The sequence below is a fragment of the Pseudomonas sp. MN1F genome (genome assembly GCF_009391885.1).
Taxonomy (GTDB): domain Bacteria; phylum Pseudomonadota; class Gammaproteobacteria; order Pseudomonadales; family Pseudomonadaceae; genus Aquipseudomonas.
This window is the reverse complement of the sequence record NZ_VZII01000044.1, coordinates 1-57082: the sequence shown is the minus strand read 5'-3', so window position 1 is coordinate 57082 and position 57082 is coordinate 1. Positions and strand designations below refer to the sequence as shown.

Here is a 57082-nt window from a genome sequence, read left to right as displayed (position 1 = left end):
GGTGATGCCCACCACACCCAAGGCATTGCCCATGGTCACGTTGCGCACGTTCTGCGAAATGAACTGCGAGTTCGGCACGATCACCGTGGAGCGGTCGGACATCTGGATCTCGGTGGCGCGCACGTTGATCCGGCGGATATCGCCCTCGACCCCCGCCAGGCTCACCCAGTCGCCTACCTTGACCGGGCGCTCGGTCAACAGGATCAGGCCGGAGATGAAGTTCTGCACGATCTGCTGCAAGCCGAAACCGATACCGACCGACAGTGCACTGACCACCCAGGTCAGGCTGGTCAGGTTGATGCGCAGGGTCGACATCACCAGCATGGCCAGGAATATGAAGCCGAGGTAACCGACCAGGGTCACCAGCGAGGCGCGCATGCCGGCGTCCATGTCGGTTTCCGGCAGCAGTCGCTCGCTCAACCAGCGCTTGACCACGCGGATAGCGAAAAGGCCGCCGAAGAAGATCAGCACCGCCAGCAGGATGTCCTGCGGCACGATGTTGAGGTTGCCAAGCAGCTTGCCACCGGTGCCATCCCAGTCACCCAGGCTCAACAGCAACTCGCCGGGGCTGGTGCCCGACGGCATCAGCGCCAGCAATATCGCCAGGAACAGCAGCACCGTGCGGCTGATACCGACCAGGATGGTGCTGGCCTGGGCCTGGTGACGCGGCGCCAGGCCCAGGGTCGAAGCCAGTGCCAGGCCACCCGGTTGGCGTGGCGACAGCAGGGCCTCGCAGAGGTCGCTGAGGAAGGTAGTGAGCAGGTAGGCGCAGACCGCCACCACGCTGATCCACAGCAGCTTGGCCGTGAGGAAATAGGCCAGGGTCAGGTAGCCGGCGAGCAGTGCCAGTACGATCAGGCCGACCCACACCACGGTCACGAACGGGATCAGCCCGGCCCAGCCGGTCGGGCGCTCCAGGTCGTGCTTGCTCAGGGTACGGCGATAGCGCAGCAGTGCCACCGTGAAGATCACCGCCACCACCAGCGCGGTCAGGCCATTGGTGGCCACGGTCAGCGCCAGGCTGGTGCCGATCACGCTGTTGATGCGCTCCATGGTCAGCATGACCATCAGCGCCAGGGCCAGCAGCTTGGGGAACCAGCCCAGTGCACTGGCCACTTCGTCGTGAATCGGCGGCAGGCGCCAGGACGGGCGCTGCAGCATCAGCATGGCGCGGCCCAGGCCGGTGATGAAGGCGCTGAACACCACCAGGGTGAGGAAGTGATTGGTCAGGCTGGCGACATCGGAGCCCAGCTCCGAGCTGCTTTCCAGGCCCCAGCGCAGCAGCGAGACGGAACCGGAGATGGTGCCCAAGGTGGCCAGACTCACGCTCAGGGCCAAGGCACTGCGTCGCAGGCGGCCTTCTGGCAGGCGATGCACCATGATACTGGCGAGCAGACGTTCGAGCAGGCCACGCACCACGGTCCAGACCAGGATGGCCGACACCAGGCTGGTGAGGAAGAACCAGCGATGTTCGGCACTGAAGGCGCTGGCGACAGCGTCGGTGGCCTCCTCACGCAGATCACGCAGGCGTGATACGTCGTCTGAAGTAGGACGGATCAGGCTCTGCCAGAACGCCGGGCTCAGTGGCGTCGTCGCGCGGCTGAGAATCTGCGAGTTGAACTGGCTGCGGCGCAGGTTGACGATCTGTGTGGACAGGTCGCGGGCCGACTGGGTCAGCTTGACGGCCTGCTCCTGCTCGGCAACCACCGCCTTCTTCTCATCAGCCAGCTGCTGGCGCTGGCGGGTCAGCGCTTCGGCTTCGTTTGGCTGTACGGGGCCGAGGACCTTGAGCTTGTCGTCGAGTTTTTCCACATCGGCGGTGCGCAAGGCGCTCAGCGCCTCGGCCTGGCGTTGCACCTGCACGGCGGACAGGCGCAACTGCGACAGCAGGTCGTCATTGGCATTGCTGGTAACGCCCTGGCGGATCTGGTCGAGCCGATCGCTCAACTGCTCGTAGCTGGCATTTTCGTCCAGTACCGGGACTTCCGCCGCGGCCAGGCTGGACACCGGCGTGGCCGGTGCCGACCAGGCGGGTGTCGCCAGCGACAGCATCAGGGCCATGAAACCCAGGTAGAATCGGGCAAGGCTGACACGCCTCATCGAATGTTCCTCTTTACACATCGATTTGGCGGGGGATTCTACGCGGCTTCCGCCAATCAGGAGAGTGCCGTTTCTCGCGCCAGCAGTTGCCGCTTGCGCTCCACCCCCCAGCGATAGCCGCTGATGTCGCCGTCACGGCGCACCACCCGGTGGCAAGGGATGGCCACGGCAATGTGATTGGCCGCGCAGGCCATGGCCACGGCACGCACCGCCTTGGGTGCGCCGATGCGCTCGGCGATGTCGGTATAGCTGACCTGGCTGCCCACCGGCACCTCGCGCAAGGCCTGCCAGACCCGCTCCTGGAAGGCAGTGCCCTGGACATCCAGCGGCAGGCCCAGCCCCAGTGCCGGCGCCTCGACAAAGCCGACAACTTCGGCGACCAGCCGCTCATAGCCGGCATCACCGCCGATCAGGCGGGCTTTGGGGAACTGATCCTGCAACTGCTCAAGCAGCGTCTCAGGGTCATCACCCAGCAAGATCGCGCAAATGCCCTTCTCGCTCTGGGCCACCAGAATCGCCCCCAGGGAGCATTGCCCGAGAGCGAAGTGGAGAGTCGCCCCGGCGCCGCCTGCCCGGTACTCGCGGGGGCGCATGCCCAGGCGCTGGTCGGCACTTTCGTAGAAGCGGCTGTTGGAGTTGTAGCCGGCGTCGTAGATGGCATCGGTCACCGAGCTTTCCCCGTCGCCCAAGCGCTCGCGCAGGCGCCGGGCACGGAAGGCGCTGGCGTAGGCCTTGGGGGTGAGGCCGGTCTCGGCCTTGAACAGGCGGTGCAGGTGGAAGGGGCTGACGGCCAGTTGCGCGCCGAGCTGGGCGAGGCTGGGCGGGGTGTCGCTGCTTTCCAGCAGGCGACAGGCGCGGGCAATCAGATCAACGCGACGGCTTTCGCCCGGTTTGGCCATGCAGCGGCGGCAGGCGCGGTAGCCGCCGGCTTCGGCGCTGGCGGCGTCGTTGAAGAACTCGACGTTTTCGCGCTTGGCCATGCGCGATTTGCAGCCGGGGTGGCAGTACACGCCCGTGGTGCGCACGGCGTAGACGAAGTGGCCGGTGGCAGAAGTGTCACGGGACTCGACGGCTTGCCAGCGTTGGGTGTCGGTGGTGAAGGCTGTCATTGCGGTCTACCTCGACGCTTTGTTTCACCCGCGAAAGGGTCGGCAAAGCCTATGCAAAAAATCAGGCCCGCCACAGGTACCAGGCAGCCACTGTGCGGTAGGGGCTCCAGCCACCCCCGAGCGAGCGCATCTGCGCCGGGGTCGGTGCCTTTTCCAGCCCCTTGAGCCGACGATACCCCTCGCGCACGCCAAAATCGTCCACTGGCAAAATATCCGAGCGCTCCAGGCTATAGATCAACAGCATTTCGACTGTCCAGCGGCCCACGCCACGCAAGGGCACCAGGCGCTCTATCAATGCATCATCGGCAAGGCCCAACGCCTCATCCCGGCTCGGTACCACGCCCGCAAGGCTGGCCTGGGCGATACCCTGAATGGTCGCCAGCTTGCTCGCCGAAAAGCCGCACCCACGCATCACCTCGGGGCTGACCGCCAACAACTGCTCTGGCGCCGGAAACGCCTGCCCGGGGAACAGCGCCAGCAAGCGCCCAAGAATCGCCTCGGCCGCCCGTGCGTGCAGCTGCTGATAAGCAATCGCCCGCACCAGTGCTTCATAAGGTTCACGCCCAGGCGTTGCCTGATGCTGGCAGGGCCCGGTCACCTCGATATGCCGCGCCCAGTCCGGGTCCAGTGCAGCCAGGTATTCAGTGGCTTCGCGGTAGGCGGCAGGCGAAAGGTCGGCGAGGATCATCCGAAACTCCTGTGGGTTCAAGGCAGACCCAGCTTAGCCCAGCCGCTGATCGGGCAAACGCCGGATCTTGCGCCGCCAATTCCTCAGTCAGCAACAGCTCGCAACTTCCCCACCCGGCGGTACGATTGCCGGGCAAAGCACACGAACAGCCCCGCCATCAGCGCCAGCGCCATCGGCAGGCCATGCGGCGCCACATCCATCGCCGCTCCGCTCACCAGCGGCCCGACCAGGCTGCCGACGCCCCACAGCAGGCCCACGCTGGCGTTCGCCGTGACCAGGTCCTGCCCTTTGAAGCGTTGCCCGATCAACACCAACGCCAGGGTGTAGATACCGCCCGCCACCGCGCCCAACAGCACCAGCATCGGCCACAGCAGCCAGGTCACCTGCAGCAGCCAAGGCAGGGCGATGCCGATGGCCATCGCCACCAGCCCGCACACCAGGTGCAGCCCGGTACGCTCGACGCGGTCGGCCAGCCAGCCCAACGGCAGCTGGAAGACCATGTCGCCAGCGAACACCACGGTCACCATCAGCGCCGCCACGGCCACGGCAAAACCATGGCTGCTGGCATAAACCGGCAGCAGCGACAGCACCACGGCATCGAAGAACGAGAAGAACAGCACCGCCACGCACAGCGCCGGCGCCACGCGGAAGAAGCCCGCCAGGCCGAAGCTTTTCTCACCTGCTTCGCCGTGCTCGACATGGTCGTTGGGCACGGTCAGCAAGATGCACAGCAGGGCCAGGCCGTAGCCGATGGTAACCACGCCGATGATCCACGGGCTGTCGGCGCCAATCAGCGCGATCAGTGCCGGGCCAAGCACCTGGAAGCCGGTGAAACTGGTGGCATACAGGGCCATGATCTTGCCACGGTTGTGGTCCGGGCACAGCTCGTTGACCCATGACTCGCCGAGGATGATCGCGATGCCCATGCCGATGCCCAGGCCCAGGCGCAGCACCGCCAGCAGCCACAGCGTATCGAACGCCGAGTCGAGCAGGGCGATGCTCACGGTGCACAGGCTGAAGCACAGCAAGTAGATGGTGCGGCGGGTCAGGTGCCGGCAGCAGGCGTCGACCATGAACGCCGAGAGCATCATGCCCGCGGCCGGGATGGCCGAGATAATGCCGATTTCCAGGGTGCCGGCACCGGCCTCGTGCAAGCGCAACGACACCAGCGGCAGGCTGGCCCCCAGGCTGAAGCCCACTACCGAGACGGCGAACAGAAGGCCCGCCAGCAAACGCATGTTCATGTACCACTCCAGGCAAAACTGAAAAGACGTGCAGATACAGGCGCCCACACGCTCGCCGGGAAGGCGGACGACGCAGAGGCGCGGTGAAGTCAGCTCAGGGCTTGGTGTGGCGAGAAGGTGAAGGCGAACAGCACGCTGCGGCGACGCTTGAGCACCGTATCGCTCGGCCACGCACGACGCATGGCCTGAAGAGCAGGCTGGCGGGCGTGTGGGAGGGATTGGGTACGGCGCATTGCTGTGGCTACTAGGCAGGTGTTTTAGAAGAGGCGGCACTCTAGGCCAAGGTTGACCAAGTCGTCAATTGCCCGGGGGCCTTTGCCAGCGACAGGGCTGCAGAGCAGCCCCAGCGATGTCAGCGCTTACCGGTATTTGGCAGAAACACCGCCAACAAGCCGAACAACGGCAGGAACGAGCACAACCCGTACACGTACTCGATCCCGCGCAAATCAGCCAGATACCCCAGCAGCGCCGCACCAATCCCGCCAAAGCCGAACATCAGCCCGAAGAACACCCCGGCAATCATGCCCACGCTGCCCGGCACCAGTTCCTGGGCATACACCACGATCGCCGAAAACGCCGAGGCCAGGATGAAACCGATCACCACGCTGAGCACGGTGGTCCAGAACAGGTCGGCATACGGTAACGCCAGGGTGAACGGCGCCACACCAAGAATCGAGAACCAGATCACCGCCTTGCGCCCGATGCGGTCACCAATCGGCCCGCCGAAGAAGGTACCCGCCGCCACCGCGCCCAGGAACAGGAACAGATGCAGCTGCGAGCTGGCCACCGACAGGTCGAACTTCTCGATCAGGTAGAAGGTGAAGTAACTGGTGAAGCTGGCCATGTAGAAGTACTTGGAAAACACCAGCAGCCCGAGCACCACCAGCGCCGCGATCACCCGCCCGCGCGAGATGCCATGGGTGGCCTGCACCGCCTTGCGCGCCTTGGCCTGGTTCAGGTGCTCCTTGTACCAGCGGCGCAGCATCAAGGTCACGGCAAAGAAGAACAGCGCCGCCACACCGAACCAGGCTACGTGAGTCTGGCCAAACGGAATCACGATGGCCGCCGCCAGCAACGGGCCGAAGGCAGAACCGGTGTTGCCGCCAACCTGGAAGGTCGACTGCGCCAGGCCGAAACGGCCACCCGAGGCCAGCCGCGCGATCCGCGAGGTTTCCGGGTGGAAGGTCGACGAACCGATGCCGACCAGCGCCGAGGCCAGCAGAATCATCGGGAAGCTGCCAACGAAGGCCAACATCACGATCCCCACCAGGGTGCACAGGGTGCCCAGCGGCAACAGATTGGGCGTCGGCCTGCGGTCGGTGAAAAAGCCGACCCATGGTTGCAGCAACGAGGCGGTGATCTGGAAGGTCAAGGTGATCATGCCGATCTGGGCGAAGCTCAGGTCGTAGTTGGCCTTGAGCATCGGATAGATCGCCGGCAACACCGACTGAATAAGGTCGTTGATCAGGTGCGCCAAGGCGCAGAAGGCGATGATGCGCATCACCAGCGGATTGGCTTGATTCGCCGACCCGGTGCTGGCGGTGGGGGTGCTGCTGATGGCCATGGGCTTGAATTCCGTCCGCAGGTTTGGGATCCGATTATCGGGAAACAAATAGATACTTAGCTACCTTTTTTATTAACCGGGCAGCACACTTGCAAATGGTTCTCAATATATTTAGCATCCTTGGCCTACCCTCCCCCGTAATCGTTGGGCGAAACCGCCCTCACGCGAGCACACCGACCCATGAGTGCGATGCCCGCCACGCAGATGCAGGCCGATCCTCAGCAGGAAGCGCTGGTGTGGTTTTCCCGCCTGCGCCAGCCCGGCTGCGATGAAGCTGAACGCCAGGCATTCGGCCGTTGGTGCCAGGCGCCGAGCAACGCCCACGCCTATGCCGAACTGGAAGCGTGCTGGCAGCAACTTCAGGTGCCCCCCGCCCGGCCACGGCCGCGTTTGCTCAAGGTCCGCCGTAGTTACATGGGCAAGCTATTCGCCGTGGTGTTCCTGCTGCTGCTCGGCGCTTTGGCCTGTCTTTACTGGCCACTGATGCAACGCCTGGCCAGCGAACTGGCCACTGACGTGGGCGAGCGCCGCAGCGTGCGCCTGGCCGACGGTTCGACGTTACATCTGGACAGCGCCAGCGCTATGAACGTCGACCTGCGTGGGCGCATGCGCCAATTGCACCTGGTACAAGGCCAGGTGTCCCTGGAGGTAGTGCTCGATGGCCGCGCCATGGAGATTCAGGTCGACGATGCCCGTATCCAGGTGTACGGCACACGCCTGATGGTGGCGCGCCATGCCGATCAAGATGAACTGGTGGTGCTCAATGGCAAGGCCTTGGTCATCCAGGGCAGCGACCAGCGCATGGTGTCGGCGGGCGAACGGGTGACCTTCACCGATGCGCGGATCAACCCGCTGCAGAAAGTCGACGCGAAGACCGCGCAAGCCTGGCGCACCGGCCACCTCCTCGCCAGCGACATGCCCCTGGGGCAGGTCATCGAGCGCCTGGCCCGCTATCAGGGCCGCCGGGTCTGGCTGATGGATGAGCAGACCGCCTATCGACGTGTGAGTGGCGCCTTCAGCCTCGACCGCCCAGGCGAAACCCTGGCGGCACTGGCTGCCGAGCAGCATTTGCAGCTGTACGGCGTGCTCGGGCAGTGGCTGATCGTGCGCTGAAACCGGGGTAGGTCGCTAAGTTTTTGAAAGCGTGCAATTTTTTTTTGAAATGAGTGTTGACACAGGCCCATCACAAGGGAATAATGCGCCCCATCGGCTACATAGCTCAGTTGGTTAGAGCATAGCATTCATAATGCTGGGGTCCGGGGTTCAAGTCCCTGTGTAGCCACCAAACCTGAAAAGGGCTTACCGCAAGGTAAGCCCTTTTCTTTTGCCTGTCGAAAAGTCCAGCCTCCTCAACGCACCCCGGCGACCGCCACAGCCAGGCCCAGGCCGATCAGCGCGACACCAATCACACGGTCCACCAGCCGCTGCCTTGCAATCATCAGCGCACGCAACCCCGCACGGGAAAAGAACAACGCCACCAGGCTGAACCAGGCCCAGTGAGCGAACGACATGAATGCCCCGTAGGCGAAATCCACTGCCAGTGAGCTGCCCGGCCGTACCACCTGGGTGTAGGCGCTGACGACGAAGAGCATGGTCTTGGGGTTGAGCGCATTGGTTACGAAGCCTGTGCGCAATGCAGCCAGCACACCGGATTGCGCCACCTCCCCATCCAGGCTGATGTGCCCGGTATTGGTCAGTGACTGGTAGCCCAGGTAGATCAGGTAGCCCGCACCGAGCACTTTCATGACGAGGAACAGCGCCGGGCTCTGGCTGATGACCACCGCGATCCCCAGCACCGTGTACAGCACATGCACCTGCACGCCCAAGGCGATCCCCACTGCAGCAGCCAGCCCGGCCTTGCGGCCCTGTGCATAACTGCTGCGGGTGACCAGGGCGAAGTCGGCACCAGGGCTGATGACGGCCAGGAGGGTGAACAGGGCGACGGCGATGAGTTCGGTCACGGAGAAGGGCCTCGATAGACGATGAAAAAGCACAGATGCAGCTATTATCGAGCGCGCTCAGAACGTAAAAAAACGATTTAAAGTGGAGCAAATCTGATAGTTTTCCTCACACATATACAGGGCCTGCCCCGATGAAACTGCCAGCCCTCGCCGCCTTCCGCTACTTCGACATCGCCGCCGAAACCGAAAGTTTCGTCCGCGCCGCCGAGCGCCTGCATGTCACCCACGGCGCTGTCAGCCGCCAGGTGCGCCTGCTCGAGGAAAGCCTTGGCGTCGAACTGTTCGAACGGCGCAACCGGGCAATCTTCCTCACCCCCGCCGGGCGGGCATTGCATGGCACCACCCAGGCGATCTTCGAGCAGCTCGAAGGCGCCGTGCAGCGCCTGCAACAGCAGGAGCGCGACAACGTGCTGGTGCTGTCCTGCGAGCCGACTATCGCCATGCGCTGGCTGATCCCGCGCCTGCCGCGCTTCCACGCCATGCACCCGGGCCTGCAATTGCACCTGGTGGCTGCCGGGGGCCCGGTGGACTTCGCCCGCAGCGGGGTCGACCTGGCGCTACGCCGCGATGACTTCCATTGGCCACCGACGCTGCACAGCCTGAAGATCTGCGATGAGTGGATTGGTCCGGTCAGCCGTACCAACAGCGACAACCTGGACCACCAGCGCCTCCTGCACAGCAATACCCGCCCCAACGCCTGGCCCACCTGGCTGCGCCTGAGCGGGCAGCAGGCAACCCACACCGAACGCAGCGACTACGAACACTTCTACCTGTCGCTACAGGCCGCCAGCGCCGGTCTGGGCCTGGCCATCGCCTCGGCATTGATGGTGCGCGACGAACTCGACAGCGGCCAGTTGCAGGCCCCGCTCGGCTTCCTGCGCGATGGCTCGGCCTATCACCTGCTCAGCCCGCAGCCGCTGAGCGATGGCGGCAAGCGCCAGCGTTTCGCCGAATGGGTGACGAGCGAAAGCCAGGCCTGCCTCCGTCACCTGGGCTTGCTGCAGAACGACGAGTTTGAACCGCCATCACCACCCCAGGTGCGATAACCCGCCGTATCAATGTGGATGCGCCCGCTCGGATAGCGCCCCAGGCCCATGTTCCAAGCCTGGCCATGCTGCTGCCAGAAGCGGCACAGCGGATTGGGGTCGACCCAGCCCGGCAACAGGATATCGACCGCGAAAGCACGGGTATGGGCACTGCCCACGGCACCGCCCGCGCAGCGGTTGAGATCGGGGTTGCGATAGGCCGACACCACTTCAAACTGGCGCAGGAGGCCTTGCCCGTCGAGGGTATGGATCAACGACAACGTGGAACGCACTGCCGGCCAGTTGCTGGCAGGCGGCACCGCAAACGGCGAGGCATGGCACAGCTTCCAGTCCGACGCCGAACGCAGCAGCTGATGGATAGGCACCACACCATAAAGGCGCGCATCCACCAGCATCTCGCGAAACGGCCGGGTCTGATGGTCACCGGCCCACTGCGCGAACATCCACACGTCACGCGCGTCTGCCAGCGCCATTGTGCTCGACAGCACGCCTGCTGCCAGCAACAGCGCACTTGCTCTTCTCATCCCCATGCTCCCTGCCCCAGTATGAGCGCGGCCGCCAACCCGGATGGCCACTGACAAGGAGTTAAGCATGCACAAGACTGCCGCAACGAGCCTCGCCGCCCTCACCTTCAGCGGCCTGGTCATGGCGGATGCGCACATCGACCTGGGCGACGCCCAGCGCGTCACCCGCCTGTTCGCCTTCCCCAACAACTGCCACGTGATCTGCTACCGCGACTGGACGCTGGAGCAGACCGTCGAGCACTACCTGACGCAAAGCGTACGCCGCGACGGCCACGCCAACGCCCAGGTGCATGTCAGCCGTGAGCACGACCGTTTGCACGCCACCATCAGCGAGGTACCCGCCAACTATGCCGAGCCCCTGCGCAAGCTGCTCGACAGTGGCGAACTGGCCTACAACGGTGCCACCCAGCTGAACAAGGACGGCAAATGGTCCTACGACTGGTACCTGTTCCTGCCGCTGGGCATGGCCCTGCAGAACCGCCGCAGCATCGAGCTGCTGCACTTCCCGCCGGACTACTCACTGACCCAGGCTCAGGATTACCTGCGCTCCAACACCACGGACCGCTGGGCCGAGCTGCTGACCTTCAACGGCGTCGACGCCAGCCAGACCCCGGCCTACCAGACCATCATCGACATCGCCCCGATCGCCGCCCCGGCCAGCGCGGGGGATGCCCTGACAGGCACCTATGGCTACTTCAAGGACTACCAGCTGCGCATGGTCAAGGAGATGACCTTGCAAAGCGCCGCCAAACCGCTGCCGATGGTCGCCTTCGGCGCCCCGGTGCGTAACTGGATCCAGCAGCAGTACGGCCCGCAGGTGGGTGTGCTGGGTCTGGTCAGCATCAGCCCGCTACCGGGAACACAGGTGCCGGTGCTGGGCGCCAACCACCCCAGCGCGATCTGGTACGCAGCGGACAAGGACAGCCATGGCGGCGATCAGGATGCGGCCGATGCGGCAGGGCTGAAGATGATGGGGCAGGATTTGACGGCGGCCTGCTGGCAGGCGGGCATGGGGCGAAACCCTGGGGCCGAACCGAAGATGACCTTGAATGCCTGCTCGACCAAGTGGCAGGTGACGCAGAAGAAGCAGACCTGTGAGCTATTCTTCCGCACCGTGCGCAAGTACACGCCAGAGCAGGCGGCGGCGAAGTGCAATACCGGGGAGATGAGCAGAAGCCTACGGAACCTGCGCAAGCCGGTCGATCTTGAGTGAGGTGTTACGAACAATGTCACCTGCAATGCTGAGACATACATTTTAATTGCAGCCCCAAGGTGCGATGGATCCATTTTGAGCGATCATTCTCTCGCTTCAGCGATCCGGATCGGAGATGCCCGTTGACCTCCTCGGTCCCAGTGGCATAATAACTTCACTACTCAACCCCGTACGCGATGATTCAATTCGTCGGCAGTTGGGGTGAAGAAACCGGCCTAGTGCCGGTTTTTTCGTTTTCAGGGATATGCAGGCCTTGCGTACCGCGTGCTTCGTCGATGGTTACAACGTCTTCTACGGCCTGGTCGCAGGCACAAGTTTCAAATGGCTGAACCTGCCCTCTCTCATCCAGCATATCGTTCACGTAGAAGCACCAGAGAGCGAGCTGACTTCCATCGACTTTTTCACCTCAGGCGTAAAGCCGTCGCTGGCCAGCCGCGGAAGCCAGTCCAAAGAAGCTCAAGACACGTATCTGCGCGCCCTCATAGCGAAAGGCGTAGTCGTTCACTACGGCCGACATCAGCTGGAAGCACGCAATGCGCCTAGATTCATCAGCAAGGAATCACCTCCCTCGAGACTCGACCAAGTAGCCATCTGGAAGCTCGAAGAAAAAGAGACGGATGTTCACATCGCCATCAGCATGTACCGGCTCGCCTCCAGGCAAGCCAGCCTCCCGGCAGAGGAACGAGTCCAGCAGCTTGTACTGGTTTCTGCCGACACTGACATGACACCCGCGCTGAAGGCTATCAAGGAGGACTTTCCCGACTTGCGTCTTGGCGTAATCCTGCCGCACAGGGAGGGCATGAAGCGGACAACGCCAGGCTCTCTCAAAAACCACTCACATTGGATGCGGCACCTGGTAACGACTGAGGAACTTGCCGCTCATCAGTTCCCGGAGCGGGTACCTACCAAGAAAAGGCCAGCCATCAAACCCGAATACTGGTAGCCAGGCGACAAGTATCTCAGCTGGATATTAGTCCTCAAGCAGGGTACAAGCCATCACCAGCGCATCTTCACGCCCACCCGCAACCGGGTAATAGTCACGACGCCTGCCGATCTCATTGAAGCCATAACGCTCATACAAGCGATAAGCCGACTGATTACTGGCCCGCACCTCCAGGAAGCACTCACGGCCATTGAGCTGGTAGGCCCGCGCCATCAGGTGCTCAAGCAGCTTCAGCCCCAGCCCACGCCCCTGATTCTCGGGTTTGACGGTAATGTTGAGCAGGTGCGCCTCGTCGATGATCACATTGATCACCCCATGACCGACCTGCTGCTGCCCATCGAACATCAGCCACACTTCGTAAGATTTGAGCGCATCCTGAAAAATCCCGCGGGTCCAGGGATGGCTGAACGCGGCATATTCGATCTTAAGCACGGCATCCAGATCCGCCTCGGTCATCGGGCGGAAACTGATCGAGTCACTCATTCAACGCTCTTCCAGCGCGCCATCAGCTGGCGCATCGCTTGCCAGACGTCCGCCTTGCGCTGCGGCTCGTCCATCAACAGTTCAAGGCCCGGCAAAGCCCAGGCATCGCCCAGGCCATCGACCTTCAGTACTTGGTAATAAGTTGCATCGTCGGCGCCGGCCGCGTAACGCATGGCCGGCAAGCCGATCAGCCACAGCACGCTGCAGGGGGTTTCTTCGAGGCGCGCCTGGATGAAGCCCTGGACAAAATCACGTGCGGCATCCGGGCCCTGGTCCATGTTGCCACGCACCAGCAACGGCCAGCGCACGGGCTCGCCGATGATCTGCGGCGCATCGGGCAGGCCGGCGGCACGCAGCATGTCCTTGAGCAGCAGATAGGACGGATCGCGACTCTGGAAAGGCTGACCGGTAGCCAGCTCGACCAGCAGCAGGCAGCTACCGGCGCGCAGCAGTTGCAACGAGAAGCGCGGTGGCGGCACCGGGGCCGGGCGCGGCGCGGGGGCCTCTTCCTCGGCTTCGACTGGCTTGGCAGCGACCTTGGGCGTGCTGCCCGGGCGCGGAATCTCGATTTTCGGGCGCTCGCCGGAGCGGGCCTGGGGCGCGGCCGGGGCCTCGCTGGCCACCGGCGCGGAGGGCCGAACCTCGAAATCGACGTCCTCTACCGGCGCTTGCGGCAACAGCAGCTCGGGGCGCGACGGCGCGGCGAACGGCAGTTCGGCGCGCGGCAGCCAATGCACCACTTGCATGGCGGAAAGGTAGGCGCGGCGGCGGGGTTCGGTCAGCAAGGCTCGGGGATCCGGGGTTCGAAACGTCGCACATTCTAACGTTGTTGGCCCGGCTGTGCTGCAACTGGTCGGCGGAAATTTGTTGCCTGTGCCCCGCCCCAGGGGCCAGTGAATCCCCTACAAGAGCCAAGGTTATCTCTCATTACAGACCAAGGGGTGAAATCCTCCCCCCCGGATGAAGTACAATCGCCCCCTTTTTACTTGGCAACGAGTAGACGCCAATGATCGAACCCAAGCGCGTCCTGCGCGCCCTAGCCGAACACTGGGCCCTGATCGAGCCGCTGTGCGAGCGTTTCGACCAGGGCACCCTGAGCCTGGTGGAGCTGCGCCAGCAACTGGGCCGCCAGCAGGTGGAAAGCACGCCGCAGGACATCACCCAGCTGCTCGACGTGTGGATCCGCCTGGACATTCTGGTGCCAGTGGCCAAGAGCCCGAACCGCTTCGAGCTCAATGCCCAGATCCACGACTTCCTCGCCTACCTGCGCCGCGAGCACCGGTTGGGCCTGTGCCTGGAGATCGAGGCCTACCTGCGCCACCTGGAGCGCCTGGCCGGGCATATCCAGGATGCCTTCGACAACCGTGACAGCGACGACCTGGCGCGCCAGCTGCGCCTGCTCGACATGCGCGTGCGCGACGTGCTGAAGAAGCTCGACAACGACGAGCAGGCGCTGGTCGCCGTGGCCGAACGGGCCAAGACCAGCAACCGCCAGATCCCGCTGCGCCAGCGCTACGCCGAAGTACTGGCGACCTGGGACGAATACGTCGAGCCGATGATCCAGCTGGTGAACGCCGACGGCGCCTTCGAGCAAGGCGTGCGCAAAGTCGAAACCGTGCTGCTGAAGCTGCTCGGCGAACAGGCGCGCCTGGGCCACCTGGTCGACGACGACATGCTGCTGCGCACCCACGCACGCATTCTGGAAATGCAGACCAGCGCCCAGCTGACCCTGCGCCATGCCCGCGAACTGCTGCTGCCGCTGCGTGAAGAAGCGCGCCGGCACAACGCCGTGACCCGCGGCGCCGCACTGGCGCTGTCGGTGATCCGGCGAAAGGGTATCGACGCCGTGCCGCAGGCGGCCATGCCGCTGTTCACCCGCCCGCAAAGCACCTTCCTCGGCAGCGCCAGCCAGGTCGAGGCCTACGTCTACGCCCTGGCCCGCTTCGAGCCGAAGCCGGCCAAGTTCCCCAAGGCGCACAAGACCCAGAAAGGCCCGCTGCCGCGTGCGCCACGCACGGTCAAAGAGATGCTCGAGCGCTGCGAAGATGCCCTGCCACTGCCCGACCTGATGGTCTGGCTGCTGGACCAGGAGCCCGAAGGCGCCACCGACGAACTGCTCTACTGGTTCTCGCGCCTGTCGCGGGAGAAGCGCTTCAAGCGTGAACGCCTGGAGCGGCGCGAGTACACCACCCACGAACACCTGGTCAGCCTGCGCTCGTTCGCCCTGACGTCCAGCCGCGAAGCGCAACCTGAAACCCACTTGAGCCCAGCCAATGCATCTTGATCTTTCCGAACTGTCCCAGCTCGCGCCGATCTTCCGCGAGCTGTTCAAGGGCTTCCACGTCAGCCGCCGCGACCCTGAAATGTACGCCCAGCTGTCGAACTTCCAGGACCAGTACCGCACCTTGTTCAAGGCCCTGGGCTTCGAGCTGGTGTGCGACACCCGCGGCTTCTACTACTTCGTCCCCGAGCAGGCCGCCGCGCAGGTCAACAAGACTGCCCAGCGCCTGTCGCTGTTCACCTTCATCATCGTCGAGCACCTGGCCGACCAGGGCCGCGACCCGATGGCCGTGCTTGACGGCGGCAGCATCGGCCGCGATGAACTGCCCTCGCTGCTGGACAAGTACCGCGACCTGTTCCTGCAGGCCGAGGTGCAAACCGTCGACGAGCTGGAAGAAAAGATCATGCGCCGCATGACCCAGCTCGGCTTCGCCCATGAAGAAGGCGGCATCTACCGCTTCCTGCCACCGATGCACCGCTTCCTCGACGTGTGCCTGTCGGTGCAGCAGGACCGCGACCTGGCCGCCAGCCTGCACAGCGACCTGCCGCTGCCGACCCCGGTACTGGTGGAAGAAGAAAGCCCGGAGCAACTCAACCGCACCGACGACCCGCTCGACCTCACCCCGTTCGAGGGCGAGGAAAGCGAAGAGGACACCCTGGCCCGGGCCATCCGCGAAGAGCAACAGGAGATTGACGCATGAGCCAGGAACGCTACGGCATCCGCCGCTTCGCACTGCTCAACACCGCCGGCTACAGCCTCGGCCTGTTCCCGCTGGAACACCCGCTGTCGGTGTACGGTGCCAACAACCTGGGTAAATCGGCGTCGATCAACGCCTTGCAGTTCCCGATCCTGGCGCGCATGTCCGACATGAGCTTCGGCAAGTACAGCCTGGAGCAGTCGCGCCGCTTCTACTTTGCCAGTGACACCTCGTACATCCTCTGCGAACTGAACCTGCCCCACGGCCCGCACGTGATCGGCGTGGTCGGCCGTGGCCCGGGTGGCGGCTTCGGCCACCAGTTCTTCGCCTACAAGGGCGAGCTGGACCTGGCCCACTACCAGAATAACGACACCTGCCTGCGCCAGAAAGAGCTGTTCACCAACCTTGAACGCCTGGGCCTGAAAGCCTATGAGCTCAAGCCCGATGAGCTGCGCCGGCTGCTGGTCGGCGGCCACACCTCGTGCCCGCTGGACCTGACCCTGATCCCGCTGCGCTCCACCAGCGAGCAGAGCCTGAAAACCTTCCGCGCACTGTTCATCAACCTGCTGCACATGCGCGAAATCACCGCCGCCAAGCTCAAGCAGCTGTTCCTCGACGCCTTCGAGCACAGCCTGCGTTCGGGCAGCGTCGACTACATCGCCGCCTGTGAAGAAGCTTTCCGTGACGTGCGCCGCATGGAGCAGGACTACAACGCCCTGGTCGCCGCCGGCCCACTGGTCGAGGCCCTGGCCGGCGGCGTGGCTCAGCGCGACATCCTGCGCGGCAAGTTGCACCGCCTTTCGCCACTGCTCGACAACCTGCTGGGCACCTGGCAGGAATACGCCATGGCGCGCAAGGAAGAGCTGGTGATCCAGGCCGAGCACTTCCGTGGCGAGCAGGACCGCCTGCAGAACGACCAGCGTGGCGGCACCCAGGAGCTGATGCGCCTGGAGCGTGAAATCACCGGCATCCAGCGCTGGCTCGGCGAGCTGTCGGTGCTCAAGCACCGCTTTGCCCTGGTCGATGACGTCAAGGTGCTGGAACAGGGCCTGCTGGCCGCCAAGGACGCCCACGACGAACTGGCCGGCGCCCTGGCGCAGTCGCGCCAGTTCAGCGCCGAAGACCTCGACGAGCGCGTGCGCGACCTGGAAAAACGCCTGAAGCAGGTCAAGCAGCAGCTCGACCACGCCGACAACAACAGCTACGCCCGCCTGCGCGAAGAATTCTCGCAGCAGGACGTCGACCGCCTGATGCGCCTGTTCAACGGCGCGCTATTCAGCTTGCCGCTGGGCGAGCGCGGCATCGAGCTGGACGACAGCGACCTGTGGGTGAAATCCCTGGAAGCGGTGCTCGACAGCTTCAAGGGCGAGCGTTTCGAGGCCCCAGGCCTGTCCATCGACCTCTCCAACATCGACCCGCCGGCCCTGCAGGCCCTGGCCGACCGCGCGGCACTGCGCGACCAGAAGGAGCGTCTCGAGAAGGAACTGAAGCAGCTCAAGACCCAGCAGCAGGTCGCCGCCGACCGCACGGCCTCCAAGGCGCAGACAGAAGCCCTGTACCAGGAAGTGCTGGACGCCCAGAAAGCCCTGGAAGACTACCGTCGCAGCGAAACCCTGAGCGCCGAAGAGCCCGAGAAGCTGGAGCAACTGGCGCAGCTGGAAGCCGCCCAGGATGAGCTCAAGCGCTCCAGCGATGCCTTCACCGAGCGCGTCCAGCAACTGTCGGCCAAGCTGCAGTTGGTCGGCCGCCAGATCGGCGACCTCGAAGCCAAGCAGCGCACCCTGGAAGACGCCCTGCGCCGCCGCCAGCTGCTGCCGGCCGACTTGCCCTTTGGCACGCCGTTCATGGAAGCCGTGGACGATTCCATGGACAACCTGCTGCCGATGCTCAACGACTACCAGGACAGCTGGCAGGCGTTGCAACGCGTCGACAACCAGATCGAGGCGCTGTATGCCCAGGTGCGCCTCAAGGGCGTGGCCAAGTTCGACAGCGAAGACGACATGGAGCGCCGCCTGCAGCTGCTGGTGAACGCCTACGCGCACCGCACCGACGAAGCCCTGACCCTGGCCAAGGCACGCCGCGCCGCGGTCACCGACATCGCCCGGACCCTGCGCAACATCCGCAGCGACTACGACAGCCTCGAGCACCAGCTGGCCCTGTTCAACCGCGAGATCAACAAGCGCCAGGTGTCCAACCTGGAAAGCTTCCGCGTGGTGCTGGCGCCGAACAAGGAAGCGCTCAAGCACATCGACCAGATCATCCACAGCGCCGGCCAGTACGAAGAAGGCGAGACCCTGTCGGTGTTCGACCTGACCCAGAGCGCCGATCAGGACAACAAGAACGAAGAGGCCAAGGAGTACCTGGCGCGGCTGGTGGCGGCCAACCACAACCAGCTGGGCCTGAAGGACCTGTTCGAGCTGGCGTTCGAGATCACCAAGGTCAACGGCCAGCCGATCATCCACGCCGACATCGACGGCGCGGCGTCCAACGGCACCACCATGACCATCAAGGCGCTGACCAACATGTACCTGTTGCTGCACCTGATGGACCGCGACCTGGCCGGGCGCATTCGCCTGCCGTACTACCTGGACGAGGCGGCGGACATCGACGAACGCAACCAGGCGGCGCTGCTGGAGACCAGCCTGCAACTGGGCTTCGTGCCGATTCTGGCGAGCGTGAAGCCGCAGGTGTCGGCGCGCGTGGCGATCGACCTGGAAGGCGGCAGCGGGCCGAATGGCATCTACATCGACGAGGCGGACTGGAAGTACATCAGCCGGCTGGATGAAGTGAAGGCGATTGTGCGTGAGGATCAGGCCGAGGAGTTGGCCTGATTCAGGTGTATGGGGCCGCTCTGCGGCCCATCGCCGGCAAGCGCGGCTCCCACAGGTTTTGCACAGGCCCGAGGGCTGCACGGTACCTGTGGGAGCCGCGCTTGCCGGCGAAAGGAGGCCAAAGGCCTCCCGGCAATCTTCCAGGCTATCAGTGAGCCCAAGGCAGGATCGGGATCGCAGTCACCGCATTCTGCGGGCTGCCCTCGATCATGCGGTCGCTGTACACCAGGTACACCAGCGTATTGCGCTTCTTGTCCAGGAAGCGCACCACCTGCATGGTCTTGAACACCAGCGAGGTGCGCTCCTTGAACACCTCCTCACCGTCCTTCAATTCACCCTTGAAGTTGATCGGCCCCACCTGACGGCAGGCAATCGAAGCCTCCGCCCGATCCTCCGCCAGCCCCAACCCACCCTTCACGCCGCCAGTCTTGGCCCGTGACAGGTAGCAGGTCACACCCTCGACCTTGGGATCATCGAACGCCTCGACCACGATGCGGTCGTTCGGCCCGAGGAACTTGAACACGGTGGATACCTGGCCGATCTCCTCAGCCCCGGCCAGCATCGGCAGGGCAAAGACCGCCAGGGCAATGACCCGCTTGAGCAGCTTCATACCAGCACCAGGTTGTCGCGGTGCACCAGCTCCGGCTCGGCGATGTAGCCCAGCACGGCCTCGATCTGATCGGACGGCTGGCCGATGATCTTCTGCGCTTCCAGCGCGCTGTAGTTGGCCAGGCCACGGGCCACCTCGACGCCATCCGGGCCGACGCAGACCACCATCTCGCCACGGCGGAAGCTGCCCTGCACGGTCTTCACGCCGACCGGCAGCAGGCTCTTGTTCGCTTCACGCAGCGCCTGCACCGCACCCGCGTCGAGCACCAGGGTGCCGCGGGTCTGCAGGTGGCCAGCCAGCCACTGCTTGCGCGCAGCCAGCATGCCGCGCTCAGGCGACAGCAGCGTACCCAGGCGCTCACCGGCCTTCAGGCGGTCCAGCACGCGCTCGATGCGGCCACCGATGATGATCGTGTGGGCGCCGGAACGGGCTGCCAGGCGCGCGGCGCGCAGCTTGGTCTGCATGCCACCACGGCCCAGGGCGCCACCGGTACCACCGGCCACGGCATCGAGCGACGGGTCGTCGGCGCGGGCTTCGTAGATCAGCTGGGCCTCAGGGTTGTTGCGCGGGTCGGCGTCGAACATGCCGTCGCGGTCGGTGAGGATCACCAGCAGGTCGGCTTCCACCAGGTTGGCCACCAGCGCGGCCAAGGTGTCGTTGTCGCCAAAGCGGATCTCGTCGGTGACCACGGTATCGTTCTCGTTGATCACCGGCACCACGCCCAGGTCAACCAGGGTACGCAAGGTGCTGCGGGCGTTCAGGTAACGCTTGCGGTCGGACAGGTCATCGTGGGTCAGGAGGATCTGCGCGGTGTGCTTGCCGTGCTCGCCGAAGCTCGTTTCCCAGGCCTGCACCAGGCGCATCTGGCCGATCGAGGCCGCCGCCTGCAGCTCGTTCATCGCACTCGGTCGCGAAGTCCAGCCCAGCTGGCTCATGCCGGCAGCCACGGCCCCGGAGGAGACCAGTACCAACTCCACGCCTGCTTCACGCAGCGCGACCATCTGCTCGACCCATACGGCCATGGCGCCGCGGTCGAGGCCCTTGCCATCGGCGGTCAGCAGGGCACTGCCAATCTTCACGACCCAGCGCTTGGCGCCCGTCACCTTGCTTCGCATCTTCTTCCAACCTATGTCGAATCTGTAGATACCGTGGATACAAAAACGCCGCTCCTGGGAGCGGCGTTTAGTGTACTGCAACCGATCAGTCGCGCACGTAAATGATTTCCGGGCCGTCTTCGTCGTCCTCGAAATCATCGTCCCAGGCATCGTCGTCGTCGCCGATGTCGTGCACGCTCTTGACGCCGGTGCGACGCAGGGTACGGGCGTCGTCCAGGGCCTGCAGCTGGGCGCGGGCTTCGTCTTCGATGCGCTGGTCGAGGTCGGCCAGCTCTTCGGCGTAGGCCGGGTCGTTGGCCAGGCGGTCAGCACGGTCTTCGAGGTAGCGCATCAGGTCGTGGCTGAGCTTGTCGGTGCCCTGCTTGGAGATGGCCGAGATCACATAGACCGGGCCTTCCCACTCCAGGCGATCGATCACTTCCTGAACGCGCTCATCACGCTCGTCGTCCATGACCATGTCCGCCTTGTTCAGCACCAGCCAGCGCTCACGCTCGGCCAGCGACGGGCTGAAGCGGGTCAGCTCGTTGACGATCACTTCGGCGGCATCGGCCGGGCTGCTTTCGTCCAGCGGCGCGATATCGACCAGGTGCAGCAGCACGCGGGTACGCGCCAGGTGCTTGAGGAAGCGGATACCCAGGCCGGCACCGTCGGAGGCGCCTTCGATCAGGCCGGGGATGTCGGCGATGACGAAGCTCTTCCAGCGGTCGACGCTGACCACGCCCAGGTTGGGTACCAGGGTGGTGAACGGGTAGTCGGCGACTTTCGGCTTGGCAGCCGAAACCGAACGGATGAAGGTGCTCTTGCCCGCGTTCGGCAGGCCCAGCAGACCAACGTCGGCCAATACCTTCATTTCCATCTTCAGGTCGCGCTGCTCACCCGGCTTGCCTGGGGTGGTCTGGCGCGGCGCACGGTTGGTGCTGGACTTGAAGCGGGTGTTACCCAGGCCGTGCCAGCCACCCTGCGCAACCATCAGCTTCTGGCCAGGGGTGATCAGGTCGCCGATCACTTCCTGGGTCGAGGCGTCGATCACGGTGGTGCCGACTGGCACGCGCAGGAACAGGTCTTCACCCTTCTTGCCGGTGCAGTCGGTGCTGCCACCGTTGGAGCCGCGCTGGGCTTCGTGGTGGCGGGTGTAGCGATAGTCGACCAGGGTGTTGAGGTTTTCGTCGGCAACCATGTACACCGAACCACCGTCACCACCGTCGCCGCCGTTGGGGCCACCGTTCTCGATGAACTTCTCGCGGCGGAAGCTCATGCAACCGTTACCGCCGTCACCGGCTTTGACCCGAATGGATACTTCGTCAACAAACTTCATTGAAAACCGCCTCTCGCCTGCGGGCGAGTTGAATACTGAAAAACCTGAGGCTCTTGCAAAAATGAGCGCGGCGGCCCCGTACGACCGAAGAAACCCACGCCGGCAGCCCAAACAAACAGCTTTGCAAGAGGCTCACCACAAACGAAAAAGCCCCGTCGCATGACGGGGCTTCTGGAGCGACGTCGCGATTAGGCGGCGACGATGCTCACGTAACGGCGCATGAACTCGCCTTTCTTCTCGAACTTGATCACGCCTTCGATCTTGGCGAACAAGGTGTGATCCTTGCCCATGCCAACGCCGTAGCCAGCGTGGAATTCGGTGCCGCGCTGACGGACGATGATGTTGCCTGGCTTGATAACCTGGCCGCCATACATCTTCACGCCAAGGCGTTTCGATTCTGAGTCGCGACCGTTACGAGTACTACCACCAGCCTTCTTGTGAGCCATGGTTCAATTCTCCAAATAAATTCAGGGGACCGAGGCGATTAAGCCTGGATACCGGTGATTTTGATCTCGGTGAACCACTGGCGGTGGCCCATACGCTTCATGTGGTGCTTACGACGACGGAACTTGATGATGCGAACCTTGTCGTGACGGCCTTGCGAAATGACTTCAGCAACGACCTTGGCGCCGGCGACGACTGGTGCGCCGATGGTGACTTCTTCACCGTTGGCAACCAGCAGAACGCGATCGAAGGTTACGGATTCGCCAGTGGCGACTTCCAGTTTTTCGATCTTGAGGAATTCACCTTCAGCGACTTTGTACTGCTTGCCGCCGGTAACGATTACTGCGTAAGACATGGTATTTCTCCGATAATCCTGCTCACCCAGCGCTTTATAGGATAAGTATTGGCTGGCATGGCTGCACGGGGCTGGAACGGCCCTGTGCAATTGCGTAAGGCAGGTGCTGCCCAGGAAGTTAGGGTGCGCGATTGTACGCAACCGCGGTTTTGCTTGCAAGTCCCGCCCCCGGCCTGCGGGCACCGCGCCTTGACACACCGGGACCCGCGACCTAGCATGCCGCGCAACCTCACTGGAGCAGCCGATGCAACCCCAAACCTTCTACCGCGCGGTAGCTGAAGATTTCAGCGCCGTCGACGAGATCATCAAGAAGCAGCTGACCTCGCGCGTGCCGCTGGTATCGAAGATCGGCGACTATATCACCTCCGCCGGTGGCAAGCGCCTGCGCCCACTGCTGGTGCTGCTGTGCGGCAAGGCCCTGGGCCGTGAAGGCGACGACCTGCGCCTGCTGGCCGCGACCATCGAGTTCCTGCACACCGCCACCTTGCTGCACGACGACGTGGTCGACATGTCCGGCATGCGCCGTGGCCGTTCCACCGCCAACGCCCTGTGGGGCAACGCGCCGAGCGTGCTGGTGGGCGACTTCCTCTATTCGCGTTCGTTCGAGATGATGGTCGAGCTGGGCTCGATGCCGGTCATGCAGATCCTCTCCAAGGCCACCCGGGTAATCGCCGAGGGCGAAGTGCTGCAGCTGTCGCGGGTACGCGATGCCAGCACCACCGAAGAGGTCTACATGGACGTCATCCGCGGCAAGACCGCGATGCTGTTCGAAGCCTCGACCCACAGCGCCGCAGCGCTGGCCGAGGCCAGCGAAGCGCAGCGCGAAGCCCTGCGCACCTTCGGTGACCACCTGGGCGTGGCCTTCCAGCTGGTCGACGACCTGCTCGACTACGAAGGCGATGCCGAGGCCTTGGGCAAGAACGTCGGCGACGACCTGGCCGAAGGCAAGCCGACCCTACCGTTGATCTACACCATGCGTGAAGGGACGCCGGAGCAGGCTGCACTGGTGCGCAAGGCAATCCAGAAGGGTGGCCTGGAGGATCTGGAGCAGATTCGCGAGGCCGTCGAGGCGTCGGGCGCACTGAAGTACACCGCCGAGCTGGCGCGTGACTACGTCAAGCGTGCCATCGAGTGCCTGGAAGTGCTGCCAGCCAGTGAATACCGGGATGCGCTGGTTGAACTGAGCGAGTTTGCGGTCGCCCGTACTCACTGACAGACCGAGTCGCCTTCTTCGCGGGCCAGCCCGCTCCCACAGGAGCGTGCTGGCCCGCCTTGCATTTGTCCGGACAAAAATACTTCTCCCGCTAGACCTTATACAATATGGGCCTTTAACCGCCTGTCTGTTTAAGGAACCGAAGTGAGCACTCTGCCACCCTGCCCCAAATGCAACTCCGAATACACCTACGAGGATGGCACCCAGCTGGTCTGCCCTGAGTGCGCCCACGAGTGGTCGGCCAGCGGCGAAGCCGAAGCGGCCAGCGATGATGCGGTGAAGAAGGATTCGGTCGGCAACGTCCTGCAGGACGGCGACACCGTTACCGTGATCAAGGACCTCAAGGTCAAGGGCTCGTCCCTGGTGGTCAAGGTCGGCACCAAGGTCAAGAACATCCGCCTGTGCGACGGCGACCACGACATCGACTGCAAGATCGACGGCATCGGCGCCATGAAGCTGAAGTCGGAATTCGTGCGCAAGGTCTGATTACAAAATCCGCCAATTGGCGCTTGCTATTCTGATAATAAGAATTATTCTCATTGGAACCGCTTTCCAAGGAGAATAGCCATGACTTATCTGATCGACGCCTGGCTGGACCGCCCCCACCCCTATCTGCGCATCCTTCATCGGGAAACCGGTGAGGTGTGCGCAGTGCTCGAAGAAGAAGCACTGGACGAGCTACGCGACCAGGGAGACCTGGATCTGTACGGGCTGAATTCGAGTGAGCCGGGGGTGCTCAAGGAGCTGGTGCGCAACCTGTTTCTGTTCTGCTATGCACGGGCCTTGCGCCCAGGGGGAACAGACTGGAATTGAGGCCGGCAGCGCCGGCCTCAACGGCATTACAGAACGTCGAGCAGCTCGACGTCGAACACCAGTACGCTGTGCGGCGGAATGCTGCCAACGCCTTGGGCGCCGTAGGCCAGCTCGCTCGGCACGTACAGGCGCCATTTGCTGCCGGCGTTCATCAGCTGCAGGGCTTCGGTCCAGCCAGCGATCACGCCGCCAACCGGGAATTCAGCCGGCTGGCCACGGTCGTAGGAGCTGTCGAACACGGTGCCGTCGATCAGCGTGCCGTGGTAGTGGGTGCGCACGTTGCTTTCGCGGGTCGGCTTGGCGCCTTCACCTGCGGTCAGCACTTCGAACTGCAGGCCCGAAGCCAGGGTGGTGATGCCGTCACGCTTGGCGTTTTCGACCAGGAATTCCTTGCCAGCGGCAGCGGCGGCTTCAGCCTTGGCGGCAGCTTCGGCTTGCATCACGTCACGGATGACCTTGAAGCTGGCCGACAGGTCGGCTTCGCTGACACGGCTTTCGGCGCCGCTGAATGCGTCGGTCAGGCCGGCCAGGATGGCTTCCAGGCTCACGCCTGGCGGCGGGTTGTCGCGCAGCTGGCCGCCCAGTTGACGGCCGATGCCGTAGCTGACGCGCGTTTCGTCGGTGGACAGGTTGAGTTCGGACATTGTCGTGCTCCACTGCAGGGCGCAGTGCGGCCGCGCCCTTGATGAAAAGGGCGAGCAGCCTAGCACACTGGGGCGCCGCGAGCAGCTACCAGGCCGAACGCTGGGAAATCGGCACCTTCAGGTCTTCTTCCGGGTGCGTGCCCATGCCGCACATTTCGTCCTGTACCGACCAGTGCACGAGGTTCATCGACACCATCGGAATGGCCTGAAGCAACTTGCGAGCATCTTCCACCGAGTGCACGCGCAAGCGCTCACCACGGGTATCGGACAGGGGATGGGGATGGCCTTTGACCCGGGCCTCGATCAGGTAGTCGCCGCCTTCGATGGCAATGAGGTTCAATTCCTCGACATGGCCCGCCCTGGCCTCGGTGTTGAGCTGTTGCAGGTTCATGAGAGCACCTCGCTATGGGAACCACGCATGAGTGCTCATTTTTTGTACGGAGCGGCCGAAAGCACAAGCCAGAAACGGCACCGCCCGTCCGTTTTGCAACAGCCGGGCGGTGTGACAGGCAACCGCACTCAGTGCTTGGTCAGCTTGTCCAGGTAGCCCATGCAGAAGGCCGAGACCACGAAGGTCATGTGGATGATCACGTACCACATCAGGTAGTCGGTGGAGATGTTCTGCGCATCCATGAACACCCGCAGCAAGTGGATGGAAGAAATCGCCACGATCGAAGCGGCCACCTTCATCTTCAGCGACGAAGAGTCCATCTTGCCCAGCCAGTTGAGCTTTTCCTTGCTCTCGTCGATGTCCAGCTGCGACACGAAGTTCTCGTAGCCGGAAATCATCACCATCACCAGCAGGCCGCCAACCAGCGACATGTCGATCAGCGACAGGATGACCAGGATCAGGTCGGCTTCACTAAGGGCGAAAACGTTGGGCAGGACGTGGACAACTTCCTGGAAGAACTTCAGCGCCAGGGCCAGCAGGCCGAGGGACAGACCGAAGTAGATGGGAGCGAGCAGCCAGCGCGAGGCATACATCGCGTTTTCGAGAATACGTTCCATGGAGGGTTTTGAACTCGTCAGGTGACTGGAAAATCGGCCGCGAGTATAGCCAGCCACCTGTGACAGCAAAAGCCTGCGGCCGGATGCCGCAGCGCTGGGTATGTATGCTCAGGTTTCAGGGTGGAACTGATAATCCCCCAGGTTGCGGCAGCGTTCGCCGTTGATCCGCCGTAGCTGAGCCTGCAGGTGCAGGCACCAGATCTGTGGATCGTCGGCCACCTGATACCCATGCAGGGTCAGGCTGTCGACGATGGCACTGAGCACGGATTCGGCCACCATCGGCCCATGAAACGGCCCCTGGGCCTTGATTGCAGAGGGTTGTTCACCGGCCATGCCGGCGGCGAACAGCAAGGTCCACATGCCATTGTCGCCGGCCAGTGGGCGGATGCTGCATTCGATGCGGGTCACCAGGCCCAGGCACTGGCGAGTAAGGCTGAGGTTGCGCATGGCCGCGTCCCCTCCAATGAGCCCTGTTCAGCCTGAAACCCAGGCTGTTTCCATCCTGAACCCTGATACCGTCCTTAAGTTCCAGCATAGAAGAACAGCACAGAAAGATGGAAAACCGGCGCTGAACGGTAGCACATGGCCGCCAGCGCCGTTTTATTGACTCAGGCCGGTTTGGCCTGGGCAATGACCTCTTCCAGGCGTTCCTTTTCTGCCTTCTCGATCTCTTCCTCGCTGATCATCTCGGCGATCTCGCGCAAGCGCTCGACCACGCGGGCGTTGACGCTGCCTTCGGTAAATACGCCTTGGTCGTTGAGCTCGCCAGCATCTTCGCCCACCAGCAGGCTCAACGCTTCATCGGCCTGGCTGACCGCATAGACGTGGAACATACCGTTCTCCACCGCCTGCAGCACGCGCTCGTCGAGCATCAGCGTGGCGACGTTGGCGCGCGGAATGATCACCCCCTGCTCGCCCGTCAAGCCACGAGCCTCGCAGAGGCGGAAGAAGCCTTCGATCTTCTCGTTGACCCCACCCACCGCCTGCACTTCACCGAACTGGTTGATCGAGCCGGTGATGGCGAAGCACTGCTTGAGCGGCGTGCGCGACAAGGCCGAGATCAGCGTGCAGGCCTCACCCAGCGAGGCACTGTCGCCATCGACATAGCCGTAGGACTGCTCCAGGGCGATGCTCGCGGAAATCGCCAGGGGGAATTCCTGGGCATAGCGGCTGCCCAAGTACCCGGTGAGGATCATCACCCCCTTGGAGTGGATCGGCTGGCCGAGGTTGACCTCGCGCTCGATGTCGACGATGCCGCTGCCGCCCGGGTAGACGGTGGCGGAAATGCGTGCCGGCATGCCGAACGCCGAGTCGCCGACTTCCAGCACGGTCAGGCCGTTGCACTTGCCGATGGCCGCGCCTTCGCTGTCGATCAGGATGATGCCGGCGAGCATGTCGTCGAGCACCCGCTGCGAAACACGCCCGGTGCGGGTGGCCTTGGCCTTGAGCGCACGCTCGATGTGCCCGGCGTCGGTCATCTCGTCGTTGGCCAGCTGGCGGATGAAATCGGCCTCGCTGACCAGCTGGAACAGGTCGCCGATGCGTGCCGACAGGCGCGACTGGTTTTCTGCCAGGCGTGCGCTGTAGGTGGCCAGGCGCGCCACCGCATCGCTGGTCAGCGGTGCCATGCCTTCTTCGTTGGTGCGGGTGCGCAGCAACTGGGCGAACTGCTCGAGGTTCTCGTCGACCATCGGCATGTCTTCGTCGAAGTCGACCAGCACGCGGAACATCTCCTGGAAGTCCGAGTCGTGGTCCTGCAGCGCGTAGTACAGCTGGCGTGAACCGATGATCACCAGCTTGATGTTCAGCGGGATCATCTGCGGCGTCAGGCTGACCGTGGCAACACGGCCCAGCTCGCCCAGCGGCGACTCCATCTTCAGCTTGCGCGACTGCAGGGCGCGCTTGAGGGCATCCCAGACGAACGGCTCGCCCAGCATCTTCTCGGCTTCGAGAATCAGGAAGCCGCCGTTGGCGCGGTGCAACGCGCCCGGGCGCAACTGCCGGTAAGAGGTGTACAGCGCCCCCTGGTCGGTGCTGTATTCGATGCGGCCGAACAGGTTGTCGTAGGTCGGGTGCGGCTCGAACACCACCGGCGCCCCCCCGTCAGCGTGGTGGCCGACCACCAGGCTTGGCGCGTACTGCTCTTCCAGCAGCTTGCGCGCAGCCGCGTCGGTCTTGCTGTCTTCAACCAGCTGCTCGACCACGGTGCGCAGCAGGTTCAGCTGCACGGACTGCAGGTAGGCACAGACCGCTGCGTTCTCGGCGTACTTTTCCGACAGCGGCGCCAGCAATGGCTGCAGGGCCAGGGTGATGGTTTCTTCGTTGAGCTGGCGCAGCTGGTTGTTCGACTCGCGCTTCCACTGCGGCAGGCTGGCCAGCTCCTCGTTGAGGCGCTCCTCAAGCAGGGCGATGTCCTCGTGGAACTGCTCGCGCACCTCTTCGGGCAACTGGGCGAATTCGGCTTCGTCCAGCGCCTTGCCGTCGGCCATCGGGGTGAAGGCGACGTTGCTGGCATCGCGGTACAGGGCCACGTCCTTTTCCAGCGAGGCGCGTTCGATCACATCCAGCGCACGGTCATAGCGCTGGTTGAAGGCGCGGTCGATGGCGCCCTTCTTCTGCTGGTACGACGGGTGCTCGAACACCGCCGGGAAGGTCGCCAGCAGGTTGTCGATCAACCCGTTCATGTCGCTGATGAACTCGGCCGCGCTGCCGGAAGGCAGCTCCAGTGCACGTGGCTCGCGGGTGTCGTCGAAATGGTTGACGTAGAGCCAGTCGGCCGGGGTCTGCTGGCGCTTGCCCTCGGCCTTGAGGTAGCGCTTGACGAAGGAAAAGCGGCCGGTGCCCGGCTCGCCCATCACATAAACGTTGTAACCAGGGCGCGGCATGGCCACGCCGAACTGCAGGGCCTCGACAGCACGCTCCTGGCCCAGGACTCCGCGAAACGGCTCCAGATCGTCGGTATGGGTAAAGGCAAACTGCTCGGGGGAGAAACGCCGGGTCAGGGCTTCAGGCGCGAGACGCAGGCGCGCAGCGACAGGATCGGGCATTGGGTTTCCTTACTTCGGCGGGGCAGATACGCAGCATTCTGGCGCTGCCCGCGCGCGCCTTGCAAGGCTCCGCTGGACTTTATGTCGCAGCGGCGACGCTGTCATGTACGAGCAAATTTTTCGCAATCAACAACGCAACCTTTAGATCATGCCTAAACTCCAAGCTGCGCGGGTGGGTGAAAAGCTTTCCCGACCTGGCAACCGCGTTGCCAGACAACCCTGACCCTTGGTTAAGACAAATAGAGAACAATGCTATGAAACGGATTCTTCTGGGTACTCTGTTCACCGTGGTCTCGCTGAACGCGCTTGCCGAAGCGCCGGGTGGCCCGAACTGCGGCTGGGGCAACATGCTGTTCGAAGGCCAGCGCGGCACGCCGGCGCACTTCCTGGCCTCCACCACCAACGGCACCTCCGGTAACGCCACCTTCGGCATGACCTCCGGCACCAACGGCTGTTCGACCAAGGCTTCGCTGACCTATGGCGGCAAATCCTGGTTCGCCATGAACGGCATGATGAACGAGCTGTCCGAGGACATGGCCATGGGCCAGGGCGAAGCCCTGACCACCTACGCCGTGGTCCTGGGCGTCGCTCCGGAAGATCGTGGCTACTTCGCCTCGGTCACCCACCAGCACTTCAACCAGATCTTCAGCAGCGCCGACGTGACTGCCGAAACGGTCCACAGCAACACCCTGGCCGTTCTGAAGAACGACCCACGCCTGGCCAAATACGCCACCGAGGCCTGAGTGCAGCTGCTCCCGCCCCGGCCTCCGGGGCGGGTTTCGCCTTTTTTCGGCATCGTTAAGAAGTAGTTGCCCGACATGCTCAAACGCCTTGCATCCCTGGCGCTGTGTGCCTGCGCCCCCGTACATGCCATGCCCGTGCTGGACCCAGGCCGTATCCAGCAACTGGCCAACACCCCTTACTGGATTGCCCTGGGCCACTATGAAACCGCCAAGCTCGGCGGCTGGCGCAGCTATGTGGACGATGACGCCTTCTTCCTCGCCGAGGACGGTGCGCACCACCCGGACCAGGAACTCAAGGCCACGGTCGAAGCGCTGTACGCCCCCGCCAGCCTGGGTGACAAGCACGCCCAGTGCGTATTCCCCGCGCGCACCCGCTGGCTGCGTGAACAGCTCGGCCTGCAAGGCCTGCCGCAACCGGACTGCCAGGAATTCAAGACCTGGTACAAGTCGATCGACCCGCACAGTGCGGCGCTGATCTTCCCGGCAGCCTACCTGAACAGCCCGTCGTCAATGTTCGGCCACACCCTGCTGCGTATCGACCAGTCCAACACCCGCAGCGACGACACCACGCTGCTGAGCTACGCGATCAACTTCGGCGCCTACATCGAAGGCAGCGACAACAGCATCCTGTATGCCTGGAAGGGCCTGATGGGCGGCTACCCAGGCCTGTTCGCGCTGATGCCCTACCAGGAAAAGCTCTCCGAGTACCGCAGCCTGGAGAACCGCGACCTGTGGGAATACCAGCTGGACCTGACGCCGGAAGAGACCGGACGCATGGTCGAACACGTGTGGGAACTGAAGCAGATTCAGTTCGATTACTTCTTCTTCGACGAAAACTGCTCGTACCGCCTGCTGGAGTTGCTGCAGGTGGCCCGGCCGAGCCTGGACCTGACCTCGCAATTCCCGCTCACCGCCATTCCAACCGACACGGTGAAAGCGGTGAAGCAATCGGGCCTGGTCGCCAGCGAAACCTACCGCCCGTCACGCGAGCGCGAGCTGCTGGCCCGGGCCGAACCGCTGGACCATGACGAGAAGCGCCAGGTACTGGCCGTCAGCGCCGATACCACGCAATTGCAAAGCGCCGAATTCAAAGCCCTGCCCCGCGAGCGCCAGGCGCTGGTGCAGGATGCCGCGTACCGCCTGGAACGCTACCGGGCCAATGGCCAGGAGCGTGACCCTGGGCAGGCCAAGCGCAGTTTCGAGCTGCTGCGGGCGATCAACAGCAACCCGCCGCCGCCCTTGCAGATCGAGCGCCCCGGCTTGCCCGAGGACGGCCATGACTCGCGTACCTGGCAGCTGGGCGTCGGCACCCGAGAGGACCGCGCCTATGCCGAGTACGGCCTGCGCATGGCCTACCACGACCTCAACGACAATGCCTATGGCTTCCCGCTGGGCGCGCAGATCGAGATCCTGCAGCTCAAGGTGCGCCAGTACGAAGGCAACGATTGGCAGGTTCAACGCCTGGACCTGGCCACCATCCGCTCGCTGACGCCACGCAACGAGCTGCTCAAGCCTTGGTCCTGGCAGGTGGCGGGTGGCCTGGAGCGAGTGCCGGGCAAGCATGACGACGAGGTGCTGGTGAGCCACGTGAATGGCGGAGCCGGTGGCACCTGGCAACTGGCCGATGGCTTGCTGGGCTTTGCCCTGGGCACCCTGCGGGTCGAACACCACAACGACTTCGCCCAGTTCATCGCCCCGGCGACGGGGTTCAATGGTGGCCTGCTGTGGCGCAACGGGCTGGGCAACCTGACGCTGGAGGCCAAGGGCGATTACTTCACCAATGGCGAGGTGCGGCGCAGTGTGAGCCTGAACCAGCAGTGGGAGATCAGCCAGAACCTGGGGCTGAGGTTGAGTGCCTCGCGGGAGTTCAGCCACCTGGCCAGCGCGCAGAACGAGGTGATGCTGGAGCTGAAGTGGTATCACTACTGAATGTGAACCAACCGACTCTTTGACACTGTTTTGACAGCTCCCCGACAAATCGCCACCTAGACTTTCCGGTATCTCCCCAAGGGTCCAGGTGGTCATGTCGCGGTACTGGTTCGGCTTGTGCATCGCGTTGCTGCTGGCGGGTTGCGAAACCACCCACGATCAGATGGTCAATCACGGTTATCCCCCCGCCTACGCCGACGGCTACCAGGACGGTTGCAGCAGCGGCCGTCAGGCAGCCGGGCTGATGGTTGGCGACTTCAAGAAGGACGTACCGCGCTACCTGCACGACCGCCAGTACGAAACTGGCTGGGACGATGGCTTCCGCCAGTGCCACGCGATGCAGAACAGCGAGGAGCAGCGCCAGTACCACGAGCGCTTCTGGGACGAGCGTGATCGCGAGTGGCAGCAGGAGAAAGACCAGGGCGCCGCCCGCGCCTACCGCCGTTGATTTTAAGGGCGCCTGCGTCGCAAACGGACATCCCCTGAAACCACCGGCCTGCCATGCTGGTCTTCAGCACAAGGAGGCCATTGCATGAGCCGAGCATTCGTCAACGAAGACCAGGCCGCCGCCCAGGCCGATCAGCCGGTGGAGCGGCGCGTCAGCGACCAGCCCAATTACGTCACTGCCAGCGGCCTGCGCCAGCTGCAACAGCGCGTGAGCGAACTGAATGCCCTGCGCAGCGCGTTGCAGGCCGAGGGTGAGCGCGGTGACAAGCAGCGCCTGGCCGATACCGAGCGGGACCTGCGCTATTTCAGCGCGCGGGTGCAGAGCGCGCAGGTGGTGCCAGCGGCGACTTCGCGCAACAAGGTGCAGATTGGTAGCCAAGTCAGGTTCGTCGACGAGCAGGGCCAGGAGCATGTGGTGCAACTGGTGGGCGAGGATGAGGCGGATGCCGGGCGCGGGATGATCAACTGGGGGTCGCCACTGGGGCGGGCTTTGCTCGGGGCTGGGCCTGGGGACGAAGTGCTGTGGCGGCGGCCGGCGGGGGATCAGCTGATCGAAGTGGTCGAGATTGGAGGTGGGGCCTAAGGGGGGCCGCTGTGCAGCCCTCCCCCAGAGCCTCGAATCAGACTACGCCTTGCGCCAGCATGGCATCGGCAACCTTCACAAAGCCGGCGATGTTCGCGCCCTTCACGTAGTTGACCTTGCCATCGGCCTCTTCACCGTAATGCACGCAAGCATGGTGAATCGACTGCATGATGTTGTGCAGCTTGCTGTCCACTTCACCGGCGGTCCACAGCAGGCGCATGGCGTTCTGCGACATTTCCAGCCCCGACACTGCCACGCCACCGGCGTTGGAGGCCTTGCCCGGTGCGTACAGGATACCTGCCTCGATGAACAGGTCGACCGCCGCCAGGGTGGTCGGCATGTTGGCGCCTTCGGCCACACAGATGCAGCCGTTGCGCAGCAGGGTGCGGGCGTCTTCGATGCCCAGCTCGTTCTGCGTGGCGCACGGCAGGGCGATGTCGCACGGCAGGCTCCACGGGGTCTGGCCCTTGCGGAACTCCAGGCCGAACTGCTCGGCCAGCTCGCTGATGCGGCCGCGCTTGACGTTTTTCAGCGCCATCAGCGCATCCCACTGGGCATCGGTCAGGCCGGCTTCGGCGTACAGGGTGCCTTCGGAGTCGGACAGCGAAATCACCTTGCCGCCCAGGTCCATGACCTTGCGCGCCGCGTACTGGGCGACGTTGCCGGAACCGGAAATGGCCACGCGACGGCCGTCGATGCGCAGGTTCTGCCGCTTGAGCATTTCTTCAGCGAAGTACACGCAGCCGTAGCCGGTGGCTTCAGGGCGGATCAGGCTGCCGCCGTAGGTCATGCCCTTGCCGGTCAGCACCGACGTGAACTGGTTGGCCAGGCGCTTGTACTGGCCGAACATGAAGCCGATCTCGCGGGCACCCACACCGATGTCACCGGCCGGCACGTCGCAGTCCGCCCCGATGTGGCGGTACAGCTCGCTCATGAAGGCCTGGCAGAAGCGCATGACTTCGGCATCGCTCTTGCCTTTCGGGTCGAAGTCCGAGCCACCTTTGCCGCCGCCCATGGGCAGCGAGGTGAGGGAGTTCTTGAACACCTGTTCGAAGGCCAGGAACTTGAGCACGCTCAGGTTCACCGACGGGTGGAAGCGCAGGCCACCTTTGTAAGGGCCGATGGCGCTGCTCATCTGGATGCGGTAGCCGCGGTTGACCTGGACCTTGCCCTGGTCATCGACCCACGACACGCGGAACAGCACGGCGCGCTCAGGCTCGACCATGCGCTCGAGGATGCCGGACTGCAGGTAGTGAGGGTTGGCTTCGAGGAAGGGCCACAGGGTGCGCAGCACTTCTTCCACAGCCTGGTGGAATTCCGGTTGGCCCGGGTCGCGTTGCTGCAGGCGTGCAAGGAAATGGTCGACGGATTCGATCATGGTAGACATCTCACCAAGAGGATTGGACTTATTGGTTTTTCTCGAAATGTACCAAGAAGCAATCGCACCGGAATAGGGCGAAATGTCGTTTTTTTGAAATTATTTGGTGCGTTTTATATAAGTGTATACAAAACAACCTTCGATTAACCGGTAAAGCCGGCGCCTTTTCGTAGCAAGCAGGCACAAAAATGGGGCCGCGATGGGCCCCATTCTTGTGCGCCAGAAGACCGGCTTACTGGGCCAGCTTCTTGTGCCGTACACGGTGCGGCTGGGCAGCAGCATCGCCCAGGCGCTTCTTGCGGTCGGCTTCGTACTCGGTGTAGTTGCCCTCGAAGAACACCACGTTCGAGTCGTCTTCGTACGCCAGGATGTGAGTGGCCACACGGTCCAGGAACCAACGGTCGTGGGAAATCACGATGGCGGCGCCCGGGAAGTCCAGCAGGGCTTCTTCCAGGGAACGCAGGGTTTCGACGTCGAGGTCGTTGGACGGTTCGTCGAGCAGCAGGACGTTACCGCCCTCCTTCAGGGTCAGCGCCAGGTGCAGGCGGCCACGCTCACCACCGGACAGGTCCTTGACGAACTTCTGCTGGTCGCCACCCTTGAAGTTGAAGCGGCCAACGTAGGTACGCGACGGGATCTCGTAGCTGCCGATGCGGATCTGGTCGGAACCGTCGGAAATCTGCTGGAACACAGTCTTGGAGCCGTCGAGGTCTTCACGGCTCTGGTCCACGCAGGCCAGTTGCACGGTTTCGCCGATCTCGATGCTGCCCGAGTCCGGTTGCTCCTTGCCCATCAGCATGCGGAACAGGGTCGACTTACCGGCACCGTTACCGCCGATCACGCCGACGATGGCGCCTTTTGGCATGGCGAACGACAGGTTGTCGATCAGCACGCGGTCGCCGTAGCCCTTGGTGACGTTCTTGAACTCGATGACCTTGTCACCCAGGCGCGGACCGGCCGGGATGTAGATCTCGTTGGTTTCGCTGCGCTTCTGGAATTCCTGCGACTGCATTTCTTCGAAGCGCTGCAGACGGGCCTTGGACTTGGACTGGCGGGCCTTGGCGCCTTTGCGCACCCACTCCAGTTCCTCTTTCATGGCCTTCTCGTGGGCGCTCTGCTGCTTGGATTCCTGCGCCAGACGGTCCGACTTGGCTTCCAGCCAGCCCGAGTAGTTGCCTTCGTACGGGATACCGGCGCCGCGGTCCAGTTCGAGGATCCAGCCAGCGACGTTGTCGAGGAAGTAACGGTCGTGGGTAATTGCTACCACGGTGCCCGGGAAGTCGTGCAGGAAGCGCTCCAGCCAGGCTACCGAGTCGGCGTCCAGGTGGTTGGTCGGTTCGTCGAGCAGCAGCATGTCGGGGGCCGACAGCAGCAGGCGGCACAGGGCCACGCGGCGCTTCTCGCCACCGGACAGGTGTTCGATACGGGCATCCCAGGCCGGCAGGCGCAGGGCGTCGGCGGCGACGTCCAGCTGGCGCTCGAGGTTGTGGCCGTCAGCGGCCTGCAGGATGGCTTCGAGCTTGGCCTGTTCGGCAGCCAGCTTGTCGAAGTCGGCGTCGGGTTCTGCGTAGGCGGCGTAGACCTCGTCCAGGCGAGCCTGGGCGTCCTTGATCACGCTGACCGCTTCCTCGACCACTTCACGCACGGACTTGTTGGGGTCCAGTTGCGGTTCCTGCGGCAGGTAACCCACGTTGATGTCGGGCATCGGACGGGCTTCGCCGTCGAATTCCTTGTCGACGCCCGCCATGATCCGCAGCAGGGTCGATTTACCGGCGCCGTTCAGGCCGAGCACGCCGATCTTGGCGCCTGGGAAGAACGACAGGGAAATATTCTTGAGAATTTCCCGCTTCGGCGGCACGACCTTGCTCAGCCGATGCATGGTGTAGACGTATTGAGCCAAAACCAAGCCCTCTAGATAGGTAAAGACATCGACAAACGCCCCGGCGTTGTGGCCAGGGGGATGTGTTTACGGGGTTTCATTGAACAAAGTCGACCATTCTACGCCAACGCGCGGCGTTGCACAGGGTAGTCGGATGGTGGGGTGGGATCGTTGTGATCCTGGGAGGCATTGGTTACCTGTGCCGGCCTCTTCGCGGCTTCAGCAGTGAAGAGGCCGGCACAGCAGCCAGAAATGGCTCAGACGTGACGCTGTTTCCTGGCCTTGCCCCGCGGCAACCGGCAACGGTCGCTCTGCTCGGCCAGGCGCGCAGCATAGGCGGCCTTGACGCTGAAGCCACCACTGCGGGCAGGCTGTTCGGCAACCTTGGCCGGTTTGCCAGCAGCAGGCGTGCTGACAACCTTGCCAGCCGGCTTGGCCACCGCAGCCACAGGTGCCTGTTCAGCCGGCGCTGCCGCCGCCTTGGCGGTCTTGCGCAGTTCAGCCAGCGATGGCGTCTTGTTTTTCGAAGCCGTAGCCGCGTCGGGTTTGACCAGCGAACGCTGGCACGATTTGCAGGATACGTCCGCGGTCACGGCAGTGCTGACAAGGGTCTGACTGCTGCGCCCACAGGCGGAATCGAGGCCATTGGTGGAAAAGTGAGTAACCAAAACCGAACATCTCCGATGCGTTGTCATTGAAGCGGGCGGCATTCTCGCACAGGATGCAGGGTCTTGCCGAACGGGCCGGCATCACCACGACCACTGGCGCCGGACAATCAGGCTGGCACATTGCCACAATCACAGGCATGCTAGCCCGTTCGCATGTCCGGCTATTATAGTGCGCGGCCGCGGTCCAGGCCTGTGCAGATACCGGCATACACCGTGCATGTCCCTACCTGCCATCGCCAGCCCAAATGCAGGACCAACGCTTGACCGATCTCAATCATCCGACTCTGCTGCGCCCCGCTTCGCCGGCCCCAGTCGCTTCGCTGCGTGGTTCGGTCAAAGGGGCACTGGCCCTGCTAGCCCTGATTCTGCTGGGCTTGCTGCTGTGGCAACTGTTTTCCCAGTTTCGCCACACCCAGTCTGACCAGCGCCAGTTGAACCTGAACGCGAGCGCCGAACTCGCCGACCACTTGAGCCTGAACATGGCGCTCCAGGCCCAGCAGGCCCTGAACGTGGTCCAGCCCTACGTCAAAGCGCCGGCGCCCGCCGCCCTGCCGAGCCTGCTGGCGACCCTGCGCGAACACCTGCCAGCCCTGCGCGCCCTGGCCTGGCTCGACCAGGCCGGGCAACTGCGCAGCGACAGCCTGGCCGGCAGCCCCGACCGTGACCTGATTGACGAACTGGTCGGGCTGAACCAGGGCCGCAGCTACTTTTTCACCAACTCGCCGGACAACCGCACCCTTTATCTGCTGTTGCGCCAGACGGCGGAACAGGATCGCGGCTACTGGCTGCTGCGCCTGTCAGCGGACTATTACCAGGTGCTCACCGCGCATCTGGACGGCCCTGGGCACCCGCTCTGGCTGCTGGAAAACAGCCGCAGCAGCGAGGTACTGGAGCGTCACGCCCCGGTACAAACCAGCGGTGAACCGCTGCAAAGCGTGATGCTCGCCTTCATCGACAACAGCACCTGGCAATTGCGTGGCTTGTTCGACGCCGGCCTCGCCCGGCAGAAGCTGCTGCCGGCACTGATCGGCAAGTGCCTGCTGGCGCTGTTCTGCGCCCTGCTGCCGGTGCTGGCGCTGATCAACATGCGCCGCCGCCAGCGTGCGCTTCAGGAAGACCGTCGGCGCTACCACGAAATCTTCGAAGGCACCGGCGTGGCCTTGTGCGTGCTCGACCTGTCGAGCCTGCCGGGCCAGCTCGACCGCTATCACCTGCGCAACCTGGCCGGGCTCAAGCAGAGCCTGGCGCTGGACCCCAACCTGCGCCGCTCGCTGCTGCAGGAGTTGAGGATCACCGAGATCAACCAGGTGGCGCGCCAGTTGCTCAACGTCGAGTGCCACGAAGGCGCCTGGCAACGGCTGATCGATGGCAGCGGTGATGGCCTCGACAGCATCGGCATGCAACTGATCGACGCCCTGATCGAGCAACGCCCATCACTGGAGCTGGAAGTGCGCCTGCCCGCGCCGCTGGGCGGCGAGCTGCACCTGTGGCTGATGGCGCGCCTGCCGCAGCAGCGCCGCGATTACCAGGCGGTGATCCTCAGCATCAGCGACATCACCAGCCGCAAGCAGGTGGAGCTGTCGCTGCTGGAGCGTGAAAGCTTCTGGTCCGACGTGGTGCGTACCGTGCCCGACCAGCTGTATGTGCAGGACGTGCTCAGCCAGCGAATGATCTTCAGCAACCGCCACCTCGGCCAGACCCTCGGTTACGACCGCACCGAGCTGGCGCAGATGGGTGACCGCTTCTGGGAGCTGCTGCTGCACCCCGAAGACGCCGCGCACTATCAGCAATTGCGCCAGCAACAGCGCGACAGTGCTCACAGCCAGTCGCTGCACACCCAGCTGCGCTTCCGCCACCGCGACGGCGGCTGGCGCAGTTACGAAATCCGCGAGCAGGTACTGACCCGCGACGACGATGGCCTGGTCACGCGCATCATCGGCGTAGGCAAGGATGTCACCGTGCAGATCGAGGCCAGCCAGTCGCTGCGCGACAGCGAGCAGCGCTACCGCATGCTCGCCGAAAGCATCAGCGACGTGATCTTCTCCACCGACAGCCGCCTGCAACTCAACTACCTCAGCCCCTCGGTGCAGGCGGTGCTGGGCTACCAGGCCGACTGGATCTTCAACAACGGCTGGCAATCGATCATCGCCAACCCGGCCCAGCTCACCGGCATCTACAGCCTGATGGAGCGGGTCAGCAAGGCCATGGGCGACAACGAGCAACTGGCACAACTGCGCAGCCAGCTGCCGACGCAACTGTTCCTGTTCGACTGCCTGCGCGCCGATGGCCGCAAGATCCCCATCGAACTGCGCCTGGTGCTGGTGTGGGACGACCAGCAGCGCTTCGAAGGCGTGCTCGGCGTGGGCCGCGACATCAGCCAGCAACGCCGTGCGGAAAAAGACCTGCGCATGGCCGCGACGGTATTCGAACACTCCACCTCGGCCATCCTCATCACCGACCCGGCCGGCTATATCGTACAGGCCAACGAAGCCTTCAGCCGGGTCAGCGGCTACGCAGTCGGCGACGTACTCGACCAGCTGCCGACCATGCTGGTGGTCGAGGACCAACAGCAAAGCCACCTGCGCTACGTGCTCAAGCAACTGCACCAGCGCGGCAGTTGGGAAGGCGAAGTGTGGCTCAAGCGCCGCGACGGCGACCATTACCCGGCTTGGGTCGGCATCACCGCCGTGCTCGACGACGAAGGCGACCTGGCCAGCTACGTGTGCTTCTTCACCGACATCAGCGAGCGCAAGGCCAGCGAACAGCGCATCCACCGCCTGGCCTACTACGACGCCCTCACCCACCTGCCCAACCGCACGCTGTTCCAGGACCGCCTGCACACCGCGCTGCAACAGGCCGAGCGGCAGAAATCGTGGGTCGTGCTGATGTTCCTCGACCTCGACCGCTTCAAGCCGATCAACGACTCCCTCGGCCACGCCGCGGGCGACCGCATGCTCAAGGACATGGCCCTGCGCCTGCTGGCCTGCGTCGACGACGACGACACCGTGGCGCGCATGGGCGGCGACGAATTCACCTTGCTGCTGCAGCCGCGCGCCACCCGCGAGATGGCCCTGAACCGCGCCATTCACGTGGCCGAGAACATTCTTGGCAGCCTGGTGCGACCGTTCGTGCTCGAAGGCCGCGAGTTCTTCGTCACTGCCAGTATCGGCATCGCCCTCAGCCCGCAGGACGGCAACGAGCTGAGCCAGCTGATGAAGAACGCCGACACCGCCATGTACCACGCCAAGGAGCGCGGCAAGAACAACTTCCAGTTCTACCAGACCGAGATGAACGCCAGCGCGCTAGAGCGCCTGGAACTGGAGAGCGACCTGCGCCACGCGTTGGAGCAGAACGAGTTCATCCTCTACTACCAGCCGCAGTTCAGCGGCGACGGCAAGCGCCTGACCGGTGCCGAAGCGCTGCTGCGCTGGCGCCACCCGACCCGCGGCCTGGTGCCGCCAGGGGACTTCATCCCGGTGATCGAAGAGCTGGGCCTGGTGGTGGATGTCGGCGACTGGGTGCTGCGCGAGGCCAGCCGCCAGCTCAAGGCCTGGCACAAGAACAAGGTGCGCGTGCCGAAGGTGTCGGTGAACATCTCGGCGCGGCAGTTCTCCGACGGCCAGCTGGGCACGCGGATCGCCACCATACTCGAAGAAACCGGCCTGCCGCCGGCATGCCTGGAGCTGGAGCTGACCGAGAGCATCCTGATGCGCGAGGTCAATGAGGCGCTGCAGATTCTCGCCAGCCTGAAGAACCTTGGCCTGAGCATCGCGGTCGACGACTTCGGCACCGGTTACTCGTCGCTGAACTACCTCAAGCAGTTCCCGATCGATGTGCTGAAGATTGACCGCACCTTCGTTGACGGCCTGCCCGAGGGCGAGCAGGACGCGCAGATCGCCCGGGCGATCATCGCCATGGCCCACAGCCTCAACCTGGCAGTGATCGCCGAAGGCGTGGAAACCCACGAGCAGCTGGAATTCCTGCGCGAGCATGGCTGCGACGAGGTCCAGGGCTACCTGTTCGGGCGGCCGATGCCGGCCAACCAGTTCGAGGCGCAGTTCGCCAACGCCGCCCTGTTCATGTTCCAGTGAGCGCCCGCAAAAGCGGACTTTCGAGTCAACTCCAATCCCCAGCCAGCCCAGACACGGCGCGGGATGCAACATGAGCCCCATTGGTCCGCGACTTGATGCCACTTCATATGCCAGGCGCGGATCAATCGGTTAGAATGCCCCCCCAAATTACCCCGATCCTTGAGGACCGCCATGTTCAGCCGTGATTTGACCATTGCCAAGTACGACGCCGAGCTCTTCGAAGCCATGCAGCAAGAAGCTCTGCGCCAGGAAGAGCATATCGAGCTGATCGCTTCGGAAAACTACACCAGCCCGGCAGTCATGGAAGCTCAGGGCTCGGTCCTGACCAACAAGTACGCCGAAGGCTACCCAGGCAAGCGCTACTACGGCGGCTGCGAGTACGTCGACGTGGTCGAGCAACTGGCCATCGACCGTGCCAAAGAGCTGTTCGGCGCCGACTACGCCAACGTCCAGCCGCACGCTGGCTCGCAAGCCAACGCCGCGGTCTACCTGGCCCTGCTGTCGGCCGGTGACACCATCCTGGGCATGAGCCTGGCCCACGGTGGCCACCTGACCCACGGTGCTTCGGTGAGCTCGTCGGGCAAGCTGTACAACGCCATCCAGTACGGCATCGACGGCAACGGCCTGATCGACTACGACGAAGTCGAGCGCCTGGCTGTCGAGCACAAGCCGAAGATGATCGTTGCCGGCTTCTCGGCTTACTCGCAGGTCCTGGACTTCGCCCGCTTCCGCGCCATCGCCGACAAGGTCGGTGCCTACCTGTTCGTCGACATGGCCCACGTTGCCGGCCTGGTTGCCGCTGGCGTGTACCCGAACCCTGTGCCGTTCGCCGACGTGGTCACCACCACCACCCACAAGACCCTGCGCGGTCCACGTGGCGGCCTGATCCTGGCCCGTGCCAACGCCGACATCGAGAAGAAGCTGAACTCCGCCGTCTTCCCGGGCGCCCAAGGCGGCCCGCTGGAGCACGTGATCGCTGCCAAGGCCATCTGCTTCAAGGAAGCCCTGCAGCCTGAGTTCAAGGCTTACCAGCAGCAGGTGGTGAAGAACGCCCAGGCCATGGCCGAAGTGTTCATCGAGCGTGGTTTCGACGTCGTTTCCGGCGGCACCCAGAACCACCTGTTCCTGCTGTCGCTGATCAAGCAGGAAATCTCCGGTAAAGATGCTGACGCTGCCCTGGGCAAAGCCTTCATCACCGTCAACAAGAACTCGGTACCGAACGACCCACGTTCGCCGTTCGTCACCTCGGGCCTGCGTTTCGGCACCCCAGCCGTCACCACCCGTGGTTTCAAGGAAACCGAGTGCCGCGAACTGGCCGGCTGGATCTGCGACATCCTGGCTGACCTGAACAACGAAGCGGTGATCGACGCCGTGCGCGAGAAGGTCAAGGCCATCTGCAAAAAGCTGCCGGTTTACGGCAACTGATTGGCGTAAGCCTGATGTGAAGAAGCCCGGCCTAGTGCCGGGCTTTTTCGTTTCTCAAGCATAATTTGAAGCGCATGCCGGACTATCTATAAAATTTATCCAGACGTTGATGTGCGATAGCCCAGGGCAATCGACGCGCATTGGCCCGCATCCGGTCATATGCCTCGCGGGCCCGATGAGCAGTGATTACGCCCGATCGAATCAGCTCTTCAATCACCCAGATCGTCCCCTTCACTTCAACGGCTTCATTCTGGGCAGCTTTGCGAAGCGCCTCATCGCCGGACAACAGCGGGCATTTTTCCTGCTTTGCCAGCGCCAGCGCGAAGCAGTCATTGCGACTCGGCCCTCTCACCCGACCAACCAGCTCAAACGCATACGCCATGGTCGCAGGATTCAACTCTGCCAGCTCAAGCCCCATGCCCAGCAGATGAGCATGCTGCGCTTCAAGTTCATCAAAGTAGAGAATGTCCGGTATTGTGAAGCGATAGGGCAGCGCGAAGAGCTGAGCCAGTAACTCACCCTCTTCGAGGTCGATCAGGATGTTGGCATCACTGATGAGTAGCTGCATCCAGCAACTCCAGCTTGCGCGCCTGGTGGAATTGATAAACCGTCATACCCAGCAGTTCGGCCGCCTTGGACTCACCGAGAATCCCTTCCCCCAATGCCCGGTAGACCAATTGCTGGAACAACCGTGTGGTCTCCTGCCGATACGCGCTCCCAGGCTCCTGCTTGCGCCAGCCTTGCTTGACGAAAACCATGAACAACCGCTCACGCACGGTGTGCGGGATGATTTCCAGGTCCCCAGCGCGATACAGGCATCCCTGCATGCTGAGGCCATATTCAGCCTTGAGCAGATACAACTCGCGCACCTCCAGCATGTGGCGTTTATCGCCAAGATGCTGCCGCATGGCGCTGGCCGGCACCAGCAATGCCGAAGCGAAACGGTTACAAGCCTTTTCCTCATCTAGCCCTTCAGCCAAACGCTCATGCATCAGCAGGTGCCCCAGCTCATGGGCCAGGGTAAATCGCTGTCGGTCACCCGGCCAGTTTGCCGAAACCACAATTACCGGCTGGCCGGCGACACTTGCTTGCAAGCCATCGAATTTCGCCTGGGCATCCACCTGGGTAATGATTACCAGAATGCCATGTGACTCCAGCACATCGATCAAGTCTGGTATCGGGCTTAAACCGAGGCTCCATACCTCCCGAACCTGATCCGCCAGTTCATCGACTGCCTTCAGCGAAGCCAACTGCTCAGGCATACCGGCGGGCACACTGAATGGCCGCACGGGATATTCCGGCCATAAGTTGATCAGCTCCTGCCAACGCTCAGCCTGATCCAGTACATCGGCCTCGATGCGTTTCAAGGTGGACTTGGGTGTCGTTGAACGCTTGCGGTACTCGATACCAGACAGCTCGACCTTGGCAGGGCGAAAGAAATACTCGGCACGCACCGACAGCGCCTTGCACAAACGCACCAGCACACCAGAACTTGGCATGCTCTGGCCATGCTCGTATTTCTTGATCATGTTGGCGCTCACGCCAACTTGATCAGCTAACGCCTGCATCGACAACCCAGCAGCAGCGCGGGCGCGTTTGAGCCGCTCGCCTATCATCGCCGACCTCCTCCTGAGGTTTATGAAATCTAAGAATGGTCGACAAATATAAACCTGACAAACCAGCAAGTCGAGCAACGGTGTACTATCGCTGCCACTACCTGGACCCTCAGGAAAGCGTGCCCCGTAAACATTGGAGCGCCACAAAATCAGTCAGCAGGACCCGAACCTTGACCCGAGAACAACTCGAAACCCAGCAGATCCCGATCTACTTCGCCGCAGTACTCGCCGCCATTGTCTTCGGCCTACTGGCCAGCGACGCCGCGCAACACCTGCAACCCCTGGTCACCCCTGCCATCGCCATCCTGATGTACGCGATGTTCCTGCAGATCCCCTTCCTCGACCTGCGCCAGGGCCTGGGCAACCGCCGCTTCATGGCAGCCCTGCTGCTCGCCAACTTCATCCTCGTGCCATTGCTGGTTTGGGCCCTTACCCGTGGCTTGGCCGAGCACCCGGCGATCCTCATCGGCGCTCTGCTGGTGCTGCTTACGCCGTGCATTGACTACGTGGTGGTGTTCACCCACATCGGCAAAGGCGACTCGCGCCTGACCCTCGCCGCCACGCCCGTGCTGTTGCTGGTGCAATTGCTGCTGCTGCCGGTGTACCTGGCGCTGATGCTCGGCGACAACAGCGGCGTAACCATGCGCATCGCCCCGTTCGTGGAGGCCTTCGTGCTGCTGATCGTGCTGCCGATGATCCTCGCCGTGCTCACCAGCGCCGGTGCCCGCCGCTCCCGCGCGTTCGCGGCCTGGAATGACGCCTGGGCATGGATGCCGGTGCCCGCGATGGCCCTGGTACTGCTGGCGGTGATCGGCTCGCAGATTGCTGTGGTGCTACAGGATTTTGATCGCCTGTTGCCGGTGATTCCGGTGTACGTCAGCTTCATGCTGCTGGCGCCAGTGCTCGGGTTTGTTTCGGCGCGGTTGCTGCGCCTGCCGGTGGCCGAGGCACGCTCGGTGACCTTCAGCGCCGCGACACGGAATTCGCTGGTGGTGCTGCCACTGGCGCTGGCGTTGCCGGAAGAGCTGCGCGGGTTGGCGGCAGCAGCTGTGCTTACCCAGACATTGGCAGAGCTGGTGGCCGAACTCGTCTATGTACGTGCCGTACCGCGGCTGGTGCGCTGAACCGCCGCATCCGCCGCTGCCGGTCACGGGCGGTCGGCACACACGGCAAACACCTGCACCTCGACCAGGTAGCCCTGCCCCAGATCGGCCCCCACGCAGGCCCGTGCCGGTTTGGCACACCCCTGCAACCAGCGGTCATACACCTCGTTTACCAGGTCGAAATGTCGATAGTCTGCGATCCACAACTGAACCCGGGTCAACTGGTCCTTGGCCACCCTGGCCTCAGCCATCAACCCATCGATGGTACTCAGCGCCTGGCGCAACTGCCCCTGCACATCCTGTTGCAGGTCGTCGGCGACCACGCCGGCCGTTTCGAACAGGCCCCTGTAGCTGACAGCCAGCGACATCCGCGTGCCTGACCCATACCGTTCAATCATCAGACTCCCCCTTCAACCCAGCTGGTTGAGGCAAACGACTTTTGGCTGGGTCATGTCCTCGTAAGCGAACCTCACGCCCTCGCGCCCAAGGCTCCCATACTTGGAGCCACCGAAAGGCATGGCATCGAAGCGGTAGTCGGAAGAGTCATTGATCATCACGCCCCCGGCCTCGATTCGCCGCGCCAGGCTCAACGCCAACGACAGGTCGCGGGTGAATACACCGGCATGCAAGCTGTAGTCCGGCGCGTTGGCCAGCGCTATTGCCTGCTCGATAGTGTCGAAGGGCGCCAGCATCACGACGGGTGCGAATACCTCTTCACGCCACAGCCGGCTGGCAGGGTCAACGCCTTCCAGCACTGTCGGCGAATAGACAGCCCCCTGACGTCGATGGCCACAGAGCAAGCGAGCACCGCCTTGAAGAGCCTGGCTCACGCGCTCTTCTATGTGCCGGGCCGAGCCTTCGGTGATCATCGGCCCCATGTCGGTTTCGCGCAGGCCTGGGTCACCGACCACCATCGCCTGGGTCAAGGCAACGAAACGCTGGCGGAACGCCTCATAGATCGATGCGTCCACCAGAATGCGCTGGGTGCCAATGCAATTTTGCCCAGCTGCCCAGAACGCGCCAGACACGCAAGACTCGACAGTGGCTTCGAGGTCGCAGTCTTTGAGTACCAGCACCGGGGCGTTGCCCCCCAGGTCCATGGCCAACTTTTTCAAGCCAGCCCCGCAAGCTATCTGTTCGCCCGTGGCGAAGCCGCCTGTGAAGGAAATCATCCGTACTTCACGCACGGCCACCAGCGCCTTGCCCAGTTCGGCACCGCCCGTGGCGACGGTGACGACGGTTTCCGGCAACCCGGCATCGACCAGATACTGCACGAGCTTCAAGGCAGAAAGCGGGGCCAGCTCCGAGGGCTTGAGGATGACCGCATTGCCACCCGCAATCGCTGGCCCGAGCTTGTGCGCCACCAGGTTGAGCGGATCGTTGTAAGGTGTGATGGCCAGAATCAACCCCAACGGCTCGCGGGTGAACCAGCCCTGGCGCGATTCAGAACCTTCATAAGCATCGAAAGGCACCACCTCGCCAGCGTTGCGCCGCGCTTCCTCGGCAGACAGCTTGAGCGTGTTGATGCAGCGTTTTACCTCCTTCTCGGCTTGACGCAGGGTCTTGCCGGCTTCATCGACAATCAAACCGGCAAAATCTGCAGCGTCACGCTCGATGAAGCGCGCGGCCTGCTCCAGAATGCTGGCGCGTCGATGCCGGGGCAACGCGGCACACGCGTGCACCCCCTGGCGGGCGCGGACCAGCAGGCCTGGCACAGCGTCGGCAGGCAGGTTGGCGACGCTGCCCACCAGGCTGCCGTCGAAGGGGCTGAATACATCGATCAGGGCGGGTTGCTCAATCGCTAACCGCGACACGGAAGTCAGGCTCATGAACGTTGCTCCTCAGACCGAGCGGCCAGCGTTGTGAATGGCGACGATATCCGACAGCAGGGCAAATGCGGTTTCGACACGCCCGGCACCTGGGCCAGACACGGTCACCGCACCCAGCAATTCGGTGTTGAACGCCACCGCATTCGTGGCGCCGGAAATACCCGCCAAGGGGTGATTGCCGGCTAACAGGCGCGCTTCGACGCTGGCACGTACCGAACCATCGGTTTCACGGCTGGCGCTACCGATCAGCTTCCAACGCTGGCCCGCCGCTTGTGCTTGCTGGATCGCCACACTGTCGAGGTTGCTGATGCCGCTGCAGGTGACATCGCTTACCTGCAGGCAGGCGCCGAGCAACTCGTTTGCGAGAATGACCACCTTCAGGCGCACGTCATGCCCCTCCACATCGGCGCTCGGATCTGCCTCGGCGTAACCAAGCGCTTGAGCCTGGGCCACGGCATCGGCAAAACCAAGCCCCTCTTCCATACGCGTCAAAACATAGTTCGAAGTACCGTTGAGAATGCCCTCGAACCCCACCAAGCCGGCGCCGGCCAACGTCTGGCGCGCCATGCGCAACACCGGCGTACCGCTCATCACAGCACCTTCGTATTCGAACGACACCCCGTTAGCCTTGGCCAAGGCCTTGAGCGCCTGGGCATGCAAGGCAATGGGCCCCTTGTTGGTGGTGACCACATGCTTGCCCGCTTCCAGCGCCCAGCGGCAGAAGGTTGCCGCCGGCTCTCCGTCCTTGGGGTTGGTGAATGTGGCCTCAGCAATGATGTCGGCCCCCGATTGCTTGATCACCGCCTCGTTGAATGCCTCGGCCGACCCCTGAGGGATCTGCGCCAGCGCCCCCTTCTTGGCTGGCAGGGCTGCCAGCATGGTAGCGTCCAGGCCATCCCGGTCGATAACCGAGCCCAGGAACAGGTCGGTGACGCCAACAATCTTCAGGCCAAAGCCCAGCGCTTGCTGCCAGCGCGCATTGCGTTCGGCGATCAGTTGGGCCAGGGCACGGTTCACGCCGCCAAAGCCAACGAGTGCAATCTTGTATTCGGTCATGGTTTGCTGTCCTTTCCAGGCGATTGGTCGATGAGGACAAGCCTAAGAGCCGTGCAATGCCAGTTGAATATGGCAATTCGCTGTATTTGCTGGCCAATCTGACCAGTACCTGATGGTGGCCTGAACAGCCCCCAATGCACGACGCCGCCCGGGCGAAAGCCCGGGCGGCGTCGTAGTATCGATAGCGTTAATGTCTCAGGCGCGGCTTAGATCACGGTGGCCAGGACGAACGACGTCACCGTGTTCTCGACCCCTGGCATGGCGGCGATTTCCGTCCACACATGATGCACGCGCTCCGGGCTGGAGGCCTCGACGCGCAGCAACAGGTCGAACTCGCCGCTGAGCACCTCGCACTGGATCACCTCGGGTATCTGGCGCAACGCATCAAGCACTGCTGCGCCGCGCATGCGGTCATAGCGGTAGACGAAGATCACCGCATTGATCAACGATGTCGGCCGCCGCCCCTCACCGATGCGCAACGTATAGCCCTGGATGGCCCCATCGCGCTCAAGGCGCTCAATGCGCTGGCGTACCGCATTGCGCGACAGATTCACTTTCAGCCCAAGCTCGGCATGGGCGATCCGTGCATTGGCGGTGAGTTCGGCGAGAATCCGCTCGTCCAAGGGGTCGAGGATGCGCTTCATCGCCTGGCCTGCAACTGAGCCAATAACGCGTGAACGCCTGCCAGGTCTTCGCGGCCCAGCAGCGGCCCGCCGCCAGCATTGCCCACCACGTCAGCAGGCACATCGCCGTGCCAGGCGCCCAGCTCCGCCAGCAGCCCGGCGGATTTTTCCGGGGCAAACTGCCCCAGCGTGACGATGGGCGCGCCAATGTTGCGCCGATGCAGGCGACCGGCGAAGGCCCCGGTGGCGGCATGTGGGTCTACTGCACTGCCGGTCTCGTGAAACAGTGTGACGACTTCTTCGCGGATCAGCGCATCGTCCACGGCATACGAGTCGAACAGCATACGTGCATGCAACCACTGGCGGTTGCCGATGCTCAGTTCGCCACAATCCTCGAAATGCTCCATCAGCGCCCTGGTCGCTCCGCTGTCGCGGTCGTACAGCTCCCAGACGAAGCGCTCCAGGTTGGAGAACAGCGAGAAGTCCATGACGGGCGACAAGGTCTGACTGGGTGAACCACGGCTGTAGCGATTGCAGTGAATGAACCGGTGCAAGGCATCATTGCGGTTGGTCGAGACAATGATCTGATTGATCGGCAGCCCCATCTTCTGGGCAATGAAGCCTGCGTAGATCTCGGCAAAACTGGCGGTGGGAATGCTGAAGCCCACCGGCCGTATTCCCCCTCCCAACTGCAGCGCCGCGTGGAAATAAAACACGATCTGCGCCAGCACGCCGATCCAGTTGGTCGAGTTGAAGCTAACGGGAATCAGCTCGGGGCACGGCCATTCACGCAGCAGCGCCGACACCAGCGACTGGCAGTCATCGAAGCTGCCGTCCACGTCCACGCAGCTCACGCTTTCGCAAGCGGCATTGCGCATCACCGCCGCGCGGTCGGCCGGCGTCCCTGCGCTGGGGTACAGCGCCAACAGGCGTGCCGTAGGGCAATGCCGCAAGGCTTCGATAGCGGCCACCGCCGTATCGCCGTTGCTGGCGCCGACCAGCATCACCCGCTCGCAATCGGGCCCCAGGAAATGGCGGATAAGCCGCGCCTGCAACTGCGCGGCGAAATCCTTGGAAGACCGGGTAGGCCCGTGAAACAGCTGCAGAATCCATTCGTTATGGCCGATCTGTTGCAGCGGTGCAATCCCACGGTGGCGAAAGCCACGGTAACTGTCGCTGACCAGCGCCCTGAGGGTCGGCTCATCGAGGGTATCACCGACAAACGGTGCCATTACCCGCCAGGCCAGTTCGTCGAACGGCAACCAGGACCAGCTGGCAATTTCCTGCTGGCTGAACGTCGGCACTGCAGTCGGCACATAAAGCCCGCCATCAGCGGCCAGCCCGGAAAGCAGCGCCGTGCGGAAATCAACCCGTGTCTCATTACCGCGCGTGGATGTGTACTGCATCAGTGCTCCAGGATAAGTATTGGATTAACGGTGGGCCATCGCCACCAACCAGTAGCTGAAGGCCTGGGCATCGGTGGACAACGCTTCGCCCAGGCCACGTACCAGGTAAAAGGACTCGCTCGCCTCGATGCGCTGGGTAAACGGTGCTACCAGCCGGCCTTCTTGCAGCAGGTCATCGACCAGCGATGAGCGTGCCAGCGCCACCCCGAGGCCCATTTCCGCCATGCGCAAGGTCGACACCAGGGTGTCGAACTGCAGGCCGCTGGAAGAGTCGACCTGATCGGCACCAACCCGCTCCAGCCAATAGCCCCACCCCTCCTCGTAACCCAGCACATGCAGCAACGGAACCTTGGCCAGATCGCCAGGCTCGCGCAGCGGGGAGTCGGCAATCAGCGCGGGAGAGCAGACTGGCACCAGCAGGTCGCGGGTCAGGCGCTGCGCCTCCACGCCAGGCCACTGCCCACTGCCCCAGCGGATTTCAAGGTCATCCTCGGCATCCAGTTCCTTGACCCACAGATTGCTGATGTAACGGATGTCGACCTGCGGGTGCGAACGTCGAAAGTCGGCCAGCCGGGGCGCCAACCAGAAGTGCAGAAACGACAGGCTGCCGCGCACTTTCAGGGGCCGGCGCTGGCGTTGCCCGAAAATTTCATTGGTGCCTACCGCCAGGCGGATGATTGCGTCCTGCACTACCGGCAAGTAGGACTGACCTTCTTCGGTCAGCCCCAGCCCGCGGGGCAGGCGCTTGAACAGCGCCACCCCCAACTGGCCTTCCAGGTGCCGAATCTGCTGACTTACGGCGCCCTGGGTGAGGTGCAGTTCCTCTGCTGCGTGGGTGAAGTTCAAGTAACGCGCCGACACTTCGAAGGCTCTGAGCCAGTTCAAGGGAGGCAGGGTTTTCTGAGTCATCGGCGCTTTCTCATGGCAACGTTCCGGTGATCTAGTATCACCCTGCTCAGGCGACCTCGGAACCTGGCGCCACGGTTTCCAGTTGCAGCGGGCGACGCGCACGGTATTTACGGGTTAGCCAGTACGCCAGGTAACACCAGGCGATGAAGGGCAAGCCGAAATACAGGGCTACGCGTTGGGCCGGGTCGAAGGCGATGCCGACGCAGGCCAGGACACAGCAGAAGATCGCCGCCAAGGGCACGAACGGGTAACCGCGCACGCGAAATTTAAGGTCTTCGAGCTTGCCCCCATGGGCGATGTAATGGCGACGGAAGGCCATCTGGCTGACGGCGATGCTGATCCACACCACCACCACCGCCAACCCGGAAATGGACACCAGTGCCAGGTAAATGGTATCGGGCGCGAACACGCTGCTGAGCAACGAAGCCATGCCGCCCGCCATGCTGAGCACGATGGCATTGAACGGCGTGCCGCGACGGGACAACGAGGCATACCGGCGTGGCATGTTGCCTTGGTCGCTGAGGGTCCACAGCATGCGCGCGGCTGCATAAAGCCCAGAGTTGGCGGCGGACAGCAGCGCTGTGATGATCACGAAGTTCATGATGTCCGCCGCATAGGGGATACCAATCATTTCAAATACCATCACGAACGGGCTTTCCACCACACCGGCTTGCTCACGCGGCAACAAGGTAGCCAGAACAAAGATGGTGCCGACAAAGAACAGCGCCAGACGCAGCACGGTGGTGCGAATGGCCTTGGGCACGTTCTTTTCAGGGTCACGGGTTTCGCCGGCGGCAATGCCGATCAGTTCGGTACCCGAGAAGGCGAACGCCACCGCCAGCAGGGTCATGGCGATCGACCAGAAGCCAGTGGGGAACAGCCCTTCACGCGTGAAATTGCCCAGCCCGGCACTGTGGGCCTGGGTAATTTCGAACACGCCCAGGATTGCGCTGCCGCCCACTACCAGAAAGGCAACCACTGCCAGTACTTTGATCAGTGACAGCCAGAATTCGGTCTCGGCAAACGACCGCACCGAGATGATATTGCTGATGAACACCGCCAACCCGAACAGCGCACTCCATATCCACACAGGCGTGTCGGGGAACCAGCGCACCATCAGGATGCCGGCGGCGGTGAATTCTGAGCCGATGGCAACCGTCCAGGTCAGCCAGTACATCCAGGCCACCATGTAGCCAGTCCCCGGCCCGATGTAACGCGTGGCGTAGCTGCTGAACGAGCCCACCTCCGGCATGTGCACCGCCAGTTCGCCCAGGCACATCATCACCAGGTAGACCATGATCGCGCCAAGCACATAGGCGATGACCGCCCCCAGGGGGCCCGCCTGGTTGACCGTGTAGCCTGATGTCAGGAACAAGCCGGTACCGATGACACCGCCCAGTGCCAGCATGACGATATGGCGGGTTTGCATATCCTGCTTGAAGCTATGCGCTGAAGCATTTCTCGTTGTCGTAGTCTGCAGGGACATTGTGGTTTTCTCATGAAAGTTGGCGGGCAAGGACGTTGCAACGACCTCGTCTTGGCAGAGCGAAGTGAATTGCCTTGCATATTGTTTTTGTTCGACTTCATGAAGTGGCACCCACGCAAGTAGTGGGTGCTACGCATCGGCCTCAGGCCTGAACCGGGCAGCCGTGTGTGTCACCGTGCAATTCCATTGCGGCCAACTCCTGGCGCACCGACGCGCAGGCCTGCGCCAAATCTGCCAGCAGGTCCTCGGTGTCTTCGATACCCACCGAAATGCGCACCAGCCCTTCGGAAATGCCCAGGGCCAGCCGTTCTTCGAGGGTATTCTCGACATGGCTGGTGGTACGCGCCGGGCCGTATATGGTTTCAACCGCGCCCAGGTTGCCAGCCCGATGGGCATACTTCAGGCGTGGCAGCAGCCGCGCCACGGTGGGCATGCCGCCTTTGAGCACAAAGCTGACAATCGCGCCGAAGCCGCGCATTTGCGCCTTGGCGATTGCATGGCCAGGGTGCTGGGGCAACCCTGGGTAGTTGACCGTTTCAACCAGCGGTTCGCTGCTCAAGTAATGCGCCAGGGCCTGGGCACTGGCCTGTTGCTGACGCAGGCGCAAGGCCAGAGTCTTGATACCGCGGATGATCAGGTAGGCGGAAAACGGGTCCAGGGCTGCACCGTTGATCTCGCGGTAGTGGCGTACCTTCGCCATCAACGGCTCGGCCCCGCACACCACCCCGCCCAGTACATCGCCATGCCCGGACAGGAACTTGGTAGCGCTGTGCACCACCACATCCACGCCCAGGGCCAGCGGGTTCTGGTTCAGGGGGGTAGCGAACGTGTTGTCGGCCACCACCAGGGCGCCGGCTTGTCGGGCGGCAGCGCTCAGGCGTTGAATGTCCAGTACCTTCAGGGTGGGGTTGGTAGGGGTTTCCAGGTACAGGAGGTCGCAACCTGCAGCAATCTCTCGCTCTAGCGCCTCGCTATCGAGGGTGTCGCACAGACAGACCTGCACACCCATGCGCGGCAGGAACTCTTCGAAGATCTTGTTGGTGCCGCCGTAACTGTCGCGGGTCGACACCACCCGTTTGCCGCTGGACAGGAAGGTGTGCAGCACGGCACTGATGGCGGCCATGCCGCTACTGAATGCCACGGCCGACTCGGACTGCTCCAGCTCGCACAGTTTCGCTTCCAGCGTGGCGACGGTCGGGTTGCTCATGCGGCTGTAGATGTAACCCGGCAATTTGCCCTGGGCCACGTCATACCAGGCATCGATGTCGTTGTAGCCGTAGGCGGCGCTGACCACGATGGGAGTCTGGGTGGCGTTGTACGGGTGCTGGATCTGTTCCCCGCCCCACACCACCCGCGTAGCGACACCGGCCGCTGCAAGGCCCTGGTTTTTTTCGTTGTTGTTCATATACGGTTCCCGCACGGCTGAGTTGTATACGCCGATTGAGCATCGGCTGTCAGCGGACTATAGGGGCATGCCGGGGGGACTGAAAAACGATGGAATCCGGGTCTGAGTGGCGCTTTTTTTAATGGCTGGGGACCGGGCGGGCGCAACAGCCGCCCAGCCCCTCTGGGACCTCGGTCAAGGCCTGCCGAACTAGAGGCTGGCCAAACTTATAGCGCTTTCATTTCGGCAATATCCCGCACCACCTGGTCTGCCGACTGGTCGAACATCGCCTGCTCCTGGGCATCCAGCGGCAACTCGATCACCCTGGTAATCCCCCCCTCGGCCAGCACGCAGGGGACCCCCATGGCAATATCGGTACGCCCATACTCACCGTCGAGTATCGCAACCGCTGGCAAAATGCGATGGCGCCCGTTACCGATCGCATCCACCATCTGCGCAATGGCCACGCCTGGCGCATCGCAGGCGCTGCCGAGCTTCTTCAAGCCCAGAATCTCGCCGCCACCTTTGCGTGTGCGCTGCACAATCTGCTCGATATGCTCACTGGACAGGAAGTGCGACAGCGGCACCGAGCCGATCTGGCAGTAACGCATCAGCGGCACCATGCTGTCGCCATGCCCGCCCAGCACCAGCGCCGTGATATCCCGGGCCGAAAAACCCGTCTGCTCGGCAATGAAGCACTTCATGCGCGCGGTATCCAGCACACCGGCCTGGCCGAATACCCTGCTGCGCCCCAGCTTGCTGAGCGAGCAGGCCCGATACGTCAGCACATCGACCGGATTCGACACCACCAGCACCGTCGCTGTCGGCGCATGACGGTTGATGTCGTGCATGATGCCGTCAAGGATCGGCAGGTTGATGCTCAGCACATCCTGACGCGACTGGCCAGGCTTGCGCGGCACACCCGCGGTAATCACCACCAGGTCAGAACCCTGCAGCATTTCGGCCTTGGACCCGCCGACAACCCGGGTATCAGAACCTGATTCGACCGCCGCCTGCCAGACGTCCAGCGCCTTGCCCTGCGCCAGCTCACCCTGCACATCCATCAACACCAGCTCACGGCACAACTCATCCCGAGCGATGATCTGCGCCGCCGCCTCGCCGACCAGGCCGGCACCCACGATTGTCAGTTTGTTCACCAGACACCTCCCAGCGGCGCGCGCCACCAGGAGCACGCCTGCGTATACAGAGAAGTATTGCCTGCCAAGGCGAAAAGACCATGTGATGCGACCGCATGCTATTGACAGCATCCCACCGCCCCGGAAATACTTTGTAAAGATTCATATAGATGACCAAATAACAAGGTGAATCGCTACATGACCGCACTGCCCAGCCCTACGCGTTTGCCCGGCACCCCACCGCCGTCCGCCAACCCCATTCCTCCGAAGTTCGAAGTTTGCGCATCCAGTCGGCCATCTGCCCGCGACCGATAACGGCTCGCTACTGCCCGCAGAAACCCCTGTCATGCCTGCAATGCCTGAGTGCCGCTAGCGCCCCAGCCCAACCGAGATTCCCTGAATGACTCCCTTAGATATACAGCTGTTGCTGACCGCACTGGCCAGTGTCCTGGTGCTGGTAGCGCTGATCGTGTCCCGTCTCAAGATGCACCCGCTGCTGGCCTTGCTGGTGGTGTCCATTGGCGTGGGCTTTGCCACGCGCATGGAGCCCGGCAGCATCGTCGCCCACCTGCTCACTGGCGCTGGCAAGACGCTGGGTGCGGTCGGGGTGGTGATCGCGCTTGGCGCGATGCTGGGCAAAATCCTGGCTGACGCTGGCGTCACTGAACAGGTCGCGGATGTGATCCTCAAGCGCACCTCGGACCGGATGATCCCTTGGGCGATGATGCTGGTCGCCTTTGTCATTGGCATCCCGATGTTCTTTGAAGTGGGCCTGGTGATCATGCTGCCGTTGATCTTCAGCGTGGCGCGAAAGCTGGAAGGCCAGGCCCGCTTCAAGGGCTCGGCGTATGTGTATGTCGGTGTACCGGTGATTGCCGCGCTGGCCGCCATGCACGGCATGGTACCGCCGCACCCTGGCCCGTTGACCGCCATCGCGGTGCTCAAGACCTCGGTCGGGCCCACCATGCTCTATGGCTTCCTGGCCGCTATCCCGGCCATGATCCTTGGCGGCCCACTGTATGGCCTGTTCATTGCGCCGCGCATGAGCACCCGGCCCGATCAGGCATTGCTGGACCAGTTCACACTGGCTGAAAAAGCCGACGGCCAACCCCGCCCCGGCGTAGTGGTCGGCATGCTGGCGGCGTTGCTGCCGGCGATCCTGATGCTGGTGCATGCCGTGGCAGAGATGCTGCTACCCAAGGGCAATGCGCTGCTGGAGCTGGCCAGCTTCCTGGGTAACCCGTTGATCGCCATGCTGCTGGGCGTGCTGTTCGCCGGCGCGAGCCTGGTACTGGCGCGCGGCGGCGACGCCGAACAGCTGCGCGATGCGCTGGGCAAAAGCCTCAAGCCGATTGCCTCGATCATCATGATCATCGCCGGGGGCGGGGCCTTCCAGGAGATGCTGACCAGCGCCAAGGTCGGCGATGCCATCGTGCACCTGACCCAGCAATCGGCCTTCCCGCCGTTGATCCTGGGGTGGCTGATCGCGATGCTGCTGTCGGTGTCTACCGGCTCCGCCACGGTCGGTATCGTGGGCGCTGCCGGCTTGCTGGCGCCGCTGGCAGGTGCTGATCCGAGCCTGAACCTGCCATTGCTGGCCCTGTCGATCGGCTGCGGTTCGCTGTTCTTCAACTACGCCAACCATGCGGGGTTCTGGATGGTGAAGGAATCGTTTGGCATGACCATGGGTGAGGCTACCAAGACCATTTCGGTGGTGCAGTCCATCGTGGCGGTGGTTGGCTTGATCGTGGTGTTGATGCTGAACGCGGCGATTACGGTGAACTGAGCCGGGAAAACCGGCCCAGTTCATCAACTGCCTCAGCGTTTTTCTGCGACCAGGGTGTAGCACATGGGTATTTGTGCCCCGCCCTGCTCATAGACGTCGTACACCTCCTCCCGATTGGAATGCGGGTATTCGTCGAATGCACGGAGGCTCAAGCCTGCGCCAGTAACGCTCATGAGCACCTCGCTTAGCGGGTGGAGATGCCAGTAGGACTGCAGCTCGTTTGGCTCGCCCTTGCCTTCGTAAACAATGGCGCCCGTTTCGACCAGCGGTTCGGTCAGGAAATAGGACGTGCTGATGCGCCAAGGGTCGCTGGCTTCGGGGTCGAGCATTTCCAGGAAGGGGTGCGTTTCGTAGATC

The 57082-nt window shown here is 63.2% G+C and carries 52 protein-coding genes, 1 tRNA gene and 1 pseudogene (1 of these 54 cut by a window edge); 19 read left to right on the top strand and 35 right to left on the bottom strand.

Annotation, left to right across the window (positions count from 1 at the left end; translation table 11 throughout):
- The 6 genes from F6X59_RS21930 to F6X59_RS21910 all read right to left on the bottom strand — a co-directional run.
- Positions 1-2100, bottom strand: partial view of a DUF3772 domain-containing protein gene (locus F6X59_RS21930; RefSeq protein ID WP_152958090.1) — the 5' portion only. Its footprint begins 303 nt before the window's first position; only the first 2100 of its 2403 coding nucleotides appear in the window; the start codon lies at positions 2098-2100; its stop codon lies off the left edge, out of view.
- 56 nt (positions 2101-2156) lie between these two features.
- Positions 2157-3209, bottom strand: coding sequence for a bifunctional DNA-binding transcriptional regulator/O6-methylguanine-DNA methyltransferase Ada (gene ada, locus F6X59_RS21925; protein ID WP_152958089.1), 1053 nt, complete (start codon positions 3207-3209; stop codon positions 2157-2159).
- A gap of 61 nt (positions 3210-3270) precedes the next feature.
- Positions 3271-3897, bottom strand: a complete 627-nt coding sequence (locus F6X59_RS21920) for a DNA-3-methyladenine glycosylase (RefSeq protein ID WP_152958088.1) — start codon at positions 3895-3897, stop codon at positions 3271-3273.
- 83 nt (positions 3898-3980) lie between these two features.
- Entirely contained in the window at positions 3981-5141 is a 1161-nt protein-coding gene (locus F6X59_RS21915; protein WP_152958087.1) for an MFS transporter, read from the bottom strand.
- An 89-nt stretch (positions 5142-5230) separates the two neighbouring features.
- The gene (locus F6X59_RS28455; protein ID WP_178120124.1) at positions 5231-5374 is read right to left on the bottom strand and encodes a hypothetical protein; all 144 of its coding nucleotides are present in this window, start codon (positions 5372-5374) and stop codon (positions 5231-5233) included.
- A 119-nt stretch (positions 5375-5493) separates the two neighbouring features.
- Positions 5494-6705 (bottom strand): MFS transporter, encoded by a 1212-nt coding sequence (locus F6X59_RS21910; protein WP_152958086.1) that lies wholly within the window; start codon positions 6703-6705, stop codon positions 5494-5496.
- Positions 6706-6885: 180 nt separating this feature from the next.
- Here F6X59_RS21910 and F6X59_RS21905 point away from each other — a divergent pair, with 180 nt between their 5' ends.
- Complete coding sequence (locus F6X59_RS21905; RefSeq protein ID WP_372240485.1) at positions 6886-7818, top strand: FecR domain-containing protein; 933 nt, start codon at positions 6886-6888, stop codon at positions 7816-7818.
- Between the two features lie 95 nt (positions 7819-7913).
- Positions 7914-7990 (top strand) — tRNA-Met (locus tag F6X59_RS21900).
- A 64-nt stretch (positions 7991-8054) separates the two neighbouring features.
- On the opposite strand, the gene F6X59_RS21895 is transcribed toward F6X59_RS21900, so the two are convergent.
- Positions 8055-8666 carry a LysE family translocator gene (locus F6X59_RS21895; RefSeq protein ID WP_372240484.1) on the bottom strand — a complete coding sequence of 204 codons (612 nt, stop codon included), beginning with the start codon at positions 8664-8666 and terminating at the stop codon, positions 8055-8057.
- A 131-nt stretch (positions 8667-8797) separates the two neighbouring features.
- Between F6X59_RS21895 and F6X59_RS21890 the strand changes: the two genes are divergently transcribed.
- On the top strand, positions 8798-9712 hold the full coding sequence (locus F6X59_RS21890; protein WP_152958085.1) for a LysR substrate-binding domain-containing protein: 915 nt from the start codon (positions 8798-8800) through the stop codon (positions 9710-9712).
- Here the strand turns inward: F6X59_RS21890 and F6X59_RS21885 are convergent.
- Positions 9652-10236 (bottom strand): D-Ala-D-Ala carboxypeptidase family metallohydrolase, encoded by a 585-nt coding sequence (locus F6X59_RS21885; protein ID WP_152958084.1) that lies wholly within the window; start codon positions 10234-10236, stop codon positions 9652-9654. The two genes, F6X59_RS21890 and F6X59_RS21885, sit on opposite strands and share 61 nt — an antisense overlap.
- A 67-nt stretch (positions 10237-10303) precedes the next feature.
- On the opposite strand from F6X59_RS21885, the gene F6X59_RS21880 reads away from it, so the two are divergent.
- Together F6X59_RS21880 and F6X59_RS21875 are read left to right on the top strand one after the other, a co-directional pair.
- Positions 10304-11449 carry a hypothetical protein gene (locus F6X59_RS21880; protein WP_152958083.1) on the top strand — a complete coding sequence of 382 codons (1146 nt, stop codon included), beginning with the start codon at positions 10304-10306 and terminating at the stop codon, positions 11447-11449.
- A gap of 253 nt (positions 11450-11702) precedes the next feature.
- Complete coding sequence (locus F6X59_RS21875; RefSeq protein ID WP_152958082.1) at positions 11703-12392, top strand: NYN domain-containing protein; 690 nt, start codon at positions 11703-11705, stop codon at positions 12390-12392.
- Between the two features lie 27 nt (positions 12393-12419).
- On the opposite strand, the gene rimI is transcribed toward F6X59_RS21875, so the two are convergent.
- Positions 12420-12875, bottom strand: coding sequence for a ribosomal protein S18-alanine N-acetyltransferase (gene rimI / locus F6X59_RS21870; RefSeq protein ID WP_152958081.1), 456 nt, complete (start codon positions 12873-12875; stop codon positions 12420-12422).
- Positions 12872-13660: an energy transducer TonB gene (locus tag F6X59_RS21865; protein WP_152958080.1), complete on the bottom strand. Its 789-nt coding sequence runs from the start codon at positions 13658-13660 to the stop codon at positions 12872-12874. The genes rimI and F6X59_RS21865 overlap by 4 nt, the downstream gene beginning before the upstream one ends.
- 221 nt (positions 13661-13881) lie before the next feature.
- Between F6X59_RS21865 and mksB the strand changes: the two genes are divergently transcribed.
- The 3 genes from mksB to mksF are packed head-to-tail and all read left to right on the top strand — an operon-like array spanning position 13882 to position 18684.
- The gene (mksB, locus tag F6X59_RS21860; protein WP_178120123.1) at positions 13882-15159 is read left to right on the top strand and encodes an Mks condensin complex protein MksB; all 1278 of its coding nucleotides are present in this window, start codon (positions 13882-13884) and stop codon (positions 15157-15159) included.
- A complete protein-coding gene (gene mksE, locus F6X59_RS21855; protein ID WP_152958079.1) occupies positions 15149-15856 on the top strand; it encodes an Mks condensin complex protein MksE in 708 nt (235 codons plus the stop codon). The genes mksB and mksE overlap by 11 nt, the downstream gene beginning before the upstream one ends.
- On the top strand, positions 15853-18684 hold the full coding sequence (gene mksF / locus F6X59_RS21850) for an Mks condensin complex protein MksF (RefSeq protein ID WP_152958078.1): 2832 nt from the start codon (positions 15853-15855) through the stop codon (positions 18682-18684). Before mksE ends, mksF begins: the two co-directional genes overlap by 4 nt.
- A 148-nt stretch (positions 18685-18832) precedes the next feature.
- Here mksF and F6X59_RS21845 read toward each other — a convergent pair whose 3' ends face one another.
- The 5 genes from F6X59_RS21845 to rplU all read right to left on the bottom strand — a co-directional run bounded on the left by F6X59_RS21845 (position 18833) and on the right by rplU (position 22523).
- On the bottom strand, positions 18833-19294 hold the full coding sequence (locus tag F6X59_RS21845; protein WP_152958077.1) for a CreA family protein: 462 nt from the start codon (positions 19292-19294) through the stop codon (positions 18833-18835).
- Complete coding sequence (gene proB, locus F6X59_RS21840) at positions 19291-20409, bottom strand: glutamate 5-kinase (protein ID WP_085673978.1); 1119 nt, start codon at positions 20407-20409, stop codon at positions 19291-19293. The genes F6X59_RS21845 and proB overlap by 4 nt, the downstream gene beginning before the upstream one ends.
- An 85-nt stretch (positions 20410-20494) precedes the next feature.
- Positions 20495-21724: an Obg family GTPase CgtA gene (cgtA, locus tag F6X59_RS21835; RefSeq protein ID WP_152958076.1), complete on the bottom strand. Its 1230-nt coding sequence runs from the start codon at positions 21722-21724 to the stop codon at positions 20495-20497.
- Positions 21725-21912: 188 nt separating this feature from the next.
- Positions 21913-22170: a 50S ribosomal protein L27 gene (gene rpmA / locus F6X59_RS21830; RefSeq protein ID WP_003247464.1), complete on the bottom strand. Its 258-nt coding sequence runs from the start codon at positions 22168-22170 to the stop codon at positions 21913-21915.
- A gap of 38 nt (positions 22171-22208) precedes the next feature.
- Entirely contained in the window at positions 22209-22523 is a 315-nt protein-coding gene (rplU, locus tag F6X59_RS21825) for a 50S ribosomal protein L21 (protein WP_060512528.1), read from the bottom strand.
- Positions 22524-22767: 244 nt separating this feature from the next.
- On the opposite strand from rplU, the gene F6X59_RS21820 reads away from it, so the two are divergent.
- The 3 genes from F6X59_RS21820 (at position 22768) to F6X59_RS21810 (ending at position 24549) form a co-directional block, all read left to right on the top strand.
- Positions 22768-23736, top strand: coding sequence for a polyprenyl synthetase family protein (locus F6X59_RS21820; RefSeq protein WP_110639765.1), 969 nt, complete (start codon positions 22768-22770; stop codon positions 23734-23736).
- Positions 23737-23880: 144 nt separating this feature from the next.
- The gene (locus F6X59_RS21815) at positions 23881-24222 is read left to right on the top strand and encodes a zinc ribbon domain-containing protein YjdM (RefSeq protein WP_346653658.1); all 342 of its coding nucleotides are present in this window, start codon (positions 23881-23883) and stop codon (positions 24220-24222) included.
- Positions 24223-24303: 81 nt separating this feature from the next.
- Positions 24304-24549: a hypothetical protein gene (locus tag F6X59_RS21810; RefSeq protein WP_152958075.1), complete on the top strand. Its 246-nt coding sequence runs from the start codon at positions 24304-24306 to the stop codon at positions 24547-24549.
- Between the two features lie 26 nt (positions 24550-24575).
- On the opposite strand, the gene F6X59_RS21805 is transcribed toward F6X59_RS21810, so the two are convergent.
- The 5 genes from F6X59_RS21805 to F6X59_RS21785 all read right to left on the bottom strand — a co-directional run bounded on the left by F6X59_RS21805 (position 24576) and on the right by F6X59_RS21785 (position 29248).
- The gene (locus F6X59_RS21805; RefSeq protein WP_152958074.1) at positions 24576-25193 is read right to left on the bottom strand and encodes an FKBP-type peptidyl-prolyl cis-trans isomerase; all 618 of its coding nucleotides are present in this window, start codon (positions 25191-25193) and stop codon (positions 24576-24578) included.
- Between the two features lie 85 nt (positions 25194-25278).
- The gene (locus F6X59_RS21800) at positions 25279-25584 is read right to left on the bottom strand and encodes a DUF6482 family protein (protein WP_152958073.1); all 306 of its coding nucleotides are present in this window, start codon (positions 25582-25584) and stop codon (positions 25279-25281) included.
- Positions 25585-25712: 128 nt separating this feature from the next.
- Complete coding sequence (locus tag F6X59_RS21795; protein ID WP_003247486.1) at positions 25713-26201, bottom strand: TIGR00645 family protein; 489 nt, start codon at positions 26199-26201, stop codon at positions 25713-25715.
- A gap of 108 nt (positions 26202-26309) precedes the next feature.
- On the bottom strand, positions 26310-26648 hold the full coding sequence (locus F6X59_RS21790; RefSeq protein WP_027918263.1) for a hypothetical protein: 339 nt from the start codon (positions 26646-26648) through the stop codon (positions 26310-26312).
- Positions 26649-26809: 161 nt separating this feature from the next.
- Positions 26810-29248: a Lon protease family protein gene (locus F6X59_RS21785; protein WP_152958072.1), complete on the bottom strand. Its 2439-nt coding sequence runs from the start codon at positions 29246-29248 to the stop codon at positions 26810-26812.
- Positions 29249-29502: 254 nt separating this feature from the next.
- On the opposite strand from F6X59_RS21785, the gene F6X59_RS21780 reads away from it, so the two are divergent.
- The 4 genes from F6X59_RS21780 (at position 29503) to F6X59_RS21765 (ending at position 32950) form a co-directional block, all read left to right on the top strand.
- Complete coding sequence (locus tag F6X59_RS21780) at positions 29503-29991, top strand: DUF3015 domain-containing protein (RefSeq protein ID WP_054887210.1); 489 nt, start codon at positions 29503-29505, stop codon at positions 29989-29991.
- Between the two features lie 75 nt (positions 29992-30066).
- Positions 30067-31920, top strand: a complete 1854-nt coding sequence (locus tag F6X59_RS21775) for a DUF4105 domain-containing protein (protein WP_152958071.1) — start codon at positions 30067-30069, stop codon at positions 31918-31920.
- Between the two features lie 94 nt (positions 31921-32014).
- Entirely contained in the window at positions 32015-32368 is a 354-nt protein-coding gene (locus tag F6X59_RS21770; protein WP_152958070.1) for a hypothetical protein, read from the top strand.
- 84 nt (positions 32369-32452) lie between these two features.
- Complete coding sequence (locus tag F6X59_RS21765; protein ID WP_152958069.1) at positions 32453-32950, top strand: GreA/GreB family elongation factor; 498 nt, start codon at positions 32453-32455, stop codon at positions 32948-32950.
- Between the two features lie 37 nt (positions 32951-32987).
- Here F6X59_RS21765 and gdhA read toward each other — a convergent pair whose 3' ends face one another.
- The 3 genes from gdhA to F6X59_RS21750 all read right to left on the bottom strand — a co-directional run bounded on the left by gdhA (position 32988) and on the right by F6X59_RS21750 (position 36875).
- Positions 32988-34328: an NADP-specific glutamate dehydrogenase gene (gdhA, locus tag F6X59_RS21760; RefSeq protein WP_152958068.1), complete on the bottom strand. Its 1341-nt coding sequence runs from the start codon at positions 34326-34328 to the stop codon at positions 32988-32990.
- 232 nt (positions 34329-34560) lie between these two features.
- Entirely contained in the window at positions 34561-36228 is a 1668-nt protein-coding gene (ettA, locus tag F6X59_RS21755; RefSeq protein ID WP_027918256.1) for an energy-dependent translational throttle protein EttA, read from the bottom strand.
- Between the two features lie 236 nt (positions 36229-36464).
- Positions 36465-36875 carry a hypothetical protein gene (locus F6X59_RS21750; protein WP_152958067.1) on the bottom strand — a complete coding sequence of 137 codons (411 nt, stop codon included), beginning with the start codon at positions 36873-36875 and terminating at the stop codon, positions 36465-36467.
- 260 nt (positions 36876-37135) lie between these two features.
- Here F6X59_RS21750 and F6X59_RS21745 point away from each other — a divergent pair, with 260 nt between their 5' ends.
- Both F6X59_RS21745 and glyA read left to right on the top strand, forming a co-directional pair.
- On the top strand, positions 37136-40966 hold the full coding sequence (locus F6X59_RS21745) for a bifunctional diguanylate cyclase/phosphodiesterase (RefSeq protein ID WP_152958066.1): 3831 nt from the start codon (positions 37136-37138) through the stop codon (positions 40964-40966).
- A 171-nt stretch (positions 40967-41137) separates the two neighbouring features.
- Positions 41138-42391, top strand: a complete 1254-nt coding sequence (glyA, locus tag F6X59_RS21740; RefSeq protein WP_027918253.1) for a serine hydroxymethyltransferase — start codon at positions 41138-41140, stop codon at positions 42389-42391.
- A gap of 82 nt (positions 42392-42473) precedes the next feature.
- Here glyA and F6X59_RS21735 read toward each other — a convergent pair whose 3' ends face one another.
- Entirely contained in the window at positions 42474-42959 is a 486-nt protein-coding gene (locus F6X59_RS21735; protein WP_152958065.1) for a DUF3368 domain-containing protein, read from the bottom strand.
- Positions 42940-44007, bottom strand: a complete 1068-nt coding sequence (locus F6X59_RS21730; protein ID WP_152958064.1) for an ImmA/IrrE family metallo-endopeptidase — start codon at positions 44005-44007, stop codon at positions 42940-42942. Before F6X59_RS21730 ends, F6X59_RS21735 begins: the two co-directional genes overlap by 20 nt.
- Before the next feature lie 170 nt (positions 44008-44177).
- Between F6X59_RS21730 and F6X59_RS21725 the strand changes: the two genes are divergently transcribed.
- Positions 44178-45131 (top strand): arsenic resistance protein, encoded by a 954-nt coding sequence (locus F6X59_RS21725; protein ID WP_152958063.1) that lies wholly within the window; start codon positions 44178-44180, stop codon positions 45129-45131.
- Between the two features lie 23 nt (positions 45132-45154).
- On the opposite strand, the gene F6X59_RS21720 is transcribed toward F6X59_RS21725, so the two are convergent.
- The 9 genes from F6X59_RS21720 to F6X59_RS21680 all read right to left on the bottom strand — a co-directional run bounded on the left by F6X59_RS21720 (position 45155) and on the right by F6X59_RS21680 (position 54960).
- Positions 45155-45478, bottom strand: a complete 324-nt coding sequence (locus F6X59_RS21720; RefSeq protein WP_152958094.1) for a RidA family protein — start codon at positions 45476-45478, stop codon at positions 45155-45157.
- Between the two features lie 42 nt (positions 45479-45520).
- A complete protein-coding gene (locus F6X59_RS21715; RefSeq protein WP_152958062.1) occupies positions 45521-46939 on the bottom strand; it encodes an aldehyde dehydrogenase family protein in 1419 nt (472 codons plus the stop codon).
- A gap of 12 nt (positions 46940-46951) precedes the next feature.
- On the bottom strand, positions 46952-47995 hold the full coding sequence (locus F6X59_RS21710) for a homoserine dehydrogenase (protein WP_152958061.1): 1044 nt from the start codon (positions 47993-47995) through the stop codon (positions 46952-46954).
- A gap of 206 nt (positions 47996-48201) precedes the next feature.
- Positions 48202-48639, bottom strand: coding sequence for an Lrp/AsnC family transcriptional regulator (locus F6X59_RS21705; RefSeq protein WP_152958060.1), 438 nt, complete (start codon positions 48637-48639; stop codon positions 48202-48204).
- On the bottom strand, positions 48636-50024 hold the full coding sequence (locus F6X59_RS21700) for a threonine synthase (protein WP_152958059.1): 1389 nt from the start codon (positions 50022-50024) through the stop codon (positions 48636-48638). The genes F6X59_RS21705 and F6X59_RS21700 overlap by 4 nt, the downstream gene beginning before the upstream one ends.
- Before the next feature lie 24 nt (positions 50025-50048).
- On the bottom strand, positions 50049-50933 hold the full coding sequence (locus tag F6X59_RS21695; protein WP_152958058.1) for a LysR substrate-binding domain-containing protein: 885 nt from the start codon (positions 50931-50933) through the stop codon (positions 50049-50051).
- 46 nt (positions 50934-50979) lie between these two features.
- Complete coding sequence (locus tag F6X59_RS21690) at positions 50980-52419, bottom strand: amino acid permease (protein ID WP_178120122.1); 1440 nt, start codon at positions 52417-52419, stop codon at positions 50980-50982.
- A 142-nt stretch (positions 52420-52561) separates the two neighbouring features.
- A complete protein-coding gene (locus F6X59_RS21685; protein WP_152958056.1) occupies positions 52562-53824 on the bottom strand; it encodes a cystathionine gamma-synthase family protein in 1263 nt (420 codons plus the stop codon).
- A gap of 206 nt (positions 53825-54030) precedes the next feature.
- A complete protein-coding gene (locus F6X59_RS21680; RefSeq protein WP_372240482.1) occupies positions 54031-54960 on the bottom strand; it encodes a malate dehydrogenase in 930 nt (309 codons plus the stop codon).
- A gap of 379 nt (positions 54961-55339) precedes the next feature.
- On the opposite strand from F6X59_RS21680, the gene F6X59_RS21675 reads away from it, so the two are divergent.
- The gene (locus F6X59_RS21675) at positions 55340-56725 is read left to right on the top strand and encodes a GntP family permease (protein ID WP_152958055.1); all 1386 of its coding nucleotides are present in this window, start codon (positions 55340-55342) and stop codon (positions 56723-56725) included.
- Between the two features lie 32 nt (positions 56726-56757).
- Here the strand turns inward: F6X59_RS21675 and F6X59_RS28450 are convergent.
- Positions 56758-57082: pseudogene (locus tag F6X59_RS28450) on the bottom strand (SAM-dependent methyltransferase); the annotation flags it as partial.

Bases quoted from the DNA above. Each gene is read 5' to 3' on its own strand.
- F6X59_RS21700 (WP_152958059.1), bottom strand. From the start codon at position 50,024: ATGCAGTACACATCCACGCGCGGTAATGAGACACGGGTTGATTTCCGC.
- gdhA (WP_152958068.1), bottom strand. From the start codon at position 34,328: ATGATCGAATCCGTCGACCATTTCCTTGCACGCCTGCAGCAACGCGAC.
- F6X59_RS21720 (WP_152958094.1), bottom strand. From the start codon at position 45,478: ATGTCGCTGGCTGTCAGCTACAGGGGCCTGTTCGAAACGGCCGGCGTG.
- F6X59_RS28455 (WP_178120124.1), bottom strand. From the start codon at position 5,374: ATGCGCCGTACCCAATCCCTCCCACACGCCCGCCAGCCTGCTCTTCAG.
- F6X59_RS21910 (WP_152958086.1), bottom strand. From the start codon at position 6,705: ATGGCCATCAGCAGCACCCCCACCGCCAGCACCGGGTCGGCGAATCAA.
- F6X59_RS21820 (WP_110639765.1), top strand. From the start codon at position 22,768: ATGCAACCCCAAACCTTCTACCGCGCGGTAGCTGAAGATTTCAGCGCC.
- proB (WP_085673978.1), bottom strand. From the start codon at position 20,409: ATGCGAAGCAAGGTGACGGGCGCCAAGCGCTGGGTCGTGAAGATTGGC.
- F6X59_RS21705 (WP_152958060.1), bottom strand. From the start codon at position 48,639: ATGAAGCGCATCCTCGACCCCTTGGACGAGCGGATTCTCGCCGAACTC.
- F6X59_RS21880 (WP_152958083.1), top strand. From the start codon at position 10,304: ATGCACAAGACTGCCGCAACGAGCCTCGCCGCCCTCACCTTCAGCGGC.
- mksF (WP_152958078.1), top strand. From the start codon at position 15,853: ATGAGCCAGGAACGCTACGGCATCCGCCGCTTCGCACTGCTCAACACC.
- F6X59_RS21800 (WP_152958073.1), bottom strand. From the start codon at position 25,584: ATGAACCTGCAACAGCTCAACACCGAGGCCAGGGCGGGCCATGTCGAG.
- F6X59_RS21780 (WP_054887210.1), top strand. From the start codon at position 29,503: ATGAAACGGATTCTTCTGGGTACTCTGTTCACCGTGGTCTCGCTGAAC.
- F6X59_RS21735 (WP_152958065.1), bottom strand. From the start codon at position 42,959: ATGCAGCTACTCATCAGTGATGCCAACATCCTGATCGACCTCGAAGAG.
- F6X59_RS21915 (WP_152958087.1), bottom strand. From the start codon at position 5,141: ATGAACATGCGTTTGCTGGCGGGCCTTCTGTTCGCCGTCTCGGTAGTG.
- F6X59_RS21790 (WP_027918263.1), bottom strand. From the start codon at position 26,648: ATGCGCAACCTCAGCCTTACTCGCCAGTGCCTGGGCCTGGTGACCCGC.
- mksB (WP_178120123.1), top strand. From the start codon at position 13,882: ATGATCGAACCCAAGCGCGTCCTGCGCGCCCTAGCCGAACACTGGGCC.
- F6X59_RS21810 (WP_152958075.1), top strand. From the start codon at position 24,304: ATGACTTATCTGATCGACGCCTGGCTGGACCGCCCCCACCCCTATCTG.
- F6X59_RS21795 (WP_003247486.1), bottom strand. From the start codon at position 26,201: ATGGAACGTATTCTCGAAAACGCGATGTATGCCTCGCGCTGGCTGCTC.
- mksE (WP_152958079.1), top strand. From the start codon at position 15,149: ATGCATCTTGATCTTTCCGAACTGTCCCAGCTCGCGCCGATCTTCCGC.
- F6X59_RS21785 (WP_152958072.1), bottom strand. From the start codon at position 29,248: ATGCCCGATCCTGTCGCTGCGCGCCTGCGTCTCGCGCCTGAAGCCCTG.
- cgtA (WP_152958076.1), bottom strand. From the start codon at position 21,724: ATGAAGTTTGTTGACGAAGTATCCATTCGGGTCAAAGCCGGTGACGGC.
- F6X59_RS21690 (WP_178120122.1), bottom strand. From the start codon at position 52,419: ATGTCCCTGCAGACTACGACAACGAGAAATGCTTCAGCGCATAGCTTC.
- F6X59_RS21675 (WP_152958055.1), top strand. From the start codon at position 55,340: ATGACTCCCTTAGATATACAGCTGTTGCTGACCGCACTGGCCAGTGTC.
- F6X59_RS21730 (WP_152958064.1), bottom strand. From the start codon at position 44,007: ATGATAGGCGAGCGGCTCAAACGCGCCCGCGCTGCTGCTGGGTTGTCG.
- F6X59_RS21775 (WP_152958071.1), top strand. From the start codon at position 30,067: ATGCTCAAACGCCTTGCATCCCTGGCGCTGTGTGCCTGCGCCCCCGTA.
- F6X59_RS21845 (WP_152958077.1), bottom strand. From the start codon at position 19,294: ATGAAGCTGCTCAAGCGGGTCATTGCCCTGGCGGTCTTTGCCCTGCCG.
- F6X59_RS21890 (WP_152958085.1), top strand. From the start codon at position 8,798: ATGAAACTGCCAGCCCTCGCCGCCTTCCGCTACTTCGACATCGCCGCC.
- F6X59_RS21920 (WP_152958088.1), bottom strand. From the start codon at position 3,897: ATGATCCTCGCCGACCTTTCGCCTGCCGCCTACCGCGAAGCCACTGAA.
- F6X59_RS21715 (WP_152958062.1), bottom strand. From the start codon at position 46,939: ATGAGCCTGACTTCCGTGTCGCGGTTAGCGATTGAGCAACCCGCCCTG.
- F6X59_RS21805 (WP_152958074.1), bottom strand. From the start codon at position 25,193: ATGTCCGAACTCAACCTGTCCACCGACGAAACGCGCGTCAGCTACGGC.
- rimI (WP_152958081.1), bottom strand. From the start codon at position 12,875: ATGAGTGACTCGATCAGTTTCCGCCCGATGACCGAGGCGGATCTGGAT.
- F6X59_RS21685 (WP_152958056.1), bottom strand. From the start codon at position 53,824: ATGAACAACAACGAAAAAAACCAGGGCCTTGCAGCGGCCGGTGTCGCT.
- F6X59_RS21905 (WP_372240485.1), top strand. From the start codon at position 6,886: ATGAGTGCGATGCCCGCCACGCAGATGCAGGCCGATCCTCAGCAGGAA.
- F6X59_RS21770 (WP_152958070.1), top strand. From the start codon at position 32,015: ATGTCGCGGTACTGGTTCGGCTTGTGCATCGCGTTGCTGCTGGCGGGT.
- rpmA (WP_003247464.1), bottom strand. From the start codon at position 22,170: ATGGCTCACAAGAAGGCTGGTGGTAGTACTCGTAACGGTCGCGACTCA.
- F6X59_RS21765 (WP_152958069.1), top strand. From the start codon at position 32,453: ATGAGCCGAGCATTCGTCAACGAAGACCAGGCCGCCGCCCAGGCCGAT.
- F6X59_RS21695 (WP_152958058.1), bottom strand. From the start codon at position 50,933: ATGACTCAGAAAACCCTGCCTCCCTTGAACTGGCTCAGAGCCTTCGAA.
- ada (WP_152958089.1), bottom strand. From the start codon at position 3,209: ATGACAGCCTTCACCACCGACACCCAACGCTGGCAAGCCGTCGAGTCC.
- glyA (WP_027918253.1), top strand. From the start codon at position 41,138: ATGTTCAGCCGTGATTTGACCATTGCCAAGTACGACGCCGAGCTCTTC.
- rplU (WP_060512528.1), bottom strand. From the start codon at position 22,523: ATGTCTTACGCAGTAATCGTTACCGGCGGCAAGCAGTACAAAGTCGCT.
- F6X59_RS21885 (WP_152958084.1), bottom strand. From the start codon at position 10,236: ATGAGAAGAGCAAGTGCGCTGTTGCTGGCAGCAGGCGTGCTGTCGAGC.
- F6X59_RS21710 (WP_152958061.1), bottom strand. From the start codon at position 47,995: ATGACCGAATACAAGATTGCACTCGTTGGCTTTGGCGGCGTGAACCGT.